The organism is Arthrobacter globiformis, assembly GCF_030815865.1.
GTDB lineage: Bacteria > Actinomycetota > Actinomycetes > Actinomycetales > Micrococcaceae > Arthrobacter > Arthrobacter globiformis_B.
Genome location: NZ_JAUSXI010000001.1, coordinates 509,970 through 566,255 on the forward strand (window position 1 = coordinate 509,970; position 56,286 = coordinate 566,255).

The window sequence follows — 56,286 nt, forward strand, 5'->3', positions numbered from 1 at the left end:
CTCGATGTCTCCGGGGAAGCCGGTCCGGAGGACTTGCAGCCCCTGGCACAAGCATGGGACCGCTGGCCCCACCCGGAAGCGTGGCTCCCGGACGGCTCTGCCCTCCTGGTCACGGCAGACGACGACGGCGCGTCGCCGGTTTTCAGCGTCAGCGTTGCGGCAGCTGCCGCCCGGGGGAGCGTCACCCGGGTGACGCCGGATGCGGCGGCCTACACCGACGTCGTCGTTTCACCCGACGGCCGCAGCGCCTATGCGCTGCGGAGCTCATATGAGTTCCCCGCCGAGCCTGTCCGGATCGACCTCGCCAGCGGGGATGTGATGCGGCTGCCGTCCCCGGCAGAACGGCCGCAAACCGAGGGGTCGTTGGAGCGGGTGGAGGCGACGGCGGCCGACGGCACCCGCGTGCCCGCCTACCTGGCCCTGCCAGCCGGGGCCTCCGCCGAGAGCCCGGCGCCGCTGCTGCTGTGGATCCATGGCGGTCCGCTGGGTTCCTGGAACGCGTGGACCTGGCGCTGGAACCCGTGGCTGCTCACGGCCCGCGGCTACGCTGTCCTGCTGCCGGACCCCGCCCTGTCCACGGGCTACGGCCAGGAATACATCCAGCGGGGCTGGGGTGGCTGGGGCAAGGCGCCGTTCACGGATCTCATGGCCATCACGGATGCGGTGGTGCAGCGGCCGGACATCGACGAAAGCCGCACCGCCGCGATGGGCGGCTCCTTCGGCGGCTACATGGCCAACTGGGTGGCCGGGCAGACGGACCGCTTCAAGGCGATCGTCACCCATGCCAGCCTGTGGGCGCTGGACCAGTTCGGGCCCACCACCGACGCGTCGCAGTACTGGCTCAAGGAGATGACGGCGGAGATGACGCTGGAGAACTCCCCGCACCTGCACGTCGAGAAGATCCGGACGCCCATGCTGGTCATCCACGGCGACAAGGACTACCGGGTACCCATTGGGGAGGGCCTGCGGCTCTGGTACGAACTGCTCTCCAAGTCTCAGCTCGCGTCCGACGAGAACGGGCAGACGAGCCACCGGTTCCTCTTCTACCCTGACGAGAACCACTGGATCCTGCAGCCGCAGCATGCCAAGGTCTGGTACGGCGTGGTTGAACACTTCCTGGCCAGGAACGTCCTCGGCAAGGACATCGAGCTGCCGGCGGATCTGGGCCTGTGATCTTCGAGCCGGAGGCGACCGCGGCCGTCGCCGTAAGATGGGGGCTGTGACTGACTCCTTCACCGTTCGCCCTGCCCGGACCAGTGATGTGGCTGCCATCAAGAAACTGGTGGCGCCGCTGGCGGAAGAGCGAATACTGATGGCCAAGGAGACGGTGGCCTATTACGAGAGCCTGCAGGAGTTCCTGATAGCTGAGTCGGCAGCCGGCGAGGTTATCGGTTGCGGCGCCCTGCACGTCATGTGGGAGGATCTCGCAGAAGTCCGCACCCTTGCCGCCTCGGATGCCTGGCGCGGCAGGGGAGTGGGGCACGTCCTCGTCGAGAGTCTCCTGAAGCAGGCCGCGGCGCTGGGCGTGTCGCGGGTGTTCTGCCTGACCTTCGAGGTGGACTTTTTCAAGCGGCACGGCTTCGAGGTCATGGCGGACCAATCGGCAGTGGATCCGCAGGTGTACTCCGAGCTGCTGCGCTCGCATGACGAAGGCGTGGCGGAATTCCTGGATCTTGCGCGCGTGAAGCCCAACACGCTGGGCAATACGCGGATGATCAAGGCTCTCTAGAGCCCGCCCCGATCTCCGCGAGGCTGGATTCCGGTTCAGCCTGCCCGTCCGGGTAGATGCCGCGGGGCTCGGCTCGCTGGCCGCGCCTCCAGTCCGGCAGCTGCAGCTTCGGGAGGACCTTGGCCACGGCCAGCGCGGCGTACATCACCGTGTTCACCGCCACGAAGGCCGCCATGACGCGGAACCAGTCGGTGAAAAGCAGCGACTCGGGCAGAAGAACGCCCGCGGGAACTGCTGCTGCAATCATGCTCAGCACCCCTTTGCCAGGTGCTTCCAGCTGGCCTCCCGGCCTGCAGACATGTCGATGATGCCCTTCACGTAGACCACGTTGAGGAACATGTCGAACAACAGTTCCGGGACGACGGTCAGGGCCAGGAAGCGTGCAGGCCAGCCTCCGCGCCAGACAGTGACCACCCGTTCAAAGGAGAAAGGCAGGCCCAGCCCCAGCCAGAAGGGGAACCAGATCCACGTGTCGAGTGCCAGCACCGTCAGGAGAATCAGCAGCAGATAGGAGCTCAGGGCGATGACGCCGTAACCGAGGCCGAACTGCTGCGCCCAGTACCGTCCTGTCGGCGGAGTCAGGCCATATGCCCCCAGGTTTTCCAGGGCACCGCGCTGCCACCGCAGGCGCTGGGCCCAGAGCGTCCGCCACGTTGGCATGAGCTCGGTAACCACTGCGCACTCCGACGGTGAGACCATAAGGCCGCCGAGCGATTTCAGGGCGATGGTCAGCTCATTGTCCTCAGTGAGCGCCCAGGTGTCGTAGACACCCCCTGTCACGCCTGGCAGCGACTTTCCGCGGTTCTCCGCCACGGCCCGCAGGGCAGCTGGCCGGAAGACCGATGCGGTTCCCGTGAGCACGAAAACCCGGCCCAGCCGGCGCCTCATGTCTCTGGCGTACCTGATGTATTCGTTGCGCTGGAACTGGCCGAGCAGCCCGTGGCCCTGTTCGCCGTAAAAGAGGCCGCCGACGGCCATGAGCGCCCTGTCCCGCGTGAAGTACTCGACGGCGCAGGCCAGGAATCCGTCGTCGAGCAGGGTGTCGGCGTCCATCACCATCACAAGATCGTTGTCGCCCTGTCCGGGGAGCAGCTGCTTCAGTGCCTGGTTAAGGGCTCCGGCTTTCTTTTGGCTGTTGCCCACCGTCTCCAGAACTTCGACTCCGGCCGCGCGCGCAATGTCTGCCGTGGCGTCGGTGCAGTTGTCCGCCACGACGATGATCCGCTGCGGCGGCTGCGGCTGGGCGAGCAGCGATGCAAGTGTCGAAGGCAGGGACGCGGCTTCGTTGTGCGCCGGGATGAGGACAGTGAGCGTGACAGCTCCGGCGTAAACGCCCCTGGTCTTCGCCATGACGAGGCGCGGTGCCAGTGGCTGTCCCGGGTTTGCTGAACGGCGCGACTTCAGAGAAATGTGCCTATCGGCCAGCGCGATTCCGGCAACGAGCACGAAGGCGACGGCGATCGCCGTCGTCAGCAACCAGGGCGCGGGGGCTTCGGCCACATAAAGCACGCCCCAGATACCCAGCAGCATTCCCCTGCTGGGGGCGATTACCGCCGCCGGGACGGTGGCGGTAACGGCGAGCCACAGAAGTGCGGCTGTGCCTATCGCCGCCGCGGCGATTAGCACCCCGGCGGTTTTCTGCAGCATGCGTTGGGGCTTGATGGCTCACTCCATCCGGTGCGGTTTAACGTGGTCGACGACCTGACCCGGCAATCGTTGCAGCGCCTTCTCGGTTTTGCCGCTGAAACTGATCAAGATCCGCTCAAGTCGCCGCGTAACACTCCTTTCCTTTTATAAATTTGCTGGATAAACTCTTGGGAACCGGAAGGGACAGCATTGGGGGCTGTCCCTTCCGCCATTTCAGAACTACCGCGCAGCAGGTGCCGGTAGTAGGGTCAAAGCACATCCTGACCGATGTCAATGAAGCACCGAGAGCCCAGGAGCCGGCCGTGAAAAAGCTCATCAATGACCCCCGCGCTGTTGTGGATGAATCCGTGGAGGGATTCGGTTTAGCCCATGCAGACCTAGTGACCGTTAGCGCCGATCCGAAGTACGTCACTCGAAAGGACGCCCCCGTTGCCGGCAAAGTCGGCCTGGTGTCCGGCGGTGGCAGCGGGCATGAACCGCTCCACGCCGGCTTTGTGGGACGCGGTATGCTCGACGCCGCTGTGCCCGGCGCGGTCTTTACCTCCCCGACCCCCGACCAGATCATTCCGGCCACACTCGCGGTGAACTCCGGGGCCGGGGTGGTCCATATCGTCAAGAACTACACCGGCGACGTGCTGAACTTCGAGACTGCGGCCGAGATGGTGCAGGCCGAGGGCGTTGAAGTCCGCACCGTGCTGGTCAATGACGACGTCGCGGTGGAGGATTCGTTGTACACGGCCGGCCGCAGGGGAGTGGGCGGCACAGTCCTGGTGGAGAAGATTGCCGGGGCCGCAGCCGAGCGCGGCGACGACCTCGATGCAGTGGCGGCCACCGGTGACCGCGTGAACCAAAACGTGCGGACCATGGGCGTTGCGCTCTCGGCCTGCACGGTGCCCCATGCCGGTTCTCCGAGCTTCGACCTCGAGGACAACGAGATCGAAATCGGCATCGGGATCCATGGCGAGCCGGGGCGGCACAAGATCGCCATGGAAAACGCCGACGGCATCACCAGCCGCCTGCTGGAACCGATCCTCAGCGACCTCGGAGCCGCGTCGGGGGAGAAAGTGCTCCTGTTCGTCAACGGCATGGGTGGAACGCCGCTGAGCGAGCTGTACATCGTCTACCGCCGGGCCGCCCAGATCCTGGCGGAGCGGGGCCTCTCAGTGGAGCGTTCCCTGGTGGGGAACTACATCACGTCCCTCGAGATGCAGGGCTGTTCCATCTCGGTACTGCGGCTTGACGACGAGATGACGGCCCTCTGGGATGCGCCTGTGCACACGCCGGCCCTGCGATGGGGCGTGTAGCGGTGGCGCTGGACGTGACCTGGGCCGTCAAATGGCTGACGCTGTCCGCCCAGGCGATGGCGGAGCACAGGGTGGAGCTAATCGAGCTGGACAGGGCCATCGGCGACTCTGACCACGGCGAAAACATGGACCGCGGCTTCCAGGCGGTGCTCGACAAGCTCGCTGAAAGTCCTCCCGAGACCCCTGGCGCAGCGCTCAAGCTGACGGCCATGGCTTTGATGTCTAAGGTCGGCGGGGCTGCGGGCCCGCTCTACGGCACGGCATTCCTGCGGGCCGCAACCACGCTGGGCGATGCCGCGTACATCGACGCCGCAGCGCTCGCTGCAGCACTCGCAGCGGCGCGGGACGGCATCGTGGCCAGGGGGAAGGCCGAGGCGGGCGACAAGACGATGGTTGACGCCTGGACCCCTGCCGTTGACGCAGCCGCAGCGGCAGCGGCCGACGGCGACACGCTGGCAGTCCTGATCGCCGCGGCGGAGGCTGCCGAGGCCGGCGCCGTGGCGACTGATCCGCTGGTGGCGCGCAAGGGCAGGGCCAGCTACCTCGGGGAGCGAAGCGCCGGCCACCGGGACCCCGGAGCCGCCTCAAGTGCCCTCATCCTCCGCGCAGCTGCGGGAGCCGCCGCATGACGGTGCGGATCGTGGTGGTTTCGCACAGTGACAAGATTGCCGACGGCGCCGTGGAACTCGCGGCCCAGATGGCACCGGACGTGATGATGGTTCCGGCCGGTGGAACGTCCGACGGCCGGATCGGAACCAGCATGGAAAAGGTGATGGCGGCCTTGGAAACCGCTGCCGGAGGCGACGGCGTAGTGGTGCTGACCGATCTGGGCTCGGCCGTGATGACCGCGGAATCAGCAATGGAATTCGCCGAGGGCAGCGGCACCGTGCTCCTAGCTGACGCCCCGATCATCGAGGGCCTCGTGGCGGCAGCGGTGGCGGCCCAGGGAGGAGCCAGCGTTCATGCTGTCCGGCATGCAGCCGAGGCCACCCATGGCTATCCCGCGTCGCGGGCCAAGGCACAGAATCACATGGCTGCTGCCACTGCCGGGGAGGAGCCCGGAATGCAGCCCGCGGGGCAAACCGCGGGCGGCCACGCTGTAAACGCCGCCCCGGCAGCGCAAGAAGCGGCAGCGGGAGAACCGGCGGCCGTAGCCGCCCCGGATGCCACCGGCGACTTCGAGCTCGTAAACCTCGCAGGCATGCATGCGCGGCCAGCCGCCAAGATAGCAGGCGGCCTATCCGGGCTGGACGCGGACGTGACCGTGAACGGAGTGGACGGCGCCTCCATGACCGGGCTGATGACACTGGGAGCCGGCAAGGGATCGGTACTGCACGTGGAAGCGTACGGACCCGACGCCGAGCGGGCCGTGGCGTATGTGGCGGGGCTGGTCGAGGACGGTTTCGGGGAACCCTGAGCCGGTTCAGGCCAGGCTACCTGTCCTGCCTGAGGCCCGCCGCATCCAGCACCACGGACGCCGAGACAAACCGTCCGCATTGCTCGCCAAACGGGTAGCTGGCCCTTGGGGCAAAGCTCAGCGTGCGCACGGGCAACGGCTTGCCGTTGGCGTACCGCCCGCTGGCCGTGACGTCGATCGGGGACTCGCCCAGCGTGTCCAGATTCAGCATTCCCCGCTGCGTGCCGTCCGGCCTGGACGTTGCCGAACACACGGCATCGGGCCTGGAATCATCGGCGCAGCCCAGATCAACCGGCACGGAGCCCGCTACGAGCTGAAGCGTGTCCTCTTTGCACTTGCCGTCCTGGCAGGCCTTCAAACGAAGCGTCTTCACCTCGGGCGCGTAGCCTGCGGCCACCGTGACCGCGACCCCTGACGCCTGGGCAATTGCCGGACACGCCGCCTCGAAAGCATGGCACCCCGAAAGGAGTGCCGTCGTCGTGATTGTGGCCAAAAGTACCCCTGTCTTGCCCATACCTCAGCGTAGATCCGGCGTCCCGAAGGGGACCCGGTCGGGCCAAAACTGGCGCCCTCATCGTTATCCGGACACGCTGGCGGGTGCCAAATTGAGACCAAAAATCCGTGCGGAGGCGACCTGGACGGGGCCGCTCAGGCGGGCAGCCGGTACCCGCCCTGGTGCAGTTCGGCGAGGCCGTCCTCCAGGAGGCCCTCCAGCGCCCGTTCCAGCTGCTCCGGCGCGCAGTTCAGCCGGTGCAGGGCGGCCAGCGGCACGCCGATGCCGGCGGCGTCGAACCCGAGGTCGGCGGGGGCTTGCTGGAACATCTCCGCCGGCACCGGCGCGTCCGCCAGCCGGAGGACGGCCATCACGCCGCCTCGGACCTGGCGGTCCGTGCCGTGCCATGCCTGGCCCTTGGGCGTGTATGCCGGCGGCGGCTCGCCGGCGGCGAGCCAGGCGCACCGGTCTCGTACGGGGCAGGCGGCGCACTTGGGTGCCCGTGCCGTGCACACCAGCGCCCCCAGCTCCATGACCGAAGCGTTCCAGCGGACGGAACTGCCGGCGTCGGACGGCAGCAGTTCCGCGGCAAGCCGCATCTCCGCGGCCGTCAGGGCCGGGGCGGGCAGGGCGGACCCGGAAAAGAGCCGCGCGTGGACGCGGCGGATGTTGGTGTCCACCACCGTCTCGCGACGCCCAAAGGCGAAAGCGGCGACGGCGGCCGCCGTGTAGCTGCCCACGCCCGGGAGTCCGAGCAGCTCGGCGTAGTCCTGCGGGACCCTGCCGCCGTGTTCGCCTTCGATGGCGACTGCAGCACCATGCAGCCTGAGCGCGCGCCGCGGATAGCCCAGCCGGCCCCAGGCGCGGACCGCTTCACCGGCGGGTTCCCGTGCCAGCGCTGCAGGCTCCGGCCAGCGTCGCAGCCACTCTTCCCAGACCGGCAGCACACGAACCACGGGGGTCTGCTGCAGCATGATCTCGCTGACCAGCACGCCCCAAGGCGGGCAGTCGGGCGAGCGCCACGGCAAATCCCGGGCTTCGGCGTCGAACCAGTCCTCCAACGAGGAGTGGACGTCTGTCAGGTCGGGGAAGTCGGCTATGGTTTTGATGCCAACACTCTAGTTGAAAACCCAGACGGCGGTTCCCGGTGGATGCCGTCAGCTGGCCTCCTGCTGCTCGCTGGGCGGCAGCCCCTCCCGCCGGGCAGGCAACCGCCGCACATGGCCGTGCACGGTTTCACCGCCGCGGCCGTTGACTGCCGGAACAGCCAGGGCCACCACGAAGCTGGCGCTGTCAGGGTCATCAACGGAGCGGATGGTCAGGCTGCGTGTTCCTTCCGGTATTGAGGGCGCAAAGAACTGCAGTTGGCGGGAGCCGACGGTGGCCACCTCATCCAGCTTGTACTCTGTGCCGAAGTGGTCATGGACGACGATTTCGGGGTTGTGCGGCACGTCTTCATTGACTGATGCGAGGTGCAGGTTCACCACTATGCCGGTGTTCCAGATCTCAACCGCAAGCACCGTGAACTCGGTCCCCTGGCTCTGATGTTTGCCAAACGTCAGGGGCAGAAGAACGCGTTCGAGGTGACCGCCAGACACGTGATCTACCATCAGTGGTCCTCTCCAACTCGGCCCGGTAAATGGTAACCGGGATTCAATTTTAGTAAGTGTGCTGACAGTTGTCACCCGAATTTGAGTCACGAATTGGACATGGTGGGGCCGGGGCGGCGTGGTGGGGCCGCAGAAAGCCCCCTGTTACTTAGCCTAGAAGGATGGGCAGGCAAGACACTCCGAACTCCGGCGCGGGCCGGAACCGGTCACCGAAACCGGCGGCACAGACAACAGCAGCCGGCAAAACAGCGCCCCGCGCAGGGCGCAAGCCGAGCCCGGCCGTGTACCGCCGCCGTCGGCTCTTTGCCGGAGTGGCGCTGCTGCTGGTCCTGGGCCTGATCGGCGGCGGGGTCGCAACGGTTACCAGCCTCCTCGGCGGCGCCCAGCAGGTCTCCGCAGAGGACTCCACGCAGGGTTCCTCAACGCAGGGCACAGGCGCCGCGCAGCCTGGGGCAACGCCGTCGTCAAGCCCTTCTGCAACTCCATCCGCCTCGCCCACGTGCGAACAGAAGCTCGTGACGGTCAAGGCGGCCACCAACAAGACGTCCTACGCCGCAGACGAGAAGCCGGTGCTGAGCCTCACGGTCACCAACGGCGGAAAGCTTCCCTGCAAGGTGAACATCGGCACCTCGCAGATGGACTTCCTGATCACCAGCGGCTCGGACCGCGTCTTCTCATCCGCCGACTGCCAGGCTGCCACTACCGACCTCGTCAAGACCATCGCGCCCGGCAAGAGCGAAACGGCGAACTTCCCGTGGCCGCGAAACCGTTCCGTGCAGGGCTGCGGGCAGGTGCCGGACGGATCGGTTGCCGGCAGCGGGTACTACGTGTTCATCGCGAAGCTTGGCGCCAAGGTCAGCCCGCCGACAGTCTTCCAGCTCAGCTGACGCTGCCCGTTGGGAATTAGAGGAACCTGTCCAGCAGGCTGGCTTCGGCCATCCGGCTGAGGCCCTCGCGGACCGTGCGGGCACGCTGGTCGCCGATGCCGTCCACGGTCATCAGGTCGTCAATGGTCGCAGCCATGAGGTACTGCAGCCCGCCGAAGTGGTCCACCAGCCTGTCCGCGACAGCTTTCGGAACGGCCTTGAGTCCGGACAGGAGCCGGTAGCCCCGCGGCTGCACCACGGCGTCGAGGGTGTCCACGCCGCCGGCGAAGCCGATGATCCCCGCGATCTTGCTGAGGTCGATCAGTTCGGTTGGGCCGAGGTTGAGGAGCGCGCTGACCGCGCCGTCGATGTCTTCGGGAGATGCGTTCGGCCCGGCATAGTCGCGGATGATGATGTCGCTGCCCGGGCCGCGGCCGACCGTGAGCTCGTCCAGTTGGAGGGACAGCAGCCTGCCGTCCTCGCCGAGCTCCAGCACATATTGCGAGATCTCCTCGGAGATCCGGCGCACCATCTCCTGGCGCTGCAGGGTCACGGCCACATCGCGGACCGTCACCATGGCCTCAATCTCCAGGGCGGAGAGCGAGCTGGTCACCTGGTCCAGCCGCGAACGGTAGCGTTCCAGCGTGGCCAGGGCCTGGTTGGCGCGGGCCAGGACCTTTTCGGAGCCCTCGAGCACATGCCGCAGCCCGTTGACGTACAAGGCGATGATCTGCATGGACTGGCTCACCGAGATCACCGGCACGCCGGTCTGGATGGCGACGCGTTCGGCGGTCCGGTGGCGGGTGCCGGATTCCTGGGTTTCGATGCTTGGGTCCGGCACCAGCTGGACGGCCGCCCGCAGGATGTTGCCGGCATCCCTGTCGCAGATGATTGCGCCGTCCATTTTGGCCAGTTCGCGGAGCCTGGTGGGCGAGAAGTCGATGCCGATGTCGAAGCCGCCGGAACAGATCGAGTCGATGGTCCGGTCCGAGCCCAACACGATCAGCGCGCCGGTGCGTCCGCGGAGAATGCGTTCCAGGCCGTCCCGCAACGCGGTCCCCGGGGCCACCCTCCCCAAAGTCGCTTTGAGCGATTCTTCAGGGCTGCGAGCCATAGATATTCCCTTCAAAGGTGCAGGCGGTCCTGCAGGTTTGCCGGTTTTCACTAGTCCGCCGGCAGGATCAAAAGTACTCGGTTTCCCGCATGCACCATCCTAGAGGTAGATTACCCCAGCAACCGCACGGGCAAGCCTCAAAGTGCCCCGTCGGGGACCTGCGGAACACGCATCCGGAGTGCGTCAGACGGCCGCTGGCTGAGGGGCACTTTTAGCCGCCTTCGGTGCGGATTCCGCCCCTGCGATAAACTTGAAGCCTTGGCTGGCAGGTTCGGCCGCCACCCGGCCGCCGGATTTTCGGAGCATCTGATGTCGCCATCTGATGCCACGGAGACTTTTCCAGGCCGTTCCAGATTTTCCAACCAGGATCCCCCGCGGATCGCAGTGAAAGTAGCACCGTGTCCCAAGAAGTGCAGAGCCCCGCCCGAGTGCACGAGATCCACAAGCAGGCCTCCCGCCGCCGGACGTTTGCCGTCATCTCCCACCCGGACGCCGGCAAGTCCACGCTTACCGAGGCCCTCGCCCTGCACGCCAAGGTGATCGGCACCGCTGGCGCTTCCAGCGGCAAGGCCAACCGCAAGGAGACGGTCTCGGACTGGATGCAGATGGAGAAGGACCGCGGCATCTCCATCAGCTCGGCTGCCCTGCAGTTCTCCTACCGGGACACCGTGATCAACCTGCTGGACACCCCCGGGCACGCCGACTTCTCCGAGGACACCTACCGCGTGCTCGCCGCCGTCGACTGCGCCGTGATGCTGGTGGACGCGGCCAAGGGCCTTGAGACGCAGACCATGAAGCTGTTCGAGGTCTGCAAGCAGCGGAACCTCCCCATCATCACGGTCATCAATAAGTGGGACCGCCCGGGCCTGGACGCGTTGGCCCTCATGGACGAGATCACGGAGCGCACCGGGCTGCAGCCCATGCCCCTGACCTGGGCCGTGGGCATCTCCGGCGATTTCCGCGGCGTCTGGGACCTGCGCAACGGCAGGTTCGCGCGTTTCCAGCGGAACAACGCCGGTGCCAGCATTGCCCTCACCGAGTACTTCACTCCCGAAGAGGCGGCCGAAAGCCAGGGCCGCAACTGGACGGACGCCGTCGACGAGGCTGGCTTGGTTATCGAGTCCAACCTCGGCTTCGACGTCGAGAGCTTCCACGCCGGCAAGGCCACCCCGATCCTGTTCAGCTCCGCGGCGCTGAACTTCGGCGTCAAGGAACTTCTGGACGCGCTGGTGGACTTCGCCCCGCCGGCTGCGCCCCGGCCTGACATCGAGGGCACCCCGCGTGCCGTCGAATCGCCGTTCTCCGGCTTCGTCTTCAAGGTCCAGGCAGGCATGAACAAGGCCCACCGCGACCACGTGGCCTTTATCCGCGTCTGCTCGGGCGTGTTCGAGCGCGGCATGGTGGTCACCCAGACCCGCACCGGAAAGTCGTTCGCCACGAAGTACGCGCAGCAGGTTTTCGGCCGGGAACGCGAGGTCATAGACGAGGCCTACCCGGGCGACGTCGTGGGTCTGGTCAACGCGTCCTCGCTGCGTGTGGGCGACAGCCTGTTCCTTGAGGAAGCCGTGGAGTTCCCGGCCATTCCGCTGTTCGCTCCGGAGCACTTCCAGGTTGCCCGTTCCAAGGACCCCAGCCGCTTCAAGCAGTTCCGCCGCGGCATCGAGCAACTTGAGCACGAGGGAGTCATCCAGGTGCTGCGCTCCGACGTCCGCGGTGACCAGGCGCCCGTGCTTGCCGCCGTCGGACCCATGCAGTTCGAAGTGGTGGAGGACCGCATGGCGCACGACTTCAGCGCGCCGATGCGGCTGGAACGCCTCCCGTACTCCATGGCCAGGATCACGACGGCGGACGCCATGCCGGCGCTGGCCAACGTGCCGGGCGCCGAGGTGCTGCTGCGGTCCGACGGCGAATACCTGGCCCTCTTCAATGACGTCTGGGCCCTGCGCCGCATCGAGAAGAACCATCCGGACCTCACGCTGGTACCTATCGGGACGCACAACCCCGCAAAGTAACTGTGCCAACGCGGGGCTCCGGTTCCCGAACGGTCTCCCAACCAACGAAGCAAGGTATCGCCGTGACCACAAACCAGCAGTCTGCCGTAACACCTGTTACAGGATCAACCAGTGTCGTCGTGACCGGCATGGGTTCGATGAACCCGCTCGGGGCCACCGTGGCGGAGACGTGGGAAGCGATGCTGGCCGGGCGCTCGGGCATCGCGGCGCTGCAGGACGGCTGGGCTGAAGCCCTGCCGGTGCGCATCGCCGGCCGGGTCACGGCCGACCTGGGCGCATTCCTGAGCACCCGCGAGCTGAAGCGGATGGACCGCTGCGGGCAGTTGGCACTCGTTGCCTCCCGCGAAGCCTGGGAGCAGGCGGGGAAGCCGAGCGTCGAACCGGAGCGGTTGGCCGTCGTGATCGGGTCGGCCTACGGCGGCATGGATACCGTGCTCGCACAGGTCAGGGAACTGGACAAGGGCGGCCCGCGCAAGGTTTCGCCGCACACTCTGACCCGGCTCATGGTAAACGGACCATCGGCGTGGGTTTCGATCGACCTCGGCGCCAACGGCGGGGCACGCACTCCGGTCAGCGCCTGTGCGTCCGGGGCCGAGGCAATTGCCCAAGGTGCCGAAATGATCAGGTCCGGGGCCGCCGACGTCGTAATTGCCGGCGGCGTTGATGCCTCCGTCAATGAACTGATCATCAGCGGTTTTTCCCAGATCCGGGCGCTCTCCACGCGCAACGACGATCCGGAGCGGGCTTCGCGGCCGTTCGACCGGGACCGCGACGGGTTCGTCCTGTCCGAGGGCGCCGGGATCGTGGTGCTGGAGAGTGAGGACCACGCACGTGCCCGGGGTGCGGAAGTGCTGGGCGGCATAGCCGGGGCAGCCGTGACCTCGGACGCGAACGACATCGTGGCAGCCGATCCGGACATGCAGGTGCGGGTCATGGAGAAGGCCCTTGCCTCCGCCGGCCTCCGCGGGACGGACATCGGATTCGTGCACGCGCACGCCACCTCGACGCCCGTGGGCGACCGGCTGGAGGCGCAGGCCATCAAGACCATTGCCGGTGACCAAGTCCCGGTGACCTCCACGAAGTCGCTCACCGGGCACCTGCTCGGCGGAGCGGGAGCTCTTGCCGCCATCGCCACGCTGCAGGCCCTCCGGACCGGCAACCTGCCCGGCACCTACAACGTGGACGCCCTTGACCCCGAGGTGGAGCTCAACGTCATCACCGGTACCGTCAGCGGCAGCACCGCAACGGCGGGGCTCGTCAATGCCTTCGGGTTCGGCGGGCACAGCGCGGCGCTCGTGGTCACCCGCGCCTAAACCTCACGGCTTCCTGGTCCGCACCAGTGCCGCGGTCCCGGCAGCCAGGCCGAGCAGGCCCGCGCCGAGGCCGACGATGCCGAACGTGTTGTCAGGCGAGGCCGCGACCGGGGTGGTCGACGCCGCCGCCGCCGTTTCTGCAGTTGTCCTGTCTGCGGCCGGGGCCGCCGAGGCAGCGGGTGCCGCATGGGAATGTTCGTCCGCGGCCGCGGTGGTGACGAACGACGGGACCGGGTGCTCGGGCTCGGGCTGGCCGGCGGTTTCGGGCTGGTTCCAGTTCACCACCGTTCCGTCGGAGTAGGTCTGTGCCGCGGGCAGGGCCACGGTCGTCCCGGTTTCCGGAAGTCGGCCGACGGAGATGGAGAACGTCTGGTACTCATGCGGGCCGAGTTGGTGGGCCGCGTCGGCGGTCCAGGTGACCGTGGCGGCGGCCTTGGTGACCTTGGCCCCTTCCACGGTGACGGGTGCGGGCAGGGCCGCCTCGGTGATCTTCGCTGTCCAGCCGTCCATGGGCTTGACCGAAACGGAGGTGAACGGCGTTGCCGTGGGCAGCGTGACGCTGACTTTGGTGGTCTTGGCGGTAGCGGACTCGCTGGGAACCCTGAAGGTCAGCTGCGAGAAGGCCCCGGCCGAGGTTGTGGCCGGGTCCACGTGGACGTGGGCGGATGCTGAGCCGACACCCAGGACCATGAGACTGGCCGCCGCCGCTGCGACGGTGACGGTTTTCAGGCCAGAATTTTTCAGTGCGGAGGATTTCGAGGCAGAAGTTTTCGGGGCTCGGGACTTCGCAGCACGGTTTGTTGAGGTGGTCATGACGGGGCCTTTCGCGGGTGCTGCCGCGCTCACGCCGGGGGCAGCGGGGGTGATGGATGGTCAGGCAGCGTCCCGGCACCCCCGCCGCAGGCTCGATGGCCATACGCAGGAAAGTTACTGAATCGTGCGCGGGAGGGTCACCGGGGGCGGACCCCGAAGAGTGGCATGCCGCAGGTTGCGGCACTGGGCGGCTACTAAACCCGTGGGCCAGGCTGCAGGGCGGTGGCTGGCGGGCGTGAACCCGGCGGGCCGGGGGAGCTGCACCAGCGGCTGGAGCCACGCCAGGAGCTGCCACAGTGCGGCCTCGCCCCGCCGCAACAGCCAGGCGGTGGCCAGCATGGCGACAAGGTGGCCTGCCAGCATGGCGGGCGAGTTGGCGCCGTCGTCCATGGCCAAGGTTTCCACTGCCGCCGTGCAGTTCAGGCTCCCATGCCCGTAGTGCGTCGAACTGCCGGCCAGCGGTGTCAGGCCGCTGGGTAGCTGGGCAAGCGGCGGCTGGGCAAGGGGCAGTTGGGGCAGGGGCAGTTGGGGCAGGCAGGAAGCACCGGGGGAGAAAGCTGCAAAGGCCATGTGCAGCGTCAGCTGGCCGGCGCCGAGCAGCGCGAAAAGGACAGCGAACGACAGCTGCCGCCGCGCGAGCCAGACGGCCGGGGCCAACAGGACTGCTGCCGTCACGGCCACTGTCCCGATGTCCGGAGGATGGCCACCACCCAGCACGTGGCCGGCGGCGGCCAGAGAGACCGCCACCGCGGTGACCAGGGCCGCGCGGAAGAGGTGGAGGAAACCTCGGAGTTCCATCGGTGCCTCCCTCGCAGGCCCGGAGCTGCTGTAACACCTCCGACCGTAGATACGGCAGCGTGGGAAAACCTTGGGCCTAGGCCGGGTTTGTTACCGGTTTGGGCGCGCCCCGGAATGGTGGTCCCGTAGCAGCAGCGGCGGGGGGCCGGACCGTAGAATTGCTGTGACCTCCGCTCTGCCCGTCGATCTTCCGGAAAGGACCGCTGATGATGCCCCGTGCTTCGTTCCGGCTTTTCCGCACCGGGCTGATCGGCTCGCTCGTTATCGGGTTTGCCGCCGGCGGGCACCTTGCGGGCGGCGGCCAGCTTCCCTCGGCGTCCATCCTGGCGGCGCTGTTTGCTGTGACCCTGGTTCCGGTCGCCGCAATGACGCCGTTCCGGCTCTCGTTTCCTGCCCTGGCGGCTCTGCTGGGCGGCGGCCAGTTCTGGCTGCACTGGGCCTTCGACGCGCTGGGCGGCGTGGGTGCAGCCGCACCGAAGTCCGCGGCGCTGATGCCGGGCCATGCGGGTGCTTTAGATCCGGGTGCCATAACTCCAGACGCGCTGGCCGCCGCAGGGTCGGCAGCCGCCGGAGGCGTCCATTCCGCGGCATCCGACGGCGTCATGTTCGCTGCGCACGCCGTGGCCACCCTGTGCGCCGCCGTCCTGCTGGCCCGCGGGGAACGCGTGCTGTCAGCACTTGCCTCCTGGCTGCGGCCGCTTATGCGCCGGCCCGAACCCGCAGCTACCCTTCCCGCCCGCGTCCCCGCGCCTTTTCCAACTCCGGTCATCCTCCCACGCACTCGCGCAGGCATCCGGCTGCCAACCCGCCGCGGGCCGCCGCTGCCTTTGGCCGCCTAGACGAGTTCCTTTCAGAACGGGCTGGTCCTTTACGGACGGTTCCGCTTTCAAGTCAGGGTCCGACGGCGGCGCGTAGCTACCTGCCCGTGTCGCCTTGATGGCGCATCGATGGTACATGGGCCGCTGACTGATTTTCCGTGAAAGGCACTACCTCATGAACACCTCCATTCGCCGTACCCTCAAGACCGCAGCAGCCGCCTCCCTCACCGCCGGCCTCCTGGCCGCCGGTGCCGCCGCCGCCTCCGCGCACGTCACGGTTGACCCCTCCGCAACCGCCGAGGGCGGCTTCACCAAGCTGACATTCAGCGTTCCGAACGAATCGGATTCGGCCAAGACCAACCGGCTGGAGGTCAAGCTCCCCACCGACACCCCGCTGACCTCGGTCTCCGTGAAGCCGATGGACGGCTGGAAGGCGCAGGTGGTCACCACCACCCTGCCGAAGCCGGTGGAAATTGCGGGCGCAACGGTCACCAAGGCCCCAACCAGCGTGGTCTGGTCCGCCGATGCGGCCCACCAAATCGGGCAGAAGGAATTCCAGACCTTCACTCTGTCTGTCGGCCGGCTCCCGGCAGCCGGCACCACCCTGATGCTGCCCGCGGCCCAGGGCTACACCGACGGCACTACCGTCAACTGGGCCGACGCGGCCGAGGCCGAACACGACCACACGTCCGCAACATCCTCCGACGCAGCTTCCGTTCCGGCCGCTGAAGAGAAGGAGCACCACCCCGCGCCCTCGTTCGTCATCACCGCGGCGGAAGCCTCTGATGGTTCCGCAACGGCCACGCCGGACGCCGCGCCCGCATCGGAAACGCAGGCAACAGGTTCCAACGGCGGCCAGGCCGCGGGCTGGATCGGGCTGGTCGCGGGTCTTCTTGGCCTCGCCGCGGGCGCCACGGCCCTGGTCCGCACCCGCGCGGCCAAGAAGTAGCCCAAGGGCTGCATTAAACAGCAGCGGCCCGCGCCATCTCCTGGAACCGCCAGGGGACGGGCGCGGGCCGCTTTTTGCTGAACGGCGAACAGACCTCAGGCCAACAGCGGGTCAGGGCTTGGTGATGAGCAGTTCCAGAACCTCTGTCAGGTGGCCCACTTCCTTCACAGTAAAGCCTGCCGGGATGGGGCCGGGACCGGTGGGGCTGGCGGGAACCACTGCGTGCGTGAACCCCAGCCGGTGGGCCTCATGGATGCGCTGATTGATGCCGGGAACCGGGCGCACCTCGCCGGCCAGGCCCACCTCGCCGAAGGCGATGAGGCGCTGCGGCAGGGGTTTCTTATGCTTCGCGGACGCCACTGCCAGCGCTACAGCGAGGTCGGTGGCCGGCTCGCTGAGCTTCACGCCGCCCACCGTGGCCACGTAGGAATCGTCCTTTTGCAGCTGGCATCCGGCACGCTGCTGCAGCACCGCCAGGAGCATGGCCACCCGCGAACTGTCCAAGCCGCTGGTTGCCCGGCGCGGCTGTGAGTTCTGGGTCTCGGCGAGCAGGGACTGCACCTCGGCAAGCAGCGGCCTGCGGCCCTCCATGGTGACCGTGATACAGGTGCCGGATACCGGGTCCTTGGTGCGGGTGACGAACAGTCCGCTTGGATCGGCGAGGCCCAGGATGCCGTCCTCGGTGAGGTCGAAGCAGCCCACGTCGTCGGTGGGCCCGTAGCGGTTCTTGACCGCCCTGAGCAGGCGGAGGCGGGAGTGGCGCTCGCCCTCGAACTGGCAAACGACGTCCACCAGGTGTTCCAGCAGGCGGGGCCCGGCGATGGAGCCGTCCTTGGTCACATGCCCCACCAGCAGCGTGGTCATGTTCCGGCGCTTGGCCGCCGAAATGATCGAGGCAGCCACCTCACGGACCTGGGAGACGCCGCCGGAACTGCCCTCCACGTCCGCGCTGCTGAGCGTCTGCACGGAGTCCACCACCAGCAGTTTCGGTTCCACCTTCTCCACCTGACCGAGCGCCTGGCCAAGGTCAGTCTCCGCTGAGAGGTAGAGGGTGTCCGCGATCGCGCTGATCCGCTCCGCCCGCAGTTTCACCTGGGCCGCCGATTCCTCGCCCGTCACATACAGGACGCTCTGCCCTGTCCGGGCGAACTTGGCAGCCACGTCCAGGAGCAGGGTGGACTTTCCCACGCCGGGCTCGCCCGCGAGCAGGATGACGGCGCCGGGGACCACTCCGCCGCCGAGGACGCGGTCCAGTTCGTCCACGCCAGTGGGCAGGTAGGCGGCCGTGGTGGCGTCAATATCAGCAATGGGGCGGGCGGGCTCCAGAACTGTAGTGGCCGCCGTCGTACGTGCCACCGCGGCGCCGGTTTCCTCAACGGTGCCCCACGCCTGGCACTCACCGCACCGGCCCACCCACTTGACCGTGGTCCAGCCGCATTCCGCGCATTTATAGCCCGGCGCCTTGGAAACCCGGGAAGTCTTTGTAGCCATTGCTCCACACTAACCGGGGCGTGTGACATTGCCCGACCGGTGGGTTTCGACAAGCACAACCAGCGGTCGTGGGCCCAAGCTCTGCCAGCGGTCGTGGGCCCAAGCTTTACCAGCGGTCGTGGGCCCAAGCTCAACCGGCGGCGCCTACAGCGGGGGCAGGAGGTCGCGCGCCTCGCGGGAATCGATGCCGGTGGCTTCCAACAGGTCCACCATGAGCGGCCGGAACAGCATCACCACGGTCTCGCCCTCGAGCTTCTGAACCTTCAGCATCCTCGGATGCAGCCGTCCGGCGATCTCGCCCAGGTCCTGCCGCGCGCTGCGCAGGTGGGCATGGCGGGCGCCCTCCTGCACCTCAGCCAGGCCGAGCGAGAGCTCTTCCACGGCCGCCCCTGTCTCCATCAGCACCTCGGCGATGTTCTCGGTGGCTTCGTCGGACAGCGCGGCGTGATTGATGGAGCTGGTGAGCCGGCGCGCGAAGACGCGGCTGTTGCGCAGGGCAAGGTCGATGTATTCGAGCGACTGCTCCAGCCGGTCCAGTTCTTCCCGGTGGCGCCGGTAGGCAGGCGCCAGCGTGGCCACCTCGCCGGACGCCCGCAGCGAGTGCCGCATGGCATCCACGAGAGGCTGGCTGTTCCGGCCCCGGACCAGGGCATGCCAGGGGCCCGGGTGGAATCGCTCTCGACCAGGGCTGCGGCGCATTCCCGGAGCACTTCCGCGAGTTCATGGAGCAGCTTCTGGACGTCCTTGCGCGGTTCCCGGCGGGGATCCTTGGGCGCCAGGATGGTGACCAGCAGCGCGACCACGCCGCCCACCACCGCGTCGATGCTGCGGGTGAAGGGGCCGCCGGCAGGCGCCGGCAGCAGAACCACCAACAGCGATTGCAGCGCCAGCTGGGTGGTGAAGATGTTGCCGCTGTCCAGGAAGCGGGCCAGCAGGATGGAGACCAAAAGCACGACGGCGGCCTGCCAGATCCCGGCCCCGAGCCAGTGGAGCAGCATGTCGCCCACGGCGATGCCGATGGTGCAGCCCAGGCCCACCTCCATCACCCTTCGCATGCGCAGATCGCGGGAGAAGCCGAGGGCGATCAGGGCGGACGTGGCGGCGAACAGAGGGCCGGTATGGCCCAGGACGTACTCTGCGAAGGCATAGGCTCCCACGGCGCCGAAGGTCATCTGGATCCCGGGGACCAGTGAATTCCGGCTCCGGACCATCCCAGTCCTGATCCGGCCGCGAAGGAAGCGTCTGCTGGCGGAGAGTCCGGTCTGGGGCATGGCTTCAGTCTATTGCCGGAGCCGCTGCGGACCGGGAACCGGCGGACCGGTTACAAGCCGCCGGGCGACCCGCCCCCGGGGCGCAAAAGTTAGGGCCGCCGTCGCAATGCAGCGACGGCGGCCCTTAGGTTCCGGTGGTTGGGCTAGCCGTTGATGACCTGGGGGACGCCGAGGTGCTTGAGGCCTTCGACGCCGAATTCCAGGCCGTAGCCGGACTGTTTGGCGCCGCCGAAGGGGACGCGGGGGTCCACGGCGCCGTGCTTGTTGATCCAGACGGTGCCGGCTTCGATCCGGGCGGCGACTTCGCGAGCTGCGGCCAGGTTGGGGGACCAGACGGAGGCGCCGAGTCCGACGTCGAGCGCGTTGGCGTACTCCACGGCCTGGTCGATGGTGCTGTACCGGATGATGGGGAGGGCCGGGCCGAACTGCTCCTCGGCGACGAGCGGGTTGTCGTTGTCGATGTCCGCCACGAGGGTGGTCGGGTAGAAGTAGCCTGGCTGGTCGGCGCTGGGGTTGCCGCCGAGCAGGATCCGGGCACCACTCTCGCGGGCGGCGTCGACGAGGTTGGCGACGATGTCGTACTGGGCCTTGTTCTGCAGCGGGCCCAGGACGTTGTTCTCGTTCAGGCCCACACCCATGGGCATCGCAGCGGCCACTTTGGTGAGTTCTTCACAGACGGCGTCGTAGATGTCGTCGTGGACGTAGAGGCGCTTGAGGGCGGCGCAGGTCTGTCCGGTGTTGAGGAAGGCGCCCCAGAACAGGCCTTCGGCGATGGCTTTGGGGTCGGCGTCGGGCAGGACGATGCCGGCGTCGTTGCCGCCGAGTTCGAGGGTGAGGCGCTTGACGGTGTCGGCCGAGGATTTGATGATCGCCTTGCCGGCGGCGGTGGAGCCGGTGAACATGACCTTGCCGACGGCGGGGTGTTCGGCGAGGCGGGCGCCGACTTCGCGGTCGCCGGAGATGACGGACAGGACGCCGTCGGGGAGTTCTTCGTTGAGGACCTTGACCAGGGCCAGGACGGAGAGCGGGGTCATTTTGGAGGGTTTGACGACGGCGGTGTTGCCCATCCGCAGGGCGGGGGCGATCTGCCAGATGGTGATCATCATGGGCCAGTTCCAGGGGCCGATGGCGCCGACGACGCCGATGGGCTTGTAGTGGAGTTCGGCGTAGGTTTCGCCGTCGTCGACGACTACTTCGGGTTTGAGTTCGGTGGTGGCGGTGGCGCGGAGCCAGGCGGCGCAGGCGCCGACCTCGAAGCGGGCGTTCGGGCCGTTGAGGGGTTTGCCCTGCTCGCGGGAGAGCAGCCGGGCGAGTTCCTCGGCGGAGCGTTCGACGGCGTCGGCGGCCTTGAGTAGCGCGGCGGACCGGGCGTCGTGGCCCAGCGCAGCCCAGGCCGGCTGGGCGGCGACGGCAGCAGCGACGGCGGTTTCGAGGTCCTCAACGGTGTGGACCGGCGCCTTGCCGACGACGCCGCCGGTGGCGGGATCGAAAATGGTCCGGGTCTCGCCGGAGCCGGGGGTGATGGACGCGAGCAGGGCATCGTAGGTTTCCAAGAGGTACTCCACTTCGAGTAGGAAAGTGCGCTCAACCGGGCGGCGAGGCGGGCATACCTAAGTGTTGTCCGTCGGCGGGGACGCTGGCTTGTCTTTGGGTGCAGAACCCTTGATTTGAGGCGAACGACTGCTGGCCGGAGCGAACCACAAGTGTTGCTCCGGCCAGCCGTAAGTGCTGGTGTGCAGGTCTATACCTTGGCAGACGCTTTGGCGGCGTCAGCCGGAGCGGCGCCGCGCCGGTCGAAGATGGTGGCGCCGACCTCCTGCTCCGCCTGGTTGTTGATGCCCAGGTCGATGCCCTTGCGATCTCGGATCACCAGGACCGCGGCCGTTGAAACGAGGGCCACGATCAGCAGGTAAACGGACACCGAGGCTGTTGTTCCGGTGGCCTGGACCAGGGCGGTGGCGATCATCGGAGCAAAGGCGCCGCCTATGATGGCACCCAGCGCGTAGGAGATCGCGACGCCGGAGAACCTGATGGAGGCGGGGAACAGCTCGCTGTAGAGGGCTGCCTGCGGGCCGTAGGTCAGGCCGAGCCCGACCGTGAACAGCGCAAGGCCAAGGAACAGCGCCCAGATGTTACCGGTGTTCACCAGCCAGAACAGCGGGAACACAGTCAGGATGAGGCAGGCATAGCCGATGAGGTACGTCTTCTTGCGGCCGATGCTGTCCGCCAGGTAGCCGGAGATCAGCGTAAACATGAACCACAGGGCAGCGGAGCCGGTCACTGCGAGGAGCACTTCCGTGCGGTCCATGGCCAGTCCGGCGGGATTGGCGGCATAGCTGAGGATGTAGCCGCCGGTGGTCATGTAGCCCGCGGCGTTGTTGCCCGCGAAGACCAGCGCCGCGATGATGACCAGCAGCCAGTGTTTCTTGAAGAGTTCGACGATCGGAACGCGGGTCTGCTGCTTCTTCTGTGCGATCTCCTCGAAGACCGGGCTTTCCTCCACGCTGCGGCGGACAATGAAGCCGACGACGATCAGGACGAAGCTGAGCAGGAACGGAATGCGCCAGCCCCACTGCACAAAGGCTGCACCGGGGGAGACCACGCCGGACATCAGGGCCAGGATGCCGGAGGCCAGCAGCATTCCCAGGGGAACGCCCAGCTGGGGGAAGGCGCCGAACAGTCCCCGCTTGCCGCGGGGTGCATGCTCGACCGCCATCAGGACGGCGCCGCCCCATTCGCCGCCAGCCGAAATGCCCTGCAGGATGCGCAGGAGCAGCAGCAGGATGGGTGCCACAACGCCCGCCGTCTCGAAGGTCGGCAGCACGCCGATGAGGGTGGTGGCTGCACCCATCATGATCAGCGTGATGACCAGCATGGCGCGGCGGCCCAGCCGGTCCCCGAAGTGTCCGGCCAGGAAGGCACCCAGCGGACGGAAAAGGAAGCTGAGTCCCACCGAGGCGAAGGAAATCAGGATGCCGATGTCGTTGCCTGCGGGTTCGAAGAACAGTTTCGCGAAGACCAGGCCCGCGGCGTTGGCGTAGATGAAGAAGTCGTACCACTCGACGGTGGTTCCGATGATGGTGGCAAACGCTACGCGGCGGTTATCCCTTGCCGAGCTGCGCTGCCCGTGCTGGACAGTAGTCAATGTTTTTCCTTGCTGTGTGGACACGTCATTGTGTGGATATGTCACTGCGTTGGTACGCCGCTGTGTCAGTTGGCGTAGGGGTCGGCGATGCCGATGTACTGCGTCGTGGTGTATTCGGCGATGCCTTCGGAGCCGCCTTCGCGGCCGAGGCCGGATTGCTTGACACCGCCGAAGGGTGCTGCGGCGTTGGAGAAGACGCCGGCGTTGAAGCCGACCATTCCGAATTCGATCTGTTCGGCCACCCGCAGGAGGCGGTTGAAGTCGCGGCTGTAGAGGTAGGAGGCCAGGCCGTATTCACTGGCGTTTGACAGGCGGATGGCGTCCTCTTCGGTGGTGAACGTGGTGACGGGGGCGACGGGCCCGAAGATCTCCTGGCGGAGGATTTCGGCGTCGTTGGGGACGTTGCCCAGCACGGTGGGCTGGTAGAAGTAGCCGGCACCGTCAACCGGGGCGCCGCCGGTGATGGCGGTGGCTCCGGCGTCGACGGCGGCGCTCACCAAAGCGTGCACGCCGTTGCGTGCGCCGGCGTCAATCAGGGGACCAACCTGGGTTTCCGGTTCGGTGCCGCGTCCGGTGGCCAGGGCGCCCATGGCTGCGGCGAACTTGGCGGTGAAGTCGGTGGCGACGGACTCCTGGACGAGGAACCGGTTGGCGGCGGTGCAGGCCTCGCCCATGTTCCGCATCTTGGCGGCCATGGCCCCGTCCACGGCCTTGTCCAGGTCGGCGTCCTCGAACACGATGAACGGGGCGTTCCCGCCGAGCTCCATCGAGGTGCGCAGCACGTTCTGGGCGGCGTCGGCCATGAGGCGCTTGCCCACGGGGGTGGAGCCGGTGAAGGAGACCTTGCGCAGTCGCGGGTCGGCCAGCAGCGGGCCGGAGATGCCGGAGGCGCTGGAGGAGGAGACCACGTTGAGGACGCCGGCGGGCAGGCCGGCCTCGAGCATGGTCTGCGCAAACAGCTGCGCTGTGAGCGGGGTGAGTTTGGCGGGCTTGAGGACCATGGTGCAGCCGGCGGCGATGGCGGGCGCGACCTTGCGGGTGGCCATCGCGAGCGGGAAGTTCCACGGGGTGATGAGCAGGCACGGGCCGACCGGTTTGTGCTGGACGAGGATCTTGTTCTTGCCCTCAGGGGTGGTGAGGTAGCGGCCGTAGTCCCGGACGGTTTCCTCGGAGAACCAGCGCAGGAACTCGGCGCCGTAGGTGACTTCGCCGCGGGATTCGGCAAGCGGTTTGCCCATTTCCAGGGTCATCAGCAGTGCGAAGTCCTCGGCGCGTTCGGTGACCAGGTCGAAGGCGCGGCGCAGAATCTCGGCCCGTTCCCGCGGCGCGGTCCGTGCCCAGGAGGCCTGGATCGAGTCTGCCGCGTCGAGGGCGGCGAGGGCGTCCTCGCCAGTGGCCGAGGCCAGCGTGGCGAGTACCTCCCCGGTGGCGGGGTCGTGCACGTCGAACGTGCCGCCGTCGGACGCGTCCCGCCACTGGCCGTTGATGAGCAGGCCGGTGGGCACGGACGCGAGAAGTGCGGCCTCACGTTCGGGAGAGACGGAGGCCGGCGGGATGGCAGGGGAGAGTACGGGCGAAGTGGTCATGCGGGGGTCTCCTCGGGAAAAGTGTGTGGCGTGGTCCGCTGATCGAGCTTGTCGAGATCAAGCGGTTCGGCAGGCTCAACCAGCGGGCCCCGCTGATCGAGCTTGTCGAGATCAAGGGGTTTCGACAGGCTCAACCAGCGGGCCCCCGCTGGTTTCGACAGGCTCAACCAGCGGTTCGGGTCAGTAGCTGGCCGGGGTGTCGACAGGCTCAACCACCGGGGCTTTCGGGACGTACTCGGCGGCGAGGGCTTCGGAGCCGCGGGCCAGGATGGCGACGTCGGCGCCCACCAGGATGAAGGCGGCACCGGCGTCGAGATAGGCGCGGGCGGTGGCGGGGGCGAAGGCGTTGACGCCCGCGGGTTTGCCCGCCGCTTTTGCGGCGGCGAGGCAGTGTTCGACGGCGGCTCGCACCTCGGGGTGTTCCTGCTGGCCGAGCAACCCCATCGAGGCAGCGAGGTCGGAGGGGCCCACGAAGATGGCGTCCACGCCGTCGACCTTCAGGATGTCCTCCATGGCCTCAACCGCGGCCGTCGACTCGATCTGGACGGTGACGCTGACGGTGTCCGCGGCCCGGGCGAGGTAGTCCGGAACGCGGTTCCAGCGGGCCGCGCGGGCCAGCGCGGAACCGACCCCGCGCACCCCGTGCGGCGGGTAACGGGTAGCAGCCACCGCCGCTTCCGCCTCGGCCACGGAATTGACCATGGGGACCAGCAGGTTCTGCACGCCCAGGTCCAGGTACTGCTTGATCAGGACAGTGTCGTTCACGGGCGGACGGACGAGGGCGTGGACGGGGTAGCCGTGGATGGCCTGGAGCTGGGCGAGGATGGATTCGAGCCCGTTGGGGCTGTGTTCGGCGTCCACCAGGAGCCAGTCCAGGCCGGACCCGGCGCAGAGTTCGGCGATGAGCGGGCTGCCGGAGCAGACCCACATCCCTGCCAGCGGCCGGTCCGCAGCGGCCAGCGCGTGCCGAAACGTGTCTTCTACTCGAAGCGGCATGTCACAGCTCCCAAGGGTCCGTAGTCGGCGTGGACGGTGTCGCCCTTGTAGACCCAGAGGGGACGGGTGAAGGAGCCGGCGAGGATGATGTCGCCGGCCTTCATCGAGTCCCCGTGGGCGGCGATCTTGTTGGCCAGCCAGTGCACGCCGTTGGCCGGGTGGTCCAGGACGCCCGCGGCCACGCCGGTTTCCTCCACGGTCTGGTTCTTGTACAGGATGGCGGAGACCCAGCGGAGGTCGACGGCGTCCGGCTTCACCGGGCGTCCGCCCACCACCATGGCACCCATGGCGGCGTTGTCCGAGATGGTGTCCACGATGGTCCGGCCCTCCATCTCGATCCTCGAATCGAGGATTTCAAGGGCCGGAACCACGTAGTCGGTGGCGTTCAGGACGTCGAAGATGGTGCAGCCGGGGCCCTTGAGCCCGTCCTTCAGGACGAACGCCAGCTCCACCTCCACGCGCGGGTGGGTGTATTTGTCCCATTCCACCGAGCAGCCGGTTTCCAGCACCATGTCATCGAAGATGGCACCGTAGTCCGGTTCGGTGATGCCGGTGGCGGCCTGCATGGCCTTGGACGTGAGGCCAATCTTGCGCCCCACCAGGGTCCGGCCGGCGTCCTCGTTGCGGCGCCGCCACAGCTGCTGCACCGCGTAGGAGTCCTCCACCGTCATGTCCGGGTAGCGGGCAGTCAGGCGGGGCACAGGGGTTCGGGTCCGGCCAGCTTCCACCAGCTCGTCCGCGATGGCCTCGATCGTCTTCGCGTCCAGCATCGGTTTAAACCTGGGCTCCCAGCTTGAAGCCCTCCACGGCCGCGGAGGTTTCGTCCTTGCGGGTGTAGGAGAAGCCGTCGGCTCCGACGGTCACTGCCATTTCGGAGGCGTCGGTGCGCTCGATGACCGGCTGCGGGTTGCCGTCAAGGTCCAGGACCAGGGAGGCCTCGGTGTACCAGGACGGGACCACGGGGTTGCCCCACCAGTCGCGGCGCTGGTTGTCGTGGACGTCCCAGGTGACGGTGGGGTTGTCCGGGTCGCCGGTGTAGTAGTCCTGGGTGTAGATCTCGATGCGGTGGCCGTCCGGGTCCAGGATGTAGAGGTAGAACGCATTGGAGACGCCGTGCCGGCCGGGGCCGCGTTCGATCCGGTCGCTGATGCGCAGGGCGCCCATCTTGTCGCAGATCTGGATGATGTTGTGCTTCTCGTGCGTGGCGAAGGCGACGTGGTGCATGCGCGGGCCGTTGCCGCCGGTCAGGGCAGTGTCGTGCACGGTCTGCTTGCGGTGCATCCACGCGGCGTAGGTGACGCCGTTGGAGTCCTTGATGTCTTCGGAGACGCGGAAGCCGAGGTCCTCGAGGTACGCGCGGCCGCGGGGGACGTCCGGGGTGACCTGGTTGAAGTGGTCCAGGCGCACCAGTTCACCGGCGGAGTAGAGGTCGTAGCGCTGGGTGAGGCGCTCCACGTGCTCGGTCTCGTAGAAGAACTCGTAGGGAAAGCCCAGCGGGTCCTCGACGCGGACGGAGTCGCCGATGCCCTTGGTGAAGCCTTCCTTGCGGCGCTCGGTGCGGCAGCCCAGTTCCTTGTAGTAGGCCTCGGCGGCGTCCACCTCGGCGGGGGACTTCACCCGGTAGGCGAAGGCAGCGACGGCGGCGATGGGGCCCTGGCGGAGCACCAGGTTGTGGTGGATGAACTCCTCCAGGGAACGGAGGTAGATGGTGTTTTCATCTTCCTCGGTGACGTGCAGGCCGAGGACGTCGACGTAGAACTCGCGCGACTTGGCGAGGTCCGTGACCACGATCTCCATGTAGGCGCAGCGGACGATATCCGGTGCAGGGACGGTGGGGGTGGGAACGAAGTTGGTCATGATGTTCTCTCTTCTTTGAAAGGGGGTTCGGGAAAAGTACGACGGCGGCCGGCCGGCTTAGGCGCCGAACTTAGGAGTGTGGACGGAGCCAAGCGTGATGTGCACGGCCTGCTGGTCGGTGTAGAAATCGATGGAGCGGTAGCCGCCCTCGTGGCCCAGGCCGGAGGCCTTGACCCCGCCGAACGGAGTGCGGAGGTCGCGGACGTTATGGCTGTTCAGCCACACCATGCCGGCTTCCACGTTCTGCGAGAAGTTGTGCGCGCGCGTCAGGTTCTGGGTCCAGATGTAGGCCGCCAGGCCGTACCTGGTGTTGTTGGCCAGGGCGAGGGCCTCGTCGTCGTTCTCAAACGGGGTGATGGCGACGACGGGACCGAAGATCTCCTCCTGGAAGATCCGGGCGTCGGGGGAGACGTCGGCGAAGACGGTGGGGGCGATGTAGTTGCCCTCCGGCAGGCCTTCCGGCCGTCCGCCGCCGGCCAGCAGCCGGCCTTCGGACTTGCCGATCTCCACGTAGGAGGCCACTTTTTCGTAGTGCTCCGGATGCACCAGGGCACCCACCTGAGTCTTGGGGTCGTGCGGATCTCCGACGACGATGTTCTTGGCGCGGGCGGCGTACTTTTCGCAGAATTCGTCGTAGATGGCGCGTTCCACCAGGATGCGGGAGCCGGCGGTGCAGCGTTCGCCGTTGAGGGAGAACACACCGAACAGGGCAGAGTCGATCGCGGCGTCCAGGTCGGCATCGGCGAAGATAACGCACGGGGACTTGCCGCCGAGCTCCATGGAGAGGCCCTTGAGGTTGGCGGCGGCGTTGCGGAAGATCGTCTGCCCGGTGGTGGTCTCGCCGGTGAAGGAGATCAGCGGGACGTCCGGGTGCTTGACCAGGGCGTCGCCGGCTTCCTCGCCCAGGCCGTTGACCAGGTTGAAGACACCGTCCGGCAGGCCGGCTTCCTTGAAGATGGTGGCCCAGAGCGAGGCGGACAGCGGGGTGAATTCGGCCGGCTTGAGGACCACGGTGTTGCCGGTGGCCAGGGCGGGGGCCAGCTTCCAGGACTCCAGCATGAACGGGGTGTTCCACGGGGTGATGAGCCCGGCGACGCCGATCGGCTTGCGGTTCACGTAGTTGATCTGGGATCCGGGGACCTTCATGGCGTCGTCGAACTGGGCCACGATCAGGTCCGCGAAGAAGCGGAAGTTCTCTGCCGCGCGGAGGGCCTGTCCCTTGGCCTGGGTGATGGGCAGGCCGGTGTCGAACGTTTCGAGCTCGGCGAGGCGGCTTTCCTGCGCCTCGACGGCGTCGGCGATCCGGTTCAGGATGCGGGCGCGCTCGCGGGGCTTCATCTTGGGCCACGGGCCGCTGACGAACGCTTGGCGGGCGGCGGCGACGGCGAGGTCGATGTCTTCCTTCTGGCCGGCCGCGGCGGTGGCGTAGTTCTGGTTGGAGACCGGGTCCAGGACGTCGAAGGTCTTTCCGCCCACGGAATCAACGAACTTGCCGTTTATGAAGTGCTGGATGTGGGTGGGCAGGTTCTCGGGAACGTAGTGCTTTGCTGCTGTTTCTACAGGGGTCGTCATCGTTGAGGTCCTAACTGTGGTCTTTGATGTTGGTCTGGGAGAGGTAGGCGTCCAGGGTTGCGCTGCGGTGGAGTCGTGCTGCTTTTTCGATGGTGTCGGCGTCGGCGCCGGATTCAATGAGCCGGAGCAGGGCCTCGTGTTCGTCCACGGACTCGTGGGCCCGGCCTGGAACAAAGCGGAACGTTGAGGACCGCAGTGATGCCAGCCGGTTCCAGCCGCGGTGGACCAGATCCAGGATGTGCGGGTTGGGGCAGTGCTCGAAGAGGACGCTGTGAAAGTCCTGGTTGAGCCGGGTGAAGCGGACGGGGTCGAAGTGCTGCAGGCAGTCGCGCATCTCGGCGTTCACGGCGCGGGCCCGGGCAATGTCCGCCTCGCCGACAAGCGGTGCGGACAGAGCCGTGGCCGCACCCTCCACGATGCTCAGTGTCTGCATCGTGTAGAGGTACTCGGTGGGGTCGATGCCCGCCACGGTGGCGCCGACGTTGCGTTCGAACTTCACCAGGCCTTCGGCCTCGAGCCGGCGGATCGCTTCGCGGACCGGGACCACGCTGAACCCGAGGTTCTTGGCGATGGCGGCCAGGACCAGCCGGTAGCCGGGCGTGTAGGTGCCCTCCACGATCCGTGCCTTGATGGCCTGGTAGGCCTGCTCGGACTTGCTGCCGGCGGTGCCGGCGGTGCTCTCAGGGATGCTCTCGGCTGCGGGGGCGGTTGCCGTTTCAGTCATTGGTTTTGCCTGCTTCCCATTCCAAATACTTCGTGCGCCATTGCGCGTTGAGCGGGTAGAGCCCGTCCACGCTGTGGCCCTGCTCCACCATTTCGGCGATAAAGACCTCTTCGCGTTCCTGGGCGATCGAGTCGTTGGCGACTTCCTCGGCGATGGCCGGCGGGATCACCAGGATGCCGTCCGAGTCCGCCACGATGATGTCCCCGGGCTGCACCGTGGTGCCGCCGCAGGCGATGGTGATGTCCGTGTCCCACGGGATGTGGCGCCGGCCCAGCACAGCGGGGTGCGGGTTGGAGTAGTAGGTGGGCAGCTCCATGGCGGCCACGGCGGAGAAGTCGCGGACCCCGCCGTCGGTGATGATGGCCGCGGCGCCGCGAACCTGGGCGCGCAGGGCGAGGATGTCGCCGATGGTCCCGGTGCCCTTCTCCCCGCGGGCCTCCATCACCAGGATCTCGCCCTCGTTGACGGAGTCGATGGCGCGTTTCTGGGCATTGAAGCCCCCGCCGTGCGTCTTGAAGAGGTCCTCGCGGTTGGGCACGTAGCGCAGGGTCCGGGCCAGGCCAACCACCTTGCGGTCCGGCCGGGTGGCGGTGAGTCCGTCGATGCTGACGTTGTTCAGGCCGCGCTTGCGCAGCTGGGAGGACAGCGTGGCGGTACAGACGCTCTCCAGCTTGGCCTTCAGCTCCGGGCTCAGCGGAGATTCGGCGGCCGGGAGCCCTGCCGCTTCCCGCGAGCCGTACGCCTCTTCGCGCTGCAGGTCATCGGCCTTGGGCCGGGCACCAAAGTCAGCGAACGCCGTCGTTCCTTCCTCCACGGTGGTGGTGAGCCGGCCCGTGCTCAGCTGGCCGTCAGCAGTGCTGACCTCCACCTCCAGCACGTCGCCGGGGACGGCGACGGAGGCGCCGGCCGGTGTGCCGGTGAGAATGATGTCCCCCTCCTCGAGGGTGAGGAGCTGGGACAGGTCCGCCACGAGCCGGGCGAACGGGAAGAGCAGGTCCTCGGTGGTGTCGTCCTGGACCACTTCGCCGTTGTGCCAGGTGCGGATGCGCAGTTTTGCTGGGTCGACGGCGTCTGCCGGAATCAGTGCCGGACCCACGGGAGTGAAGCCGTCGCCGCCCTTGGACCGGAGGTTGGAGCCCTTGTCCGCATAGCGGAGGTCGTACACGCCGAGGTCGTTGCTGGCCGTGACAGCCGCGACGTGGCTCCAGGCGTCTTCGACGGCGACGCGCCGGGCCGCCTTGCCGATGATGATGGCGATCTCGCCCTCGTACCCGAGGAGTTCGCAACCGGCCGGGCGTTCGACGGCGGTGCCCGTCAGGGACAACGAGGATGACGGCTTCAGGAAGTAGGAGGGCTGCGCCGGCGTCCGGCCGCGCTGGGCTGCCCGGCTGGGGTAGTTGATGTGCACCGCGATCACCTTGCGTGCTGCTGCCAGGGTGTCATCGTTGACCTGCTCCAAAGCGTTCTCCTCATCAGGTACGAAATCGTATACGAAACATACTGGACCGTTTCTGGTGACTTCGTCAACCCCTGATTTTCGGGGAAGGGGAGCTGCTTGTAACGCAGGTCATATGTGACGTACAGTACTGAAACATAACCACAATTTCTATTATCGAACCATCTGTTCGGATATAGAACACATGATTTGGCGAAAGCCAGCCACACAGTGAAGTGAGGAAAGCCCGTGCAGTTCCACCACCACGGTTACGTTTCCGGTGACCCGCGCATCCAGCCGGCCGCCGGCGTCGGCATCAACCGCCCCGAAGAGCTGCCCGACGAGGTCGATGTGCTCATCGTGGGCTCCGGCCCCGCGGGCATGCTCGCAGCAGCCCAGCTCTCCCAGTTCCCGGACATCACCACGCGCATCGTGGAGCGCCGCGGCGGCCGCCTCGCGATCGGCCAGGCCGACGGCATCCAGGCCCGCAGCGTCGAGACCTTCCAGGCGTTCGGCTTTGCCGAGGAGATCACCGCAGAGGCCTACCGGATCACCGAGATGGCGTTCTGGAAGCCGAGCCCGGAGAACCCGCAGCACATCGTCCGTGCCGCCCGCGCGGTCGACGACGAGATGGGCATCAGCGAATTCCCGCACCTCATCGTCAACCAGGCCCGCGTGCTGGACTACTTCGCCCGGGTCATGGCCTATTCCCCGACCCGCATGACCCCGGACTACGGCTACGAGTTCCACAGCCTGCACGTCGCGGACGCGGGGGAGTACCCGGTCACCGTGACCCTGGTCCACACCACCGGCGAGCTGGCAGGCCAGGAGCGCGTTGTGCGGGCCAAGTATGTGGTCGGTGCCGACGGCGCCCGCAGCAAGGTCCGTGAATCGATCGGCTGCACGCTCGCCGGAGACCAGGCCAACCACGCCTGGGGCGTCATGGACGTCCTCGCGTCCACCGACTTCCCGGACATCCGCACCAAGTGCGCCATCCAGTCCCACGACGGCGGCAGCATCCTGCTGATCCCGCGCGAAGGCGGCCACCTGTTCCGCATGTACGTCGATCTCGGGCGTCGTGCCGGAGAACGACAACGGCGCCATCCGCAAGACCACCATCGAGCAGATCATCGCCCACGCGAACCAGATCCTGCAGCCCTACACCCTCGACGTCCGCAACGTCGCCTGGCACAGCGTGTACGAGGTGGGCCACCGCCTCACCGACAGGTTCGACGACGTCCTGCCCGCCGAGCGGGACACCCGCACGCCGCGCGTGTTCATCACCGGCGACGCCTGCCACACGCACAGTGCGAAGGCAGGCCAGGGCATGAACGTGTCCATGCAGGACGGCTTCAACATCGGCTGGAAGCTCGGCCACGTCCTCGAGGGCCGCAGCCCCGAGTCGCTGCTGGCCACGTACTCCGCGGAGCGCCAGGTGGTCGCGAAGAACCTCATCGATTTCGACAAGGAATGGTCCACCCTCATGGCCAAGAAGCCCGAGGAGTTCGACGACCCCTCGGAGCTCGAGGACTTCTACGTGCGCACCGCCGAATTCCCGGCCGGCTTCATGACCGAATACGCGCCGTCGATGATCGTCGCCGAGGCGAAGCACGCCGGGCTGGCCACGGGCTTCCCGACCGGCAAGCGCTTCAAGTCTGCGCCCGTGCAGCGGGTCTGCGACACCAACCCACTGCAGCTGGGCCACCAGGCGACGGCAGACGGGCGCTGGCGCATCTACGTGTTCGCCGACCCGGCCGAGGCCGGCGCACCGTCGCCGACCACTGACCTCGCGCAATGGCTGGAGAACTCGCCGGAGTCCCCGCTCGCGGCCACGCCGGAGGGCGCCGACTCTGACGCCTGGTTCGACGTGAAGGTCATCTACCAGCAGGACCACAGGGGCATCGACATCAACGCTGTCCCGGCCGTGTTCAAGCCGGAGGTCGGGCCGTTCAATCTCACCAACCTCGAGAAGGTCTACGGCACCGATCCGAAGGCCGACATCTTCGAGCTCCGCGGCCTTGACCGCGGCGGCGTCGTGGTGGTGGTCCGTCCGGACCAGTACGTGGCTAACGTCCTGCCACTGACCGCGACGGCGGAGCTCGGGGCCTTCTTTGCGCCGCTGCTGCCGGCCCGCCAGCCGGCTCCACTCCAGACCGAGCCGCTTCAGGCCGCTGGTTCGGGGCTCGTCGCCAACCTGGTGTAAGAGCAGCCTGCCGGGGAGCTCGCAGCCTCACCGGCAGGCCTTTCGCTCCTGGAGTCCGGATCCCTGCAACGGGGGATCCGGACTCTTTTGTTCTCAGACCTGATTGACCTCAAGCGGGCTCAGCGGAACCCTCGGAATGTATGCTCCGCCGGTCACGACCAGTGCGCTGAGGCACAACAACTGGTCGCTGCCAGACAAGCCCCGGCAGCCCGGGACTGCCAAGCTGGATTCAGCGGTGCGAGGCCATTGCCAGCACCCCTCCAACGCTCATGACCGTTAAGAAGGATCCAATGAGTATTTCAAATTCCGAGTCCCGGACTGCAGAAGCAAATCCGCGCAAGGAGCAGTCCACCGCCCTCCGCGCGGGCAGCATCGGCGTCCTGGGCATTCTCTTTTTCGTTCTTTCAGCCCAGGCTCCGCTGACCGGCATTGTCGGCGCTGCGCCCCTGGCGGCTGCACTCGGCAATGGCGCCGGGGCACCGGGCGCGTACCTCGTCGTGGGCATCGTCATTGTCATCTTCGCCGTCGGGTTCGTGGCCATGAGCCGGAAGGTCCAGGCCAACGGCGCCTTTTACGCCTACATCACCGCCGCCTTCGGCAGAAAGACAGGCACAGGCGCTGCCTGGCTGGCGCTGCTGGCGTACAGCACGGTTCAGGCCGCCATGTACGGCCTCTATGGTGCGGCCTTCTCTGGCTTGCTGGGTTCCGCCGGTGTGACCGTTCCCTGGTGGCTTCTGGCCGTTGCCACCATGGCAGGCGTGCAGGTGCTTGGGTCGATGAACATCGAACTCGGCGCCCGCGTCCTGGCTGTCCTTGTGGGCCTGGAGGTGGCGATTCTGCTGCTGTTCGGTTTCACCGTCCTGCTGAAGGGCGGAGGCCCGGAAGGCCTCGACATGGCAGCCTCATTTTCCCCCGAAGCGATCGCAAGCGGCGCCCCCGGAGTGGCCATCATGTTCGCCGTGGCGTCCATGTTCGGCTTCGAGTCAACGGCCATCTACTCCGCCGAGGCCAAGGATCCCCACCGGACGGTGGCCCGGGCAACGTACCTTTCAGTGGGCATCATCGCCGTGTTTTTCGCCTTCATTACCTGGATGCTGGTGAGCTTCTACGGGCCCTCGCACGTCGTCGACGCCGCCGGGGCCGCCCTGGAGTCAGGGGATGCGACCTCGTTCGTAATTGGCCCGCTGGTTGAGCTGTACGGCCCCTGGGCCGGCGTGACCGCCGGAATCCTTCTGGTGACGTCCCTCCTGGCAGGCATCATCGCCTTCCATAACGGCATCAACCGCTACCTTCACTCGCTGGCCCTGCGCGGTTCCCTGCCCGCTGTCCTGGCGCGGACCAACAGGCACCGCGCCCCTGCAAACGCAGCCTGGGTCCAGACGAGCGTCGCCGTGCTGCTCGTGGCACCGTTCGCGGTGCTGGGAATGGACCCGGTCCTGACGCTCTTCTCGTGGTTTAGCGGGCTGGCCGTTGCAGCGCTGCTGGTGCTGTACATGCTCTGCTCCCTGGCCGTCGTCGCATTCTTCCGGCGCGAACGGGTCATGGGGCAACACTGGCAAACCTTCATCGCACCGGCGCTCGCGTCGCTGCTGCTGGCCTGGGTCCTCTACCTGGTGGTCAGCAACTTCACCTCTCTCATCGGCGGCAGCGCCGAAACAGCAGTCGGGCTGCTGGTTGCCGTCCCCGTGCTGTTCGTGGCCGGAGTGCTGGCGGAAATCGTAGTGGAGAAGCGGGCGGGGACCCTAGAGCCGGAGCTCGCCGGGTAAGGGGCGTTCGACGACGGCAGCACCCGTTCCGCTGCGGCGGCCTCGCCTCGCGAGGCCGCCCGCCAGCAGCAGAAGTGTGGCAAGGCCGGCCCCTGCGGCTGCGGCTGCGGCCGCCGCGATGCCGGCCGGCCACTGCCCGGTAACCGGCATGCCCATCGGCGGCGGCAAAGGTGGTTCCGACTTCGACCCCCGCGGCCGCAGCGACGCCGAAGTCATGCGCTTCTGCCAGTCGTTCATGACCGAGCTCTACCGCCACATCGGCGAGTACACCGACGTGCCCGCCGGCGACATCGGCGTGGGCGACTGCGAAATCGGCTACCTCTTCGGCCAGTACAAACGCATCACCAACCAGCACGAATCAGGCGTCCTGACCGGCAAGGGCATCTCCTGGGGAGGTTCCGGCAATGTGGCCATCAATGCCATCGCCAAGGCCCAGGCGCTCGGCGCCAACGTGGTGGCCTGCTCCGACTCCTCCGGCTACGTCGTGGACGAGGCAGGGATCGACGTCGGGCTGCTCCGCCAGGTCAAGGAAGTGGAACGCGGACGCCTCAAGGACTACGTTCTGCGCCGTTCCGGCGTTTCCTACGTGGAGGCCGGCTCCGTCTGGGACGTCGACGCCACCGTCGCCCTGCCGTGCGCCACGCAGAACGAGCTCGACGGCGGTGCGGCCGCCCGGCTGGTCCGCAACGGACTGCTCGCAGTCGGCGAAGGCGCAAACATGCCCTCCACCCACGACGCCGTGGCAGTGTTCCAGGAGGCGGGCGTGCTATTTGGGCCCGGCAAGGCCGCCAACGCAGGCGGCGTGGCCACATCGGCGCTGGAAATGCAGCAGAACGCGAGCCGCGACTCCTGGTCCTTCGAGCACACGGAACAGCGCCTTACGGACATCATGGTGGGAATCCACCATCGCTGTGCCTCCACCGCGGACGAGTACGGTGAACCCGGCAACTACGTGTTGGGCGCGAACATCGGCGGCTTCGTCAAAGTGGCGGACGCGATGCTCGCGCAGGGGCTGATCTAGGTTGATGAGAAACCAGGCGCAGGCTACTTAGGCGCCGCGGCGCCAGTCGCTGGGGGACTCGCCGAAGGCATCCCGGAAGGTGCGGCTGAAATGCGCCGCGTCCAGGAAGCCCCACCGGGCGGCGACGGCCCCTACGGAGGTGCCGGAATGCAGTGGTTCCCTGAGGTCCCGGCGGACCCGTTCCAGCCGGCGGCTCCGGATCCAGCTGGCAACAGTGCTGCCGGACTCGTGGAAGACGTTGTGCAGGTGGCGGGTCGAAATGAAATGCGCTGCGGCAATGCTGGCCGGCGAAAGCTGCGGGTCAGCGAGGTTCGCCTCAATGTATTCACGGACCGACGTCGCCAGCATCGCCTGAGGCTTCATGCTGTCCGCAGCCAAATCCAGTTCCGAATGCAGCATGGTGGAGACGAGGTCCAGGGTGTTGGCCGCCAGCCGGGAGCCGCTGGGCCCGCTGAGTGCCTCCAGGTTGCCGGCGAGCTGCGTGATGAACGGTCCCACAATGCCCGCCAGGCTGGACTCGCCGGCCAGCCGGACTGCTGACAGCTGTCCCACGTAGTCCGGCGGCAGCGACAGGGAGTCGTGCGGGAACATGACCACCACCACGCGGGCCTGCTCTTCGAATGCCAGCGTGTACGGGCGGTTGGTGTCATAGATGGCCAGGTCGCCGGGGCGGAGCACGGCCTCGCGGTTGTCCTGGATGAGGAGGCCGGTGCCTTCCAGTTGGAGGTTGAGCTTGAAGTAACGCTGGTCGGACTGCGCCAGAAGCGCCGGTGTGCGGTGGACGCTGTGGCCCGAAGCCGACACCTCCACAATGCACGTCCGGTCGAGCACCCTGGAGCGCACGCGGCCGCGGAACTGATCGGGCCGGGAGGTTTCGGCGGCCAGCGGCACGAAGGACTGGGCTACGAGGTGCCTCCAGTGGTCAAAGGAGGTGGCCACGCTGGAGGTGAGGGTCTGGTCCGCGGGGCGGGCTGTGGTTGCTGGCATGAACATTCCTGACGCCGGTTGGCCATCTAAAATCGGGTCCCCAAGACTGTGTCCTGGGACACAGTCATTTCAGGTTAGCGGCGAAATTCTGCCCTGTCATCTTTTTTCAACATGTGGCGAAAAAAGGTTTTCTTGTGAACGAGGGGTGGTCAAGCCTCACTTGTTCTTGCCCCGGGCCGCAACCACCCAGCGGCCCACGAGCCCGCCGCCGCTGACGACTGCGACGTCGTCCACCAGGTTCATGGCGAGGCATACGTGGTTGGGGATAACTCGCAGCCGGTGCCCGATGGCGGGCGCGGTTCCGGGCTCGGGCCACTCGACAGTTGCGTGGTGCTCCGACAGTGCTGTGATCCGGGCGCCGGGGTGCTCCATCAGCCGGCCAAATCCGCTTGCCCACGCGGGCCGGTCGCTGCCGAGAACCTTGCTGCCGGCGTCGATGATGAAACGTGCCGGTCCCTCCGCGGGGGCTGCATGGTGGCTCACCACGGTGGCCGCCACTGTCAGCGCGATGTCCTCGGCGGCGCACCGCCCCAGCTCCAGCTGCTGGGCGTCGCCAAAGACGTAGACGCCAGGGCGCACCTCGGTGGCAGCCGAATTCCCGGTCAGCATCGCCGTCGGGGTGGAGCCGCCGCTACGGCAGGTGACGTTGAATCCTGCCGCCGCTAGAACCTCGGACGCCCGGCTCAGGGCCTGCTGCTCCTGCCTGGCCGCCTCGACCGGCATGCCGGGGGCGTAGCTGTGGCCCGGGAAGGTGAAGACTCCCGCAACTTTCAGTCCGGCGCGCACTGCTGCTTCGGCGACCGGTGCGACGGATTCCGGGTGGACGCCGCTCCGGTGGTGGCCGCTGTCGACTTCCACGAGGGCGCTGATGCTCCCCGCTGCATTTCCCAGGCCGGATCCCAGCGCTGTTGCTCCCTCCACGGAGTCGACGCCGACGGAGATCTGCGCAGTTTGCGACAGGCGCCGAAGCCGCTCGGCCTTCTGCGGTGAAATCCACAGGGGGTAGGCGATAAAGAGGTTGTCGACTCCGGCAGCCGCGAACACTTCAGCTTCGCCGATGGTTGCCACTGTCAGTCCGGAGGCTCCAGCTGCGATCTGACGGGCGGCGATTTCGGGGATCTTGTGGGTTTTGGCATGCGGGCGCAGGCTCAGGCCCCGCGCCCGGACGGCTGACGCCATCCGCTCGATGTTCCGGTCAAGGATGTCGACGTCGATCATGATTTCCGGAGTATCGATTTCGTACGGAATGGTCACTGCCGGCGTCTCCTGGCTGTAGGTTAAGTTCTTTCGGGCGGGCTGCGGTGCGTGAGGTCCCAAAGCTAGCGCGTCAGCAGGCTAGCGGGTCAGCAGGGCAAGGTAGCCCTCGAGTTGGCCGTCCAGGCCGAGCTCCGTCTGGCCCTCCGGAAGCAGTGCAGCCGCGATCTGGGCGCCCAGCAGCATGTTGAGCAGCTGCCCGGCCAGACTGGCGTCGTCGACGGCGGTAGTCACGTCACCGCTGTCCCTGGCCTCCCCAAGATAGCGCCGGATGGCGTTTAGCCACTGCTGCATCGATTCCCGGTGGATCTGCGCCTTGCCCGGGTCGTTGATAGCCTTCTGCCAGAAGGGGATGACGATCCGGGCTTCATTGATCCGTTCCTCATCGAGGGGGAGCACTTCGACGCAGAACGCCCGCAGGGCCGCCAGTCCCGAAAGCCCCGCGGTGACTTCGGCGATGCGCCCGTTGGTCCGGTTGAAGACGTGGCCGAAGGCGAAGGTCAGCAGCGTGTCCTTGGTGGGGAAGTACGGTTTGAGGGCCCCGTTGGCGAAGCCCGCCTCGGTGGCGATTTCCCGCATTGTGGCGCTTTCAATGCCCATTCGGGCGATGATCCGCCAGGTCGCATCCACCAGTTCCAAGCGGCGCTCGTCGTGGTCAACAATCTTTGGCACGCGGCCGCTCCCCAGTAAATATTTCGCCCAGACTCTTGTGAGCCATCTTACGTTCGCTTATTATCTACAACTATAGAAAATAAATATCCGACCCGCCAGGGTCCCCGGACAAAGGCCGCTATGACGCTCTCCATCACAGAAACAACCAGCCCATTCCGCCTTGCCTCAGCCGCGGAAATCAGCGAGGTGCAGGGCATTCTTCGCTCTGGGAGTCTCCTTGGTCCGGAGAAGCGCATCGCCTACCTGGGCCTCCTCGACCCTGCCCGCGGAACCGGAACTGAGCCGGATCGCCGTTTCCGTGTCTTCATCCACGATGTTTCGGGCGGCCGGCCCCAGGACGTCATCGTCTCGGTCACCAGCGGCACGGTGATCTCCGCCGTCGAACTCGACACCGCTGCCACCGGCGAACTGCCGGTCCTCGAAGAGGAGTTCGAGGTGGTGGAGCAGCTCCTGGCCACCGACGAGCGGTGGCTGAAGGCCCTGGCCGCACGGAACCTGGACGTCAGCACGGTGCGCGTCGCCCCGCTGTCCGCCGGCGTCTTCGAATACGCAGAGGAGACGGGCCGCCGGATCCTCCGCGCGCTTGCCTTCGTGCAGGAGTTCCCCGGGGACAGCGCGTGGGCCCACCCGGTTGACGGGCTGGTGGCCTACGTGGACGTGGTCAGCAAGGAAGTCACCCAGGTGATAGACACCGGTGTGTTCCCCGTCCCGGCAGAGCACGGCAACTACACCGATCCCGAGCTCACGGGCCCGCTCCGCACCACCCAGAAGCCCATCAGCATCACCCAGCCCGAAGGCCCCAGCTTCACGGTGACCGGCGGCAACCACATCGAGTGGGAGAAATGGAGCCTGGACGTCGGATTCGACGTCCGCGAGGGCGTGGTGCTGCACAACATCGCCTTCCGGGACGGGGACCGGCTCCGGCCCATCATCAACCGCGCGTCGATCGCCGAGATGGTGGTCCCGTACGGCGATCCGTCGCCGATCAGGTCCTGGCAGAACTACTTCGACACGGGGGAGTACCTGGTGGGCCAGTACGCCAACTCCCTTGAACTGGGCTGCGACTGCCTCGGCGACATCACCTACCTCAGCCCGGTCATCAGCGACGCCTTCGGCAACCCCCGCGAGATCCGCAACGGCATCTGCATGCACGAGGAGGACTGGGGCATCCTGGCCAAGCACAGCGACCTCTGGTCCGGCATCAACTACACCCGTAGGAACCGCCGCATGGTGATCTCCTTCTTCACCACCATCGGCAACTACGACTACGGCTTCTACTGGTACCTCTACCTCGACGGCACCATCGAATTCGAAGCCAAGGCCACCGGCGTCGTCTTCACCTCCGCCTTCCCGGAAGGCGGCTCGGACAACATCTCCCAGCTGGCACCGGGGCTGGGAGCGCCGTTCCACCAGCACATCTTCAGCGCCCGCCTCGACATGGCCATCGACGGATTCACCAACCGCGTGGAAGAAGAGGACGTGGTCCGCCAGGCCATGGGCCCGGGCAACGAGCGCGGCAACGCCTTCTCCCGGAAGCGCACCGTGCTGGCCCGCGAGTCCGAGGCTGCCCGCGAAGCGGATGCCCGGACCGGCCGGACCTGGATCATCTCCAACCCCGAATCGCGCAACCGCCTGGGCGAGCCGGTGGGCTACAAGCTGCACTCCTACAACCAGCCCACGCTGATGGCCGACCCCGAGTCCTCCATTGCCCGGCGGGCCGCCTTTGCCACCAAGGACCTGTGGGTCACCCGATACGCCGAAGACGAGCGCTACCCTACAGGCGACTTCGTCAACCAGCACTCCGGCGGCGCGGGCCTGCCCTCCTACGTGGCCCAAAACCGCGACATCGACGGCCAGGACATCGTCGTGTGGCACACCTTCGGCCTGACGCATTTCCCTCGCGTGGAGGACTGGCCCATCATGCCGGTGGACACCGTCGGGTTCAAGCTCCGCCCCGAAGGTTTCTTCGACCGCAGCCCGGTCTTGGACGTCCCGGCCAACTCCAGCCAGTCCGGCTCCCACTGCCATGCTGCCGCCGAGCAGTCTTCCCCTGTGCAGGCTTCAGGTGACGGTGCTTCCGGCAGCCACTGCCACGGCTAGGTTTACGCCGTGATCGGACTGCAGTTGCACTCCCGCGCGGTCTCCGCCGTGACCGCAGCGTCCTGCGCGGTGCACCTGTGGCTTGTCGTCGGGAACCACCACGGCCCCTGGCTGGGCATCATGATGCTCGTGATGGTGGGGGTTTGCCTGCCGTGCGCGGTGCACCTGTGGCACAGCGGCCGGGAGAGGTCCCTGCGTCAGGTGATGGGCTGTGCCCTGGCTATGACTGCCCTGCATGCAGTCCTGCTGCTGGGCGTGCCCGCCCTTTCCGGGGGCGGCGCACCCGGCCACTCCCATTCCGGAGCGTCGGCGGCGCCTAGGGCCGCTGGGACTGAAGGCCTGCTGGTCGTCGTCGTCCTGGAAATTACGACGGCGTTCCTCGCCGCGACGCTGCTCGCCCGCCTTCGCTCCGTTCCCCGGACGGCGGTTCTTTTCCATGCTGAAATGGAGCCCTAAGGGAAGGCCGGCACGCGGATGATCCTGCTCGACTCACTGGAGCGCCAAATCGTGGCTGCCTTGCAGCTGGATCCCCGCTGCCCCTGGCGCAAGATGGCCGCCGTCCTCGGTGAGGCGGAGCGCACCGTTGCCCGCCGCGGGGCGCAGCTCCTGGAATCCGGCGCAGTCGCCATCGCCGCCGTGCGGCCGCATCCGGCGTCGATGCTCGTGGAAATGCGCTGCACCCCGGGCACGGCACGCGCCGCTGCGCAATCCCTCGCGCAGCGCTCCGACACCACGTTCGTTTATACAGTCACCGGCAATGGCGACTGCGTGGCCGAGATCCTGACGGACCCGGACCGGATGGGGGATATCCTCTCCGACGAACTGCCGTCCACAATCGGGCTGCGGCATTCCGTGAGCTATCCGGTGCTGCGGTACTTTCGGACCATCCAGGGTTGGCGGCCGGAGATGCTCACGGCGGAACAGGCCGATGCCCTGCGCTCGCCGGTTGCTGCGGATGCGGGCGTATTCGCAGTCCGGCAAACGCTGAACCGGCAGGATACCGAGCTCGTGGAAGCTCTCTGTGCGGACGGACGCATCAGTTTCGAGGCGCTGGCCCGGCGCGTCGGGGTTTCGGAAGCAACCGCCCGCCGGCGCTGCGAATGGCTGCTCGCCAACAACCAGGTCCAGCTCCGCGTGGTGGTGGAACCGGCCGCGCTCGGGCTCGCGGTCGAGGCGCTTCTGTGGATCAGGGCCGCCCCGCACCAGGTGGAGCAGCTGGGCAAGAGCCTGGCCGAGCTGCCCACGGTGCGCTACGCGGCAGCGCTGGCCGGTGACTACCAGATCGTGGCCGACGTGACCGTGCCCGACCTGCCATCCCTTTACCGCCTGATCACAGCCTCCGACTGGGCGGCGCAGGCCGCCGGCGTGGACGTGTCCGTGCTGCTGGATGCGCGCAAACGCGGCGGGCGCGTCATGCGCCCGGCGCGGACACCGGCCTGAGCCCACCGCGTCCGGAGGCTGACGTACCCAGCTCCGGCGCACGCAGCTCCGGCGCAACCGCAGCGTACCGGGTCTGCTGCTCGAACGCCCTCGCCCAGCGCAGCAACTGCACGTCGGTGTAGTGGTTGGATGCCAGTTGCAGCCCGATGGGAAGACCTGCGCCGCTGAATCCGGCGGGCAGGCTCAGCACCGGGAGGCCGGTGGCGGAGAGCAGGCAGGCCGACCGCATCCAGTCCAGATAGGTTTCCGAGGGCACGCCGGCCACCTCCCGGGGGTACCGCAGGGACGCATCGAACGGCAGGACCTGGGCGCACGGGCTGGCGAAGAGGTCGTAGCGCGTGAAGAAGTCCTGGACAGTGTATTCAAGCCGGGTGCGGGCAGCATTGGTGGCAATGATGTCCTCTGCGGTGAGGGCCAGGCCCTTGCCGACGTTCCACCGGACCTCCGGCTTGATGAGATCGCCTGATTCGGCGACCAGCCCGCCCAGGCCGGCCGCGAAATCCAATGCGCGGGTGTTGCCGAACACCAGATCCGCGTCGCGGAAATCCGGGCACGCCTCCTCCACCACCGCGCCCAGTTCCTCAAACACAGCGAGCTGGCGTTCCAGATGGTCCGCGATTTCCGGTTCCACCGGAACACCGATACCAAAGTCCCGTGACCAGCCGATCCGGACGCCGCGCATGTCCGTCTCAAGGCCGGCCCTGAAATCTGCCGGATCCACCACCTGCGGATGGGGCACGCGCGGATCCCGCCCAGCGGTGACGGACATGAACAGGGCGATATCCTCCACCGTCCTCGCCATCGGGCCGGTCCGCCCCAGCCAAGACCAGGCGTTGACGTCGGACGGCATCGGAATGACTGCCAGGGACGGCCGGAACCCGACGATATTGCAGAAGGACGCGGGGATCCGCAGCGAGCCGCCCATGTCGCTGCCGTCACCCATCGGCTGCACGCGCGAGCCCACGACGGCAGCCACCCCGCCGCTGCTTCCGCCTGCGCTGAGGCCAGGCGCGTAGGGGTTGGTGGTGGTGCCGAAGAGTTCGTTGAACGTGTGGGAGCCTGCCCCGAACTCGGGAACGTTGGTCTTCCCCGTGCTCACCACCCCGGCAGCCTTGAGCCGGGCGATGATCAGGTCATCCTTTTCCGGCACGAAGTCCTTCAACACCACCGAGCCCTGCGTGGTGCGCATGCCGGCGGTGTTGTTGGTGTCCTTGTGGGTCAGGGGGAGGCCGTGCAGTGGCGGCAGTTCGGCACCGGAGGCCGTGAGCTCGTCGGCGCGGGCCGCCAGTTTTGCAGCGCCTTCGGGGTCGAGGGTAACCACCGCGTTGAGCTTTGGATTCACCTCGGCAATGCGTTCGAGATGGGAGTCGAGGGCCTCCCGGGCAGAAATTTCGCTGTTCCGGATGGCGGCGGTGAGCTCGACGGCGGAAAGTTCGCTGATGGCGTCAGACATGGGTGCTCCTTCGGGCGGCTGGCGTAGTCCGCGGTTGTACTTCCCTGAAGTGTGGAGGACACGCAGCAGGAGCGGAAGGCATCCTCGAATGAAACCGCGACATGACTGATCCGGCCAGAATTGTGGCCGATTCCGCCATCCCTTGCCGTCCGGAGCCGACGTCCCGGACAGTATTCCTAACCTGCTGGCCGATCCGGTCGGAGGTCAAGACTCCGTGGCGCAGCTGTCCTGCCCGCGGCATCAGCATCACCGGCCCCCAGCGGGCCCTAACCAGGAGGCTCCCATGCACGCACCCATGGCCCCCACCGGCTCCACGGACATTCTTGCAATCGCCAACGCCCCCGTCCTCTGGCTCTGCGTTGCCGGCGTCTTCGGCGTCATCGTGGTCCAGTCGCTGATCTTCCTCCGTGCCGTGCGCCGGGCAGCCCCCGCGGTGCAGATGACACCCGGCGACATCAGGACCTCGTTCCGGTCCGGGGCCGTTTCCGCGATCGGCCCTTCGCTCGCCGTCGCGCTGGTGGCGATCGCGCTGCTGGCACTCTTCGGTGCGCCCGCCGTGCTGTCCAGGATCGGACTGATCGGTTCCGCAGCCTACGACGTCTCGGCAGCAGGCATCGCGGCCGGCACCCTCGGAGCCAAGCTGGGCGACGAGAGCTACACCCAAAGCGTCTTCGCGGTGGCCTTCTTCGCCATGAGCATCGGCGGAGCAATGTGGATGATCGCCACGCTGATCCTCACGCCGCTGCTCCGCCGTGGTGACGCAAAGATCCGCGCGATCAACCCGGCGGCTATGGCCATCGTCCCCGCAGCCGCCCTGATCGGAGCCTTCGCATGTCTGGGCTTCACCGAGCTGCCAAAATCCGGCACCCACGTGGTCACCTTCGCGGTGTCAGCCGCCGTGATGGCACTGTCCCTGCTGCTGGCCAAGACGCTCGGCAAGAGCTGGCTGCGTGAGTGGGGCCTCGCTATCTCGATCGTCACCGCCCTTGGCTCGGCGCTGCTCACGTCTGGCAGCTGACCGGCGCACCCGCCACTGCCCGAACCGGGCCAGCCTGCACCAACCCCGAACCAGACTTAACAGGACAGGAACACAGGAATGACATCCACGAGCACCGCACCGGCCGCCACGGACCAGGCCATGGCCGAGTTTGACCGCACCACCTCGCGCTGGGGAAGGGCCACGATGATCGCGGGTCTGCTGGTCTCCATCGCCGGCCCCCTGTACCTGGTGTTCGCCGCGCGACTGGACATCGCGCCGGCGCAGCTCTGGATCGCCTTCGCCGCCGTCGCCGCCACGTTCGGGATCATCTGGATCGTCGAGCCGCTGACGTATTACCCCATCCTCGGACCTGCCGCCATGTACCAGGCCTTCATGATCGGCAACATCTCCAACAAGCTCCTGCCCGCCGCACTGATCGCGCAGACCAACATCGGCGCCAGGCCCGGAACCCGCCGCGGCCAGCTGGCGTCTGTCGTGGCCATCTGTGGTGCGGCCGCGGTTCACCTGGCCTCACTGGCCCTCTTCGTGGGGCTGCTGGGGAGCTGGCTCATCAGCGTCATACCACCTGCCGCCATGAATGTGACCCGGCTCTACGTGCTGCCCGCGGTCCTCGGCGCTGTGCTGGTCCAGGCCATCGTCTCCATGAAGCAGCCGCGGACCACGGTCATCGCCCTGGCCGTGGCGGCCGCCCTCGTCTTTCTTGTCCTGCCGGCGGTTCCGGGACTGGCCATGGTCTCCACCGCCATAGCGGTGCTGGGGACGGTGCTGCTGGCGTGGTTCTTCCGGAGCCGGCAGCCTGCTTCCGAAGCCCGGCCGGCACAGCCGGTCCACCTCAAGTAGCAGGTCCACCACAAGTGCGTCCGTCCGGTATTTCCGGCCGGGCGCACTCTGCTTTAAGCCGCCGGCCCCGCTACGGTGCCAGCAGGCGGAACTCCGAGCCGAAATGCACCAGCGGGTCCGGAGCCTCGGACGGTGCCGCGGCCGTGCCCATGGCCAGCACCTCGCCCACAACAAGTAGGTGGGTGGCGGCAGGGTGGACTGAGACGGTGCGCAGCTCGAAGTAGGCGACGCAGTCGTCGATGATGGCCGATCCTGTGGCCGGCCCGCGCCGGAAAGGCACCTGTGCGAGCAATCCGTGCAGCGGCGTCCCCGGACTCGCCAGCCACGTCGCCGTGCCCTTGTGCTTGCCGGACAGCACGCTCAGGGCCCAGGTGCCAGCTTCCTCCACGGCTTCGCCGATACGGGACTCCGCGTACAAGCTGACCAGCATGGTGGGCGGGTCGTAGGAAACCGAGAGGAAGGCGCTGACCGTTGCGGCGTAGTCCCTGTTCCGCAGCCGGGTGGAAACTACGGCGACGCCGGCGGGTATGTCCGAACTCAGCCTGCGGTACAGGTCCACGTCGGAATCCGACGGCGGTCCTTCGCTCAACTGCCGTGCGTCCAGCGGTCCTGAAGTTTCCATGACGCCATCGTGCCACGTGGGGCGGATGTTAAGGCTGTTGACAGTGTGGCGGTTCCACTAAGGCTGTGACGCACCTAACGCAATGGCAACCCAGCATCTGTAAGCCAATGGCCTGCCGTCGTTAACCCTGCGTTCACCTCCGACCCCAAAACTTGTTACCTGCGGCCCATAGCTTCATTGAAGGTACAAAAAGTACGAATCTCACGTTCGGACGTCTCCGGTCCGCACCGCATCAGAAACCCTGGAAGGGGCACACCCAGTGAAGGCACTCCGCTTCGGCCGCCACGCGGCAATCGCTGTTATCGCCGCTGGCGCACTCGCGCTCACCGCCTGTGGTTCAGACAACGCCACAAACACCGCCCCGGCAGGCAGCGCCTCCGCCGCCGGCACCAAGGTCACCGGCACCCTGACCGGCATCGGCTCCTCCGCGCAGGGCGCGGCCATGGACGTGTGGAAGACCAACTTCGCCTCCGCGAACCAGGGCGCCACCGTCCAGTACTCCCCGGACGGCTCCGGCGCCGGGCGCAAGGCCATCATCGACGGTTCGGCTCAGTTCGCCGGTTCCGACGCCTACCTGAAGGACGAGGAACTGGCCTCGGCCAAGAAGGTGTGCGGCCCCGAGGGTGCCATCGAGATCCCCGTCTACATCTCGCCGATCGCCATTGCCTTCAATCTGCCGGACATCACCGAGCTGAAGCTGGACGCACCCACTGCGGCCAAGATCTTCCGCGGCGAGATCGCCAAGTGGAACGACCCCGCCATCGCGGCGCTGAACCCGGACGCCAAGCTCCCGGACCTTGCCGTCACCCCGGTGAGCCGCTCTGACGACTCCGGCACCACCAAGAACTTCACCGAGTACCTCTCCGCGGCCGCTCCCGACGTCTGGAAGGACAAGGCCGACGGCATCTGGCCGGCATCCCTCAAGGGCGAGAACGCCAAGGGCACCTCCGGCGTCGTCAAGACCGTCACCGACACCCCGGGCGCCGTGACCTACGCCGACGACTCCGCCGTTGGCGGCAAGCTGGGCATCGCCCAGATCAAGGTCGGTTCCGAGTTCGTCAAGATCTCCCCGGAAGCTGCTTCCAAGGCAGTCGACGCCGGCAAGGCTATTGAAGGACGCGCCGAGACCGACGGCGCCATCAAGCTTGACCGCACCACCACCGAGGCCGGCGCCTACCCGGTGGTCCTGGTTTCCTACCACATCGTCTGCTCCACCTACGACAAGCAGGAAACCGTGGACCTGGTCAAGGCTTTCGAGACCTACGTAGTTTCCGAAGAGGGCCAGAAGGCTGCCGCCGAGTCCGCCAAGTCGGCTCCGATCTCTGCCACCCTGGCCGAGAAGGCTGTCAAGGCCATCGAATCCATCAAGGTCAAGTCGTAGCTTTTGACCTGTTCGCCGAGGTTCCCCGCCCAGCCGCCAGGCAGGGCGGGGAACTTAGCCGTGTAAAGCGCGGCTACAGCACGATCCACTTCTCTGACGCACCACCAACACCGAAGGGCCGGGTATGACCACCACCTCCCTGACCAGTTCCCAAGGCGCCGGCCGCGCCGGGGATAAAGTCTTCTCCGGAGCGGCCCTGGCGGCAGGCTGCCTGATCCTTGCCGTACTGTTCGGCGTGGCGCTCTTCCTCGTGATCCAGGCGATTCCCGCCTTCACCGCCCCCGCCGCGGACATCCAGGGCGGCGAGGGCTTCTTCGCCTACATCTGGCCGATCGTCATCGGCACCCTCATTGCCGCCATCATCGCCCTGGCCATCGCCACGCCGGTGTCCATCGGAGTGGCCCTCTTCATCTCGCACTTCGCCCCTCGCGGCCTCGCGTCCGGCCTCGGCTACGTCATTGACCTTCTCGCCGCGATCCCTTCCGTGGTTTACGGTGCCTGGGGCGCAGCCTTCCTGGCCCCCCAAATTTCGCCCGCGTACGGTTGGCTCGCCGCGAACATGGGCTGGCTGCCCATCTTCCAGGGACCTGCCTCCGCCACCGGCAAAACCATCCTGACCGCCGGCATCGTGCTGTCCGTCATGGTAATTCCGATCATCACCTCGCTGTCCCGCGAGATCTTCCTCCAGACCCCCAAGCTGCACGAGGAAGCAGCCCTCGCGCTGGGTGCCACGCGCTGGGAAATGATCAAGATGTCGGTGCTGCCCTTCGCCCGCCCTGGCATTATCAGCGCCGTCATGCTGGGACTCGGCCGGGCCCTGGGCGAAACCATGGCCGTGGCCCTAGTGCTGTCCTCCGGCGCGCTCACCGCCAGCCTGATCCAGTCCGGCAACCAGACCATCGCCGCCGAGATCGCCTTGAACTTCCCCGAGGCCAGCGGCCTCAAGGTGAGCACCCTGATCGCCGCGGGCCTGGTCCTGTTCGTGATCACCCTCGCCGTCAACATGATCGCCCGGTGGATCATCAGCCGGCACAAAGAATTCTCGGGAGCCAACTAAATGACCTCCACCCTGACCCCGGTCCGCAAGCGGTCAGCCCTGACCAAGGGCCAGTTGCCCAAGTACGCCCCCTACGTGGTCCTGGGCGTCGCGCTGGTCCTCGGGGCCGCCATCCTCGCCCTGATCGGATTCAATGCCTTCGGCTGGGGAGTCGTCTCCGCCATCCTGTTCGCTGCAGGACTCGTCGGCTGGAGCGCCGCCGTTGAGGGCTCACGGAAGGCCAAGGACAAGCTGGCCACCTGCCTGGTGGTGGGCGCCTTCCTGGTGGCGCTGCTCCCGCTGATCTCCGTGATCTGGACCGTCATGGTCAACGGCATCCCGGGCCTGCTCAACCAGGGCTTCCTGGGGACCTCGATGAACGGCGTCACCGGCGTGTATGACAACCGGGCGGCAGAAGGCACCGGGCCGGTGGTCGGCGGCATCTACCATGCGCTCGTGGGCACCCTGCAGATCACCCTGCTGGCCACCGTCATCTCCGTGCCGGTGGGGCTGCTGACGGCGATCTACCTGGTCGAGTACGGCAACGACCGCCCGCTGGCCCGCGCCATCACGTTCTTCGTGGATGTCATGACCGGCATCCCGTCCATCGTCGCGGGCCTCTTCGCTGCGGCGTTCTTCTTCGCCGTAGTGGGTCCCGGCACCAAAACCGGCGCCGTCGCCGCCGTCGCACTGTCCGTGCTGATGATCCCGGTGGTGGTCCGATCCAGCGAGGAGATGCTGAAGATCGTGCCCAACGAGCTCCGCGAGGCAGCGTACGCCTTGGGCGTCCGCAAGTGGCGGACCATCCTTAAGGTGGTCATTCCGACGGCGATCTCCGGCATTGCGTCCGGCGTTACCCTGGCAATCGCCCGGGTGATCGGCGAGACCGCACCCATCCTGGTGACAGCAGGGTTTGCGACCAGCATCAACAACAACGTGTTCGGTGGGTGGATGGCATCCCTGCCCACGTTCATTTACACGCAGATCCTGAACCCCACCTCCCCGTCCAACCCCGATCCGTCGTCGCAGCGGGCGTGGGGTGCAGCACTGGTGCTCATCATCCTGGTGATGCTGCTTAACCTCGGCGCCCGCCTGATTGCCCGGGTCTTCGCCCCCAAGGCAGGCCGCTAGGCCGGACCGCCCACACCGGACCGCCCACACCGGCCAGTGCGGCCGGGATCTAGACTTCAATACATACCAGCAAGTTAAGGAACATCATGTCCAAGCGCATCGACGTCAAAGACCTGAACGTGTACTACGGCAATTTCCTGGCCGTGGAAGACGTCAGCATCAACATCGAGGCCAAGTCCGTCACGGCGTTCATCGGCCCCTCGGGCTGCGGCAAGTCCACCTTCCTGCGCACGCTCAACCGCATGCACGAGGTGCTGCCCGGCGCCCGGGTGGAGGGTGAGGTGCTGCTCGACGGCGACAACCTGTACGGACCCGGCGTGGACCCGGTGACGGTGCGCTCCCAGATCGGCATGGTGTTCCAGCGGCCCAACCCGTTCCCCACCATGTCCATCCGGGACAACGTCCTGGCCGGCGTGAAACTGAACAACCAGAAGATCTCCAAGGGCGAGGCCGATGCCCTGGTGGAGCGCTCGCTCCGCGGCGCCAACCTCTGGAACGAGGTCAAGGACCGGCTGGAGAAGCCCGGTTCGGGACTGTCCGGCGGCCAGCAGCAGCGCCTCTGCATCGCCCGCGCCATTGCCGTGGAGCCGCAGGTGATCCTCATGGATGAGCCGTGTTCCGCCCTGGACCCGATCTCCACCCTGGCCGTTGAGGACCTCATCAATGAGCTCAAGGACCAGTACACCGTGGTGATCGTGACCCACAACATGCAGCAGGCCGCCCGAGTCTCGGACAAGACGGCGTTCTTCAACATCGCCGGCACCGGCAAGCCCGGCAAGCTCATCGAGTTCGCCGAAACCAGCACCATCTTCAACAACCCGAGCCAGAAGGCCACCGAGGACTACGTCTCCGGCCGCTTCGGATAATCCCCGCCGGCTCCCAGCCCTCGCAAGCTCAGGCCGGGCCCCCGCGTTGCTTTTTTAAGCCGCAATCAGCGGGGAGAGCGCCAGCTCCAGGACGAAGGCGCCCGCGGCGGTGGCTGCCGGCGTCAGGACCCACAGGGACAGGATCCGTATGACCAGCTTGCGGTGGCTGGTGGCAAACTGCTGGTTTTCCCCCGCGCCGAGCACGGCGGACGTGACCGTGTGGGTGGTGGAAACGGGCCAGTGCAGCCCGATGGCACCAATAAACAGCAGGAGCGCGCTGAAGCCCTGGGCCACCACTCCGCGCAGCGGATCGATCCGGGTGAGCCGGTAGCCAATGGTGTGCGAGATGCGCCAGCCGCCGAACAGCGTCCCCACCGTGATCATGACCGCGGACAGCAGCGCCACCCACATTGGAAGCGAGCCGCCGTCGGAATAGCCGGCGGCCAGCAGCGCCAGGATGAGCACTGCGCTGACCCGCTGGCCGTCCTGCAGCCCGTGGCCAAAGGCCACGGCCCCGGCGGCGATGGACTGGGCCGCCCGGAACCGCTTGTTGACAACGCTCGGCTGGGCGTAGCGCGCAGCCCAGGTGACGGGAAACACCAGCAGGTACGCGGCGATGAAGGCTATAACAGGCGAGAGGGCCAGGGGGAGGACCACCTGAAAGAGGAGTGACTGGTCCACGCCGCCCACCGAGTTGCCGCCCACCACCGCGCTGGCGGTACCGGCGCCCGCCAGTCCGCCCACCAGGGCATGCGTGGAGGAGGAGGGAACGCCCCGCCACCATAGGAAAATGCCCCAGGCGCACGCGCTGGCGAGGCCGGCGGCGATGATGGTCAGGCCGATGTTCCCGGGAGGGAGGGCCACCCAGTTCTGGCTGATGGCCACGGCCAGTCCGGCGCTGAGAAAGGCGCCGATGAGATTGAAAAGGGCGGCCAGCAGGACGGCAATGGTGGGGGTCAGGGCGCGCGTCCGCACGGCCAGGGCAACGGACGTGGACACATCCCGGAAGCCGTTGATGAAGGCAAATGCCGCGCTGAGGAGCACCACGAAGGCGAAGAGGAACAGCGTCACCTCAGGATTCCTTGACGATGATGCTGCCCACCTGGGTGGCGATCCGGCGCATGTCCTTGGTGACGTCGACCAGCTGGTTGGCGATGTCCCGGTTGCGGGCATACTGGGCTGATTTCATTTCCTTGAGCATGTCCGCGACCCAGACGCGGTGCGTGCGTTCGGCCCGCTTGGCCAGGCGAAGGACCTCGATCCAGTAGTCCTCGAGGTCGTCCAGGTTGTTTAGCCGGCGCATGGCGTCAGCCGTCAGCTCAGCCTGGCGGCTGATGATTTCCAGCTGGTCGGCCGCGCGCTTCGGCAGCCGGTCCAGGTTGTAAAGCGCCACCAGCTCGGCGGCGGCGTCCAGCTTTTCTATGGCTTCATTCAGGCTCTGCGAGAGGGCATACATGTCCTCGCGCGGGAGTGGATTCACAAAGCTGGTGCGCATGTGAGTCAGGAGAGCGAAGTGCAGCTCGGCCGACTTCGCCTCGTGGTTGTGCATGTCCTCCACCAGCCGGTGGTGTTCGGTGGCCGGCGCGCCGAGGATTTCCGCCATGGTGGCGCTGGCAAAAACGATCTGCCGGGCCAGCTGCGAAAGAAGGTTCAGGCCTGCGGGCTCCTGGGGAAAAAGGCGCAGCTTCATGAGTACCGGTCTCCGGAGGATCGTCAGGGCGGGACGCTGCGGGAGGTTTGACTTGACGTCGGAGCCGCAGCTAGTCAGTACTTTACCGGCAGCCGGATGAGGGCATAAAAATGGTGCCGAACCGGATACGCCTCTCGGCGGTAGGCCGCTCTAGGCGGCTAAATGTTGAAGCCCGGGGGTTTCGCGGTTCGGCACCTATTTCAGTCTTCTACTTTGGCTAAGCCAAGTCAACATTGACAGATCGGGCCTGATGGGTCAGTCAAGCTCACCGAGGCGCCAGGCGTTGGCAGCGTGCTCCAGGTCCTCTGCGGTCTTCACGAGCAAGTGGGAGTTGCGTGTCAGCTTGCGCGCGTGGCTCTCGTTGGAATGCTCCGCGCCGTCTGCGAGCGTGGCCTGGCCGAGCGCCACAACCCGGCAAAAAGCGGCAGAGCGCTCCAGCGCAACGTCGAACTCGCCGTCGAAGGCCCCTGATAGGATCGCGTCCGCCATGATCTTCATTTCATCGGCGCCCGGCGGCTCGGCCGCGCCAGCCACCACATTAGAGACCTGGGCGGTGTCCTTGCCCGCCTTGAAATAAACGGAGATGCGCTCGGGATCCTGCACCGTTGCTGCGCGGAGGGCGTACAGCCGCCACAGCGCACCGGGCAGCGAGCGTGCCGGGCTTTCAGCCCACATCTCTGCTATCGCCTCAAGGCCCTGCTCGTCGGCCAGCTTGACCAGCCGTTTGGTGATGACGGGATCATCGCTGTCCCGCCCGTGGCGCACCAGGGCCTGGGCGGCCAGATGCGCAGCTTCCGAGACGCGCGCCGGATCGGCGCCGCCTGCGAAAGGTTCGAAATCGATGGGCGCAAAAGGCTTCGGTTTGTGGTGCCGCTCCGCCCCGCCCGGGCCGCTGGTTCCTGCGTTCTGGCTCATGGTCCCACGCTACTCCTGCAGGGAACCGGAATCGAGCGTCCTTGTAGTGCCTGCGTTGCCCGGAAACAGCGCCCGGAGAATCCCGCGAACCCTTGCTGCCTCCCGGCAAAGACACGTTCGACGGCGGCGGCGGGGCGCCGTGCTGAAGTCGCCGCCGTCTGGGGTACAGTATTAAACGTTCAGAAATGGACTGGAACTGTTTCGCGTTTGCAGGCTTTTGGGGCCCGCATTCCAGCAGGCAGTTTGGGCCTTTAGCTCAGTTGGTAGAGCATCGGACTTTTAATCCGTGGGTCGTGGGTTCGATCCCCACAGGGCCCACTCTTTTAGCGAAGAGTGGAAAATCCCCGGCTTCCTGGCAACAGGAATCCGGGGATTTTTTATTTGCGGGATTATCGGAAAACGGGGTAATAGGACAAACGGCGGCTAACTCGCTGCCGGCAGGGTGTCCTCCGCGGTCTGAAGGTCCTGGCGCTCCCGGGCCGGGCAGCCCTGCGGGCCCGTTGTCTCCTTCGCTGCCGCGTGCGCTTCCACGCCTGCCGTCACGTCCAGCCCGAACAGTGTTTCAAGGGCAGCGGTGTACTCGTCCTGTCGGCCGGCTGCCGCCAGTTCGCGCCCCCGCGCGGTTGGCACGTGCAGGAGCTGCCGCACCACCCGCCGCAGGGCGAATTCCACCGCTTCCGCCGTGGCCGTGCAGCCGTGCTGGTTCTTCACCCGCGCCACTTCATCCGCCAGTACCGACTGCATGTGTCCGCGCAGCGCTACGATCGCCGGATCCAGAAGCCGCGCCTGCCGGTCCTCCACAAACCTCAGGGCGGCCTGCCGGACCAGCTCACCGGCCTGCCGGACGACGTCGGTTTGTTCACGCGGCGAGGCCAGCCGCACATGCTCCAGCGTGATGAGGTCAAGCCCGGGCAGTTCGCCTACTTCCGGCTCAAAGTCCCGGCTGAGAGCGAGATCGACGACGACGAGCGGGGCGGCAGCGCCCTGCCGGAAGGTCCGAAAGTCCTCGGAGCCGAGCCTGGGGCCGCGGCCGCTGCAGCCGATCACCACATCCGCTCCGCGGACGGCAGCGGGCAGATCCTCGGAGGTCAGGCCGGTGGCGCCCCGCCCTGACGCAAATGCTTCGGCCCGTCCGGACCAGGAAAACACGGAGACCGCAGAACACGCCCTTGCCGCCAGAAGCGCGAGGGTAGAGCCGGCGTAGGCCCCGGTGCCGATGACCACCACGGACAGTCCCGAGAGGTCCTGGCGTCCGAGCTTGGAGAGGGCTCCCAGCTTGGATGAGGCCACGTCCAAGGCAACGGACACCATGGAGCGGCCTGCCTCACCCAGGGCCGTCAGCGAGCCAACTTCGCGGGCGGCCCGGGATGCTGCCTGAAAAAGCCGGACCAGTGCTCCGCTGGCCGTCCCGGCCTCTTGGGCGGAGGCCAGCGAGCGGCGCAGTTGGCCGGCGATTTCCCGTTCGCCCACCACTGCCGAGTCAAGGCCGGCGCCCACCGAGAAGAGATGCTCGGTCATGGCGGTGCCCGTCAGGCAGTCAAGGGCGCGGTCGAGTTCGTAAGGGGAAACACCCGAACATGTGCTGATGACATGCAGAACGCGCTTTCTGGTGATGTCCGGATCCGCGGCCGGAGCAACGTCGCAATAGACCTCAAACCGGTTGCACGTGGCGAGCACAACTGCTCCTGCCACGCCGTCCACGTCCGCAATAACGTCCGAAGTAATACGGACGGGTCCCGAACCGAGCCGGGCCAGGAACTCCAGGCCGGATCCCCGGCCTTCCTCGCCACCAGCCGGTTCGGGACCCCCGTATCCGGACCGCGGAATGGGACCCCGGTCCGGTGTGCGGGCATGATGGGAAACCACAAGAGCAAACTGCCTTTCTGACGGGGGTAATCCTTTTATGGACCCCCCTGCACCCTGCAACAATTCGGCCCCCTTCCGCCGCAACGTTCCCCATCCTGTCCTGCCGCGCCACTTGGTAGCCGCCCCGGGTGGTGGACCGCGCGGCCACCGTTTCCGGACCGGTCCCGCAGGTGGCCGCCGCTAAGAGGACACCGCCGGTTGTCGCTGGGGCCAGGCGACGTTGCCTGGCCCCAGAGCCAAGAGACCTTGCAGAAAGGGTGGGGTACCCACCTTGGGAAATTCTTGACGGGCGGGGCGGCCTGCATTCTGCAACGATGTAGCTGAGGAAGATGTACCCGATGGCGATGTCTGCGGTGAAAGGGGCTTTGCATGGCCGTGACAATGAACGATGTTGCCCGCGCGGCCGGAGTTTCCCTGAAAACCGTGTCGAACGTGCTCAACAACTATGAGTTCATCAGGCCAGCCACCCGGCAGAAAGTGCTGGACGCAATCGCCGAGCTCGGGTACGAGGCCAACTTGACGGCGCGGAGCCTGAGGTCCGGAAAGTCCCGCATGCTGGGCCTGGTGGTGTCCGACCTCTCCGTGCCGTATTACGCAGAGCTCGCTTCCCGGCTTATGACGGTGGCAGCCGCCCGGGACTATCGCGTCCTGGTGGAGCAGTCTGCGGCGACCAGGGCCAACGAGTTGACTGCCCTGCAGGGATCCCTCAGCCAGCTGACGGACGGCCTCCTGTTCACTCCGCTGGTGCTCGACGCGGACGCCCTGGCCGCCGCCCGCCGCGGCACCAAGCCCCTCGTGATGCTGGGCGAGCACATCGACGACCCGCGGTTCGACCAGGTCACCATGAAGAATGTTGGCGCGGCCAAGGCCATGACGGCCCACCTGCTCGCGGGAGGCCGGCGTCGTATTGCGGTGATCGGTGCTTCCCCTGGGGACCGTGCCGGTTCGCCTGGCCTTCGGCTGGCCGGATACCGGGTGGCGCTGGCCGAGGCGGGAGTCGACTTTGATCCGGCCTTGATTGTGCCGGCGGAATGGCGCCGTGACGGGGGCGCGTCCGCGGTGGCGAGGCTGCTCGACGGCGGC

General features: G+C 67.0%; 49 protein-coding genes, 1 tRNA gene and 3 pseudogenes (2 of these 53 running past the window's edge). 24 read left to right on the forward strand and 29 right to left on the reverse strand.

What is annotated here, in order from left to right; all coding sequences use genetic code 11:
• A protein-coding gene (locus QFZ33_RS02370; RefSeq protein ID WP_307024522.1) for a S9 family peptidase crosses the window boundary here: on the forward strand, window positions 1–1,173 show its 3' portion. It extends 948 nt beyond the left edge of the window; only the last 1,173 of its 2,121 coding nucleotides appear in the window; the start codon falls outside the window, past its left edge; it ends in the stop codon at window positions 1,171–1,173.
• Window positions 1,174–1,210: 37 nt separating this feature from the next.
• Window positions 1,211–1,729 (forward strand): amino-acid N-acetyltransferase, encoded by a 519-nt coding sequence (locus QFZ33_RS02375; protein WP_194717972.1) that lies wholly within the window; start codon window positions 1,211–1,213, stop codon window positions 1,727–1,729.
• Here QFZ33_RS02375 and QFZ33_RS02380 read toward each other — a convergent pair.
• Both QFZ33_RS02380 and QFZ33_RS02385 read right to left on the reverse strand, forming a co-directional pair.
• Window positions 1,716–1,976: a hypothetical protein gene (locus tag QFZ33_RS02380; RefSeq protein WP_307024524.1), complete on the reverse strand. Its 261-nt coding sequence runs from the start codon at window positions 1,974–1,976 to the stop codon at window positions 1,716–1,718. The genes QFZ33_RS02375 and QFZ33_RS02380 overlap by 14 nt on opposite strands.
• A 2-nt stretch (window positions 1,977–1,978) precedes the next feature.
• Window positions 1,979–3,376: a glycosyltransferase family 2 protein gene (locus tag QFZ33_RS02385; protein ID WP_307024527.1), complete on the reverse strand. Its 1,398-nt coding sequence runs from the start codon at window positions 3,374–3,376 to the stop codon at window positions 1,979–1,981.
• Window positions 3,377–3,678: 302 nt separating this feature from the next.
• Here QFZ33_RS02385 and dhaK point away from each other — a divergent pair, with 302 nt between their 5' ends.
• The 3 genes from dhaK to dhaM are packed head-to-tail and all read left to right on the forward strand — an operon-like array spanning window position 3,679 to window position 6,097.
• The gene (dhaK, locus tag QFZ33_RS02390) at window positions 3,679–4,680 is read left to right on the forward strand and encodes a dihydroxyacetone kinase subunit DhaK (protein ID WP_307024529.1); all 1,002 of its coding nucleotides are present in this window, start codon (window positions 3,679–3,681) and stop codon (window positions 4,678–4,680) included.
• Window positions 4,681–4,682: 2 nt separating this feature from the next.
• Entirely contained in the window at window positions 4,683–5,309 is a 627-nt protein-coding gene (gene dhaL, locus QFZ33_RS02395; protein ID WP_307031617.1) for a dihydroxyacetone kinase subunit DhaL, read from the forward strand.
• The gene (dhaM, locus tag QFZ33_RS02400; protein ID WP_307024531.1) at window positions 5,306–6,097 is read left to right on the forward strand and encodes a dihydroxyacetone kinase phosphoryl donor subunit DhaM; all 792 of its coding nucleotides are present in this window, start codon (window positions 5,306–5,308) and stop codon (window positions 6,095–6,097) included. The genes dhaL and dhaM overlap by 4 nt, the downstream gene beginning before the upstream one ends.
• Before the next feature lie 16 nt (window positions 6,098–6,113).
• On the opposite strand, the gene QFZ33_RS02405 is transcribed toward dhaM, so the two are convergent.
• From QFZ33_RS02405 to QFZ33_RS02415, 3 genes are all read right to left on the reverse strand, one after another.
• Window positions 6,114–6,611, reverse strand: a complete 498-nt coding sequence (locus QFZ33_RS02405) for a hypothetical protein (RefSeq protein WP_307024533.1) — start codon at window positions 6,609–6,611, stop codon at window positions 6,114–6,116.
• A gap of 134 nt (window positions 6,612–6,745) precedes the next feature.
• Entirely contained in the window at window positions 6,746–7,582 is an 837-nt protein-coding gene (locus tag QFZ33_RS02410) for an A/G-specific adenine glycosylase (protein WP_307031619.1), read from the reverse strand.
• A 165-nt stretch (window positions 7,583–7,747) separates the two neighbouring features.
• Complete coding sequence (locus QFZ33_RS02415) at window positions 7,748–8,200, reverse strand: hypothetical protein (protein ID WP_307024534.1); 453 nt, start codon at window positions 8,198–8,200, stop codon at window positions 7,748–7,750.
• Between the two features lie 161 nt (window positions 8,201–8,361).
• On the opposite strand from QFZ33_RS02415, the gene QFZ33_RS02420 reads away from it, so the two are divergent.
• Window positions 8,362–9,087: a hypothetical protein gene (locus tag QFZ33_RS02420; protein ID WP_307024536.1), complete on the forward strand. Its 726-nt coding sequence runs from the start codon at window positions 8,362–8,364 to the stop codon at window positions 9,085–9,087.
• A 16-nt stretch (window positions 9,088–9,103) separates the two neighbouring features.
• On the opposite strand, the gene disA is transcribed toward QFZ33_RS02420, so the two are convergent.
• Window positions 9,104–10,180, reverse strand: a complete 1,077-nt coding sequence (gene disA, locus QFZ33_RS02425) for a DNA integrity scanning diadenylate cyclase DisA (RefSeq protein WP_003799779.1) — start codon at window positions 10,178–10,180, stop codon at window positions 9,104–9,106.
• Window positions 10,181–10,578: 398 nt separating this feature from the next.
• Between disA and QFZ33_RS02430 the strand changes: the two genes are divergently transcribed.
• Both QFZ33_RS02430 and QFZ33_RS02435 read left to right on the forward strand, forming a co-directional pair.
• A complete protein-coding gene (locus QFZ33_RS02430) occupies window positions 10,579–12,192 on the forward strand; it encodes a peptide chain release factor 3 (protein WP_307024538.1) in 1,614 nt (537 codons plus the stop codon).
• A 128-nt stretch (window positions 12,193–12,320) separates the two neighbouring features.
• On the forward strand, window positions 12,321–13,505 hold the full coding sequence (locus tag QFZ33_RS02435) for a beta-ketoacyl-[acyl-carrier-protein] synthase family protein (protein WP_373427325.1): 1,185 nt from the start codon (window positions 12,321–12,323) through the stop codon (window positions 13,503–13,505).
• Between the two features lie 3 nt (window positions 13,506–13,508).
• Here QFZ33_RS02435 and QFZ33_RS02440 read toward each other — a convergent pair whose 3' ends face one another.
• A complete protein-coding gene (locus QFZ33_RS02440; RefSeq protein ID WP_307024542.1) occupies window positions 13,509–14,318 on the reverse strand; it encodes a YcnI family copper-binding membrane protein in 810 nt (269 codons plus the stop codon).
• 114 nt (window positions 14,319–14,432) lie between these two features.
• Window positions 14,433–15,116: a hypothetical protein gene (locus QFZ33_RS02445; RefSeq protein ID WP_307024544.1), complete on the reverse strand. Its 684-nt coding sequence runs from the start codon at window positions 15,114–15,116 to the stop codon at window positions 14,433–14,435.
• 206 nt (window positions 15,117–15,322) lie between these two features.
• On the opposite strand from QFZ33_RS02445, the gene QFZ33_RS02450 reads away from it, so the two are divergent.
• Window positions 15,323–15,955 carry a hypothetical protein gene (locus QFZ33_RS02450; RefSeq protein ID WP_307024546.1) on the forward strand — a complete coding sequence of 211 codons (633 nt, stop codon included), beginning with the start codon at window positions 15,323–15,325 and terminating at the stop codon, window positions 15,953–15,955.
• A gap of 154 nt (window positions 15,956–16,109) precedes the next feature.
• On the forward strand, window positions 16,110–16,883 hold the full coding sequence (locus QFZ33_RS02455; RefSeq protein ID WP_307024548.1) for a YcnI family copper-binding membrane protein: 774 nt from the start codon (window positions 16,110–16,112) through the stop codon (window positions 16,881–16,883).
• Between the two features lie 111 nt (window positions 16,884–16,994).
• On the opposite strand, the gene radA is transcribed toward QFZ33_RS02455, so the two are convergent.
• From radA to QFZ33_RS02510, 11 genes and pseudogenes are all read right to left on the reverse strand, one after another.
• A complete protein-coding gene (radA, locus tag QFZ33_RS02460; protein ID WP_307024549.1) occupies window positions 16,995–18,374 on the reverse strand; it encodes a DNA repair protein RadA in 1,380 nt (459 codons plus the stop codon).
• A gap of 144 nt (window positions 18,375–18,518) precedes the next feature.
• Window positions 18,519–19,645, reverse strand: a pseudogene (locus QFZ33_RS02465) (FUSC family protein).
• Between the two features lie 143 nt (window positions 19,646–19,788).
• Window positions 19,789–21,198 carry an aldehyde dehydrogenase family protein gene (locus QFZ33_RS02470; protein ID WP_307024551.1) on the reverse strand — a complete coding sequence of 470 codons (1,410 nt, stop codon included), beginning with the start codon at window positions 21,196–21,198 and terminating at the stop codon, window positions 19,789–19,791.
• Window positions 21,199–21,386: 188 nt separating this feature from the next.
• A complete protein-coding gene (locus tag QFZ33_RS02475; RefSeq protein ID WP_307024553.1) occupies window positions 21,387–22,790 on the reverse strand; it encodes an MFS transporter in 1,404 nt (467 codons plus the stop codon).
• 65 nt (window positions 22,791–22,855) lie between these two features.
• Window positions 22,856–24,376 (reverse strand): NAD-dependent succinate-semialdehyde dehydrogenase, encoded by a 1,521-nt coding sequence (locus QFZ33_RS02480; RefSeq protein ID WP_307024555.1) that lies wholly within the window; start codon window positions 24,374–24,376, stop codon window positions 22,856–22,858.
• Between the two features lie 180 nt (window positions 24,377–24,556).
• Window positions 24,557–25,372 carry an HpcH/HpaI aldolase family protein gene (locus tag QFZ33_RS02485; RefSeq protein ID WP_307024557.1) on the reverse strand — a complete coding sequence of 272 codons (816 nt, stop codon included), beginning with the start codon at window positions 25,370–25,372 and terminating at the stop codon, window positions 24,557–24,559.
• Complete coding sequence (gene hpaH, locus QFZ33_RS02490) at window positions 25,357–26,142, reverse strand: 2-oxo-hept-4-ene-1,7-dioate hydratase (protein ID WP_307024559.1); 786 nt, start codon at window positions 26,140–26,142, stop codon at window positions 25,357–25,359. The genes QFZ33_RS02485 and hpaH overlap by 16 nt, the downstream gene beginning before the upstream one ends.
• A 4-nt stretch (window positions 26,143–26,146) precedes the next feature.
• Complete coding sequence (gene hpaD / locus QFZ33_RS02495) at window positions 26,147–27,229, reverse strand: 3,4-dihydroxyphenylacetate 2,3-dioxygenase (RefSeq protein WP_307024561.1); 1,083 nt, start codon at window positions 27,227–27,229, stop codon at window positions 26,147–26,149.
• A 57-nt stretch (window positions 27,230–27,286) separates the two neighbouring features.
• Window positions 27,287–28,801, reverse strand: coding sequence for a 5-carboxymethyl-2-hydroxymuconate semialdehyde dehydrogenase (hpaE, locus tag QFZ33_RS02500; RefSeq protein WP_307024563.1), 1,515 nt, complete (start codon window positions 28,799–28,801; stop codon window positions 27,287–27,289).
• A gap of 10 nt (window positions 28,802–28,811) precedes the next feature.
• The gene (locus QFZ33_RS02505; RefSeq protein WP_307024566.1) at window positions 28,812–29,525 is read right to left on the reverse strand and encodes a GntR family transcriptional regulator; all 714 of its coding nucleotides are present in this window, start codon (window positions 29,523–29,525) and stop codon (window positions 28,812–28,814) included.
• Window positions 29,518–30,984: a fumarylacetoacetate hydrolase family protein gene (locus QFZ33_RS02510; RefSeq protein ID WP_307024568.1), complete on the reverse strand. Its 1,467-nt coding sequence runs from the start codon at window positions 30,982–30,984 to the stop codon at window positions 29,518–29,520. Before QFZ33_RS02510 ends, QFZ33_RS02505 begins: the two co-directional genes overlap by 8 nt.
• Window positions 30,985–31,209: 225 nt before the next feature.
• Here QFZ33_RS02510 and QFZ33_RS02515 point away from each other — a divergent pair.
• Both QFZ33_RS02515 and QFZ33_RS02520 read left to right on the forward strand, forming a co-directional pair.
• Window positions 31,210–33,163, forward strand: a pseudogene (locus QFZ33_RS02515) (FAD-binding monooxygenase).
• 290 nt (window positions 33,164–33,453) lie between these two features.
• Entirely contained in the window at window positions 33,454–34,929 is a 1,476-nt protein-coding gene (locus QFZ33_RS02520; protein WP_307024570.1) for an APC family permease, read from the forward strand.
• Here the strand turns inward: QFZ33_RS02520 and QFZ33_RS02525 are convergent.
• Window positions 34,906–35,085 carry a hypothetical protein gene (locus tag QFZ33_RS02525; protein WP_307031983.1) on the reverse strand — a complete coding sequence of 60 codons (180 nt, stop codon included), beginning with the start codon at window positions 35,083–35,085 and terminating at the stop codon, window positions 34,906–34,908. The two genes, QFZ33_RS02520 and QFZ33_RS02525, sit on opposite strands and share 24 nt — an antisense overlap.
• Here QFZ33_RS02525 and QFZ33_RS02530 point away from each other — a divergent pair.
• Window positions 35,069–35,950, forward strand: a pseudogene (locus tag QFZ33_RS02530) (Glu/Leu/Phe/Val dehydrogenase dimerization domain-containing protein); the annotation flags it as partial. The gene QFZ33_RS02525 and the pseudogene QFZ33_RS02530 sit on opposite strands and share 17 nt — an antisense overlap.
• Before the next feature lie 27 nt (window positions 35,951–35,977).
• Here the strand turns inward: QFZ33_RS02530 and QFZ33_RS02535 are convergent.
• The 3 genes from QFZ33_RS02535 to QFZ33_RS02545 all read right to left on the reverse strand — a co-directional run bounded on the left by QFZ33_RS02535 (window position 35,978) and on the right by QFZ33_RS02545 (window position 38,863).
• Window positions 35,978–36,937 (reverse strand): helix-turn-helix domain-containing protein, encoded by a 960-nt coding sequence (locus QFZ33_RS02535; RefSeq protein ID WP_307024572.1) that lies wholly within the window; start codon window positions 36,935–36,937, stop codon window positions 35,978–35,980.
• A 156-nt stretch (window positions 36,938–37,093) separates the two neighbouring features.
• On the reverse strand, window positions 37,094–38,155 hold the full coding sequence (locus tag QFZ33_RS02540) for a D-TA family PLP-dependent enzyme (protein ID WP_373427326.1): 1,062 nt from the start codon (window positions 38,153–38,155) through the stop codon (window positions 37,094–37,096).
• 117 nt (window positions 38,156–38,272) lie between these two features.
• Window positions 38,273–38,863 carry a TetR/AcrR family transcriptional regulator gene (locus QFZ33_RS02545; protein ID WP_307024576.1) on the reverse strand — a complete coding sequence of 197 codons (591 nt, stop codon included), beginning with the start codon at window positions 38,861–38,863 and terminating at the stop codon, window positions 38,273–38,275.
• Between the two features lie 120 nt (window positions 38,864–38,983).
• Between QFZ33_RS02545 and QFZ33_RS02550 the strand changes: the two genes are divergently transcribed.
• Genes QFZ33_RS02550 through QFZ33_RS02560 form a run of 3 tightly spaced genes read left to right on the forward strand, consistent with a single transcriptional unit; the run spans window position 38,984 to window position 42,403 of the window.
• Window positions 38,984–40,963, forward strand: coding sequence for a primary-amine oxidase (locus tag QFZ33_RS02550; RefSeq protein WP_307024578.1), 1,980 nt, complete (start codon window positions 38,984–38,986; stop codon window positions 40,961–40,963).
• 9 nt (window positions 40,964–40,972) lie between these two features.
• A complete protein-coding gene (locus QFZ33_RS02555) occupies window positions 40,973–41,419 on the forward strand; it encodes a hypothetical protein (protein ID WP_307024581.1) in 447 nt (148 codons plus the stop codon).
• An 18-nt stretch (window positions 41,420–41,437) separates the two neighbouring features.
• Window positions 41,438–42,403, forward strand: coding sequence for an Lrp/AsnC family transcriptional regulator (locus tag QFZ33_RS02560; RefSeq protein ID WP_307024583.1), 966 nt, complete (start codon window positions 41,438–41,440; stop codon window positions 42,401–42,403).
• Here the strand turns inward: QFZ33_RS02560 and QFZ33_RS02565 are convergent.
• Entirely contained in the window at window positions 42,375–43,856 is a 1,482-nt protein-coding gene (locus QFZ33_RS02565; protein ID WP_307024585.1) for an amidase family protein, read from the reverse strand. The genes QFZ33_RS02560 and QFZ33_RS02565 overlap by 29 nt on opposite strands.
• Before the next feature lie 283 nt (window positions 43,857–44,139).
• Here QFZ33_RS02565 and QFZ33_RS02570 point away from each other — a divergent pair, with 283 nt between their 5' ends.
• Together QFZ33_RS02570 and QFZ33_RS02575 are read left to right on the forward strand one after the other, a co-directional pair.
• Window positions 44,140–44,874, forward strand: a complete 735-nt coding sequence (locus tag QFZ33_RS02570) for a DUF5058 family protein (protein WP_307024587.1) — start codon at window positions 44,140–44,142, stop codon at window positions 44,872–44,874.
• A gap of 78 nt (window positions 44,875–44,952) precedes the next feature.
• Window positions 44,953–45,696 (forward strand): hypothetical protein, encoded by a 744-nt coding sequence (locus QFZ33_RS02575; RefSeq protein WP_307024589.1) that lies wholly within the window; start codon window positions 44,953–44,955, stop codon window positions 45,694–45,696.
• A gap of 70 nt (window positions 45,697–45,766) precedes the next feature.
• On the opposite strand, the gene QFZ33_RS02580 is transcribed toward QFZ33_RS02575, so the two are convergent.
• Window positions 45,767–46,318 (reverse strand): flavin reductase family protein, encoded by a 552-nt coding sequence (locus QFZ33_RS02580; protein ID WP_307024591.1) that lies wholly within the window; start codon window positions 46,316–46,318, stop codon window positions 45,767–45,769.
• A 259-nt stretch (window positions 46,319–46,577) separates the two neighbouring features.
• Here QFZ33_RS02580 and pstS point away from each other — a divergent pair, with 259 nt between their 5' ends.
• The 4 genes from pstS to pstB all read left to right on the forward strand — a co-directional run bounded on the left by pstS (window position 46,578) and on the right by pstB (window position 50,732).
• A complete protein-coding gene (pstS, locus tag QFZ33_RS02585; protein WP_307024593.1) occupies window positions 46,578–47,699 on the forward strand; it encodes a phosphate ABC transporter substrate-binding protein PstS in 1,122 nt (373 codons plus the stop codon).
• 124 nt (window positions 47,700–47,823) lie between these two features.
• Entirely contained in the window at window positions 47,824–48,756 is a 933-nt protein-coding gene (pstC, locus tag QFZ33_RS02590; protein WP_307024595.1) for a phosphate ABC transporter permease subunit PstC, read from the forward strand.
• Window positions 48,757–49,866 (forward strand): phosphate ABC transporter permease PstA, encoded by a 1,110-nt coding sequence (pstA, locus tag QFZ33_RS02595; RefSeq protein WP_307024597.1) that lies wholly within the window; start codon window positions 48,757–48,759, stop codon window positions 49,864–49,866.
• Between the two features lie 86 nt (window positions 49,867–49,952).
• A complete protein-coding gene (gene pstB, locus QFZ33_RS02600) occupies window positions 49,953–50,732 on the forward strand; it encodes a phosphate ABC transporter ATP-binding protein PstB (RefSeq protein ID WP_003799400.1) in 780 nt (259 codons plus the stop codon).
• Between the two features lie 54 nt (window positions 50,733–50,786).
• On the opposite strand, the gene QFZ33_RS02605 is transcribed toward pstB, so the two are convergent.
• From QFZ33_RS02605 to QFZ33_RS02615, 3 genes are all read right to left on the reverse strand, one after another.
• On the reverse strand, window positions 50,787–51,803 hold the full coding sequence (locus QFZ33_RS02605; RefSeq protein WP_307024599.1) for an inorganic phosphate transporter: 1,017 nt from the start codon (window positions 51,801–51,803) through the stop codon (window positions 50,787–50,789).
• A gap of 1 nt (window position 51,804) precedes the next feature.
• Window positions 51,805–52,422, reverse strand: a complete 618-nt coding sequence (locus tag QFZ33_RS02610; protein WP_236806304.1) for a DUF47 domain-containing protein — start codon at window positions 52,420–52,422, stop codon at window positions 51,805–51,807.
• Between the two features lie 255 nt (window positions 52,423–52,677).
• Complete coding sequence (locus QFZ33_RS02615; RefSeq protein ID WP_214857913.1) at window positions 52,678–53,337, reverse strand: hypothetical protein; 660 nt, start codon at window positions 53,335–53,337, stop codon at window positions 52,678–52,680.
• A 245-nt stretch (window positions 53,338–53,582) separates the two neighbouring features.
• Here QFZ33_RS02615 and QFZ33_RS02620 point away from each other — a divergent pair.
• A tRNA-Lys gene (locus QFZ33_RS02620) sits at window positions 53,583–53,655 on the forward strand.
• 105 nt (window positions 53,656–53,760) lie between these two features.
• On the opposite strand, the gene QFZ33_RS02625 is transcribed toward QFZ33_RS02620, so the two are convergent.
• Window positions 53,761–55,101, reverse strand: coding sequence for a glutamyl-tRNA reductase (locus QFZ33_RS02625; RefSeq protein WP_373427327.1), 1,341 nt, complete (start codon window positions 55,099–55,101; stop codon window positions 53,761–53,763).
• 471 nt (window positions 55,102–55,572) lie between these two features.
• On the opposite strand from QFZ33_RS02625, the gene QFZ33_RS02630 reads away from it, so the two are divergent.
• Window positions 55,573–56,286, forward strand: the 5' portion of a protein-coding gene (locus tag QFZ33_RS02630; RefSeq protein ID WP_307024604.1) for a LacI family DNA-binding transcriptional regulator. The gene runs 378 nt beyond the window's last position; only the first 714 of its 1,092 coding nucleotides appear in the window; the start codon lies at window positions 55,573–55,575; the stop codon falls past the right edge of the window.

Excerpts from the sequence above, each read along its gene's own strand:
- disA (WP_003799779.1), bottom strand. The coding sequence starts at position 10,180 with ATGGCTCGCAGCCCTGAAGAATCGCTCAAAGCGACTTTGGGGAGGGTG.
- QFZ33_RS02380 (WP_307024524.1), bottom strand. The coding sequence starts at position 1,976 with ATGATTGCAGCAGCAGTTCCCGCGGGCGTTCTTCTGCCCGAGTCGCTG.
- QFZ33_RS02385 (WP_307024527.1), bottom strand. The coding sequence starts at position 3,376 with ATGCTGCAGAAAACCGCCGGGGTGCTAATCGCCGCGGCGGCGATAGGC.
- QFZ33_RS02610 (WP_236806304.1), bottom strand. The coding sequence starts at position 52,422 with ATGAAGCTGCGCCTTTTTCCCCAGGAGCCCGCAGGCCTGAACCTTCTT.
- QFZ33_RS02445 (WP_307024544.1), bottom strand. The coding sequence starts at position 15,116 with ATGGAACTCCGAGGTTTCCTCCACCTCTTCCGCGCGGCCCTGGTCACC.
- pstA (WP_307024597.1), top strand. The coding sequence starts at position 48,757 with ATGACCTCCACCCTGACCCCGGTCCGCAAGCGGTCAGCCCTGACCAAG.
- QFZ33_RS02580 (WP_307024591.1), bottom strand. The coding sequence starts at position 46,318 with ATGGAAACTTCAGGACCGCTGGACGCACGGCAGTTGAGCGAAGGACCG.
- QFZ33_RS02570 (WP_307024587.1), top strand. The coding sequence starts at position 44,140 with ATGCACGCACCCATGGCCCCCACCGGCTCCACGGACATTCTTGCAATC.
- QFZ33_RS02615 (WP_214857913.1), bottom strand. The coding sequence starts at position 53,337 with ATGAGCCAGAACGCAGGAACCAGCGGCCCGGGCGGGGCGGAGCGGCAC.
- QFZ33_RS02440 (WP_307024542.1), bottom strand. The coding sequence starts at position 14,318 with ATGACCACCTCAACAAACCGTGCTGCGAAGTCCCGAGCCCCGAAAACT.
- pstC (WP_307024595.1), top strand. The coding sequence starts at position 47,824 with ATGACCACCACCTCCCTGACCAGTTCCCAAGGCGCCGGCCGCGCCGGG.
- hpaD (WP_307024561.1), bottom strand. The coding sequence starts at position 27,229 with ATGACCAACTTCGTTCCCACCCCCACCGTCCCTGCACCGGATATCGTC.
- dhaM (WP_307024531.1), top strand. The coding sequence starts at position 5,306 with ATGACGGTGCGGATCGTGGTGGTTTCGCACAGTGACAAGATTGCCGAC.
- QFZ33_RS02525 (WP_307031983.1), bottom strand. The coding sequence starts at position 35,085 with ATGGGCATGCCGGTTACCGGGCAGTGGCCGGCCGGCATCGCGGCGGCC.
- QFZ33_RS02415 (WP_307024534.1), bottom strand. The coding sequence starts at position 8,200 with ATGGTAGATCACGTGTCTGGCGGTCACCTCGAACGCGTTCTTCTGCCC.
- QFZ33_RS02420 (WP_307024536.1), top strand. The coding sequence starts at position 8,362 with ATGGGCAGGCAAGACACTCCGAACTCCGGCGCGGGCCGGAACCGGTCA.
- QFZ33_RS02375 (WP_194717972.1), top strand. The coding sequence starts at position 1,211 with ATGGGGGCTGTGACTGACTCCTTCACCGTTCGCCCTGCCCGGACCAGT.
- QFZ33_RS02575 (WP_307024589.1), top strand. The coding sequence starts at position 44,953 with ATGACATCCACGAGCACCGCACCGGCCGCCACGGACCAGGCCATGGCC.
- QFZ33_RS02535 (WP_307024572.1), bottom strand. The coding sequence starts at position 36,937 with ATGCCAGCAACCACAGCCCGCCCCGCGGACCAGACCCTCACCTCCAGC.
- hpaE (WP_307024563.1), bottom strand. The coding sequence starts at position 28,801 with ATGACGACCCCTGTAGAAACAGCAGCAAAGCACTACGTTCCCGAGAAC.
- radA (WP_307024549.1), bottom strand. The coding sequence starts at position 18,374 with ATGGCTACAAAGACTTCCCGGGTTTCCAAGGCGCCGGGCTATAAATGC.
- QFZ33_RS02485 (WP_307024557.1), bottom strand. The coding sequence starts at position 25,372 with ATGCCGCTTCGAGTAGAAGACACGTTTCGGCACGCGCTGGCCGCTGCG.
- pstB (WP_003799400.1), top strand. The coding sequence starts at position 49,953 with ATGTCCAAGCGCATCGACGTCAAAGACCTGAACGTGTACTACGGCAAT.
- QFZ33_RS02560 (WP_307024583.1), top strand. The coding sequence starts at position 41,438 with ATGATCCTGCTCGACTCACTGGAGCGCCAAATCGTGGCTGCCTTGCAG.
- QFZ33_RS02480 (WP_307024555.1), bottom strand. The coding sequence starts at position 24,376 with ATGACCACTTCGCCCGTACTCTCCCCTGCCATCCCGCCGGCCTCCGTC.
- QFZ33_RS02520 (WP_307024570.1), top strand. The coding sequence starts at position 33,454 with ATGAGTATTTCAAATTCCGAGTCCCGGACTGCAGAAGCAAATCCGCGC.
- hpaH (WP_307024559.1), bottom strand. The coding sequence starts at position 26,142 with ATGCTGGACGCGAAGACGATCGAGGCCATCGCGGACGAGCTGGTGGAA.
- QFZ33_RS02435 (WP_373427325.1), top strand. The coding sequence starts at position 12,321 with ATGGGTTCGATGAACCCGCTCGGGGCCACCGTGGCGGAGACGTGGGAA.
- QFZ33_RS02550 (WP_307024578.1), top strand. The coding sequence starts at position 38,984 with ATGACGCTCTCCATCACAGAAACAACCAGCCCATTCCGCCTTGCCTCA.
- QFZ33_RS02505 (WP_307024566.1), bottom strand. The coding sequence starts at position 29,525 with ATGACTGAAACGGCAACCGCCCCCGCAGCCGAGAGCATCCCTGAGAGC.
- QFZ33_RS02565 (WP_307024585.1), bottom strand. The coding sequence starts at position 43,856 with ATGTCTGACGCCATCAGCGAACTTTCCGCCGTCGAGCTCACCGCCGCC.
- QFZ33_RS02455 (WP_307024548.1), top strand. The coding sequence starts at position 16,110 with ATGAACACCTCCATTCGCCGTACCCTCAAGACCGCAGCAGCCGCCTCC.
- QFZ33_RS02450 (WP_307024546.1), top strand. The coding sequence starts at position 15,323 with ATGATGCCCCGTGCTTCGTTCCGGCTTTTCCGCACCGGGCTGATCGGC.
- QFZ33_RS02540 (WP_373427326.1), bottom strand. The coding sequence starts at position 38,155 with ATGATCGACGTCGACATCCTTGACCGGAACATCGAGCGGATGGCGTCA.
- QFZ33_RS02405 (WP_307024533.1), bottom strand. The coding sequence starts at position 6,611 with ATGGGCAAGACAGGGGTACTTTTGGCCACAATCACGACGACGGCACTC.